The 57671-nt window shown below is 53.7% G+C and carries 45 protein-coding genes and 6 pseudogenes (1 of these 51 running past the window's edge); 27 read left to right on the top strand and 24 right to left on the bottom strand.

Annotated elements, in window-relative coordinates:
* Nucleotides 1–910, top strand: partial view of a DUF790 family protein gene (locus HAPAU_RS17420; RefSeq protein WP_066385293.1) — the 3' portion only. Its footprint begins 470 nt before the window's first position; only the last 910 of its 1380 coding nucleotides appear in the window; its start codon lies off the left edge, out of view; the stop codon is at nt 908–910.
* A 188-nt stretch (nt 911–1098) separates the two neighbouring features.
* On the opposite strand, the pseudogene HAPAU_RS17415 reads toward HAPAU_RS17420, so the two are convergent.
* A pseudogene (locus HAPAU_RS17415) lies at nt 1099–1909 on the bottom strand (hypothetical protein); the annotation flags it as partial.
* Nucleotides 1910–1962: 53 nt separating this feature from the next.
* Between HAPAU_RS17415 and HAPAU_RS21900 the strand changes: the two are divergent.
* Together HAPAU_RS21900 and HAPAU_RS17410 are read left to right on the top strand one after the other, a co-directional pair.
* On the top strand, nt 1963–2100 hold the full coding sequence (locus tag HAPAU_RS21900; RefSeq protein WP_169802686.1) for a hypothetical protein: 138 nt from the start codon (nt 1963–1965) through the stop codon (nt 2098–2100).
* A 1109-nt stretch (nt 2101–3209) separates the two neighbouring features.
* On the top strand, nt 3210–4538 hold the full coding sequence (locus HAPAU_RS17410) for an MFS transporter (protein ID WP_066385292.1): 1329 nt from the start codon (nt 3210–3212) through the stop codon (nt 4536–4538).
* A 638-nt stretch (nt 4539–5176) separates the two neighbouring features.
* Here HAPAU_RS17410 and HAPAU_RS21250 read toward each other — a convergent pair.
* Together HAPAU_RS21250 and HAPAU_RS17405 are read right to left on the bottom strand one after the other, a co-directional pair.
* Entirely contained in the window at nt 5177–5557 is a 381-nt protein-coding gene (locus tag HAPAU_RS21250) for a hypothetical protein (protein WP_157078543.1), read from the bottom strand.
* A gap of 103 nt (nt 5558–5660) precedes the next feature.
* The gene (locus HAPAU_RS17405; RefSeq protein WP_066385291.1) at nt 5661–7016 is read right to left on the bottom strand and encodes a glycoside hydrolase family 68 protein; all 1356 of its coding nucleotides are present in this window, start codon (nt 7014–7016) and stop codon (nt 5661–5663) included.
* A gap of 1180 nt (nt 7017–8196) precedes the next feature.
* Here HAPAU_RS17405 and HAPAU_RS17395 point away from each other — a divergent pair.
* Nucleotides 8197–9396, top strand: coding sequence for a M14 family zinc carboxypeptidase (locus HAPAU_RS17395; RefSeq protein ID WP_066385288.1), 1200 nt, complete (start codon nt 8197–8199; stop codon nt 9394–9396).
* A gap of 548 nt (nt 9397–9944) precedes the next feature.
* Here the strand turns inward: HAPAU_RS17395 and HAPAU_RS20450 are convergent.
* On the bottom strand, nt 9945–10268 hold the full coding sequence (locus HAPAU_RS20450; RefSeq protein WP_084383873.1) for a cation:proton antiporter regulatory subunit: 324 nt from the start codon (nt 10266–10268) through the stop codon (nt 9945–9947).
* 1111 nt (nt 10269–11379) lie between these two features.
* Here HAPAU_RS20450 and HAPAU_RS17390 point away from each other — a divergent pair.
* Nucleotides 11380–11682 (top strand): hypothetical protein, encoded by a 303-nt coding sequence (locus HAPAU_RS17390; RefSeq protein ID WP_066385287.1) that lies wholly within the window; start codon nt 11380–11382, stop codon nt 11680–11682.
* On the opposite strand, the gene HAPAU_RS17385 is transcribed toward HAPAU_RS17390, so the two are convergent.
* From HAPAU_RS17385 to HAPAU_RS17370, 4 genes are all read right to left on the bottom strand, one after another.
* Nucleotides 11679–12173, bottom strand: coding sequence for a hypothetical protein (locus HAPAU_RS17385; protein WP_066385285.1), 495 nt, complete (start codon nt 12171–12173; stop codon nt 11679–11681). The genes HAPAU_RS17390 and HAPAU_RS17385 overlap by 4 nt on opposite strands.
* Before the next feature lie 1918 nt (nt 12174–14091).
* The gene (locus tag HAPAU_RS17380) at nt 14092–14346 is read right to left on the bottom strand and encodes a type II toxin-antitoxin system HicA family toxin (RefSeq protein WP_066385283.1); all 255 of its coding nucleotides are present in this window, start codon (nt 14344–14346) and stop codon (nt 14092–14094) included.
* A 7-nt stretch (nt 14347–14353) separates the two neighbouring features.
* Nucleotides 14354–14608, bottom strand: coding sequence for a type II toxin-antitoxin system HicB family antitoxin (locus HAPAU_RS17375; RefSeq protein WP_066385282.1), 255 nt, complete (start codon nt 14606–14608; stop codon nt 14354–14356).
* A complete protein-coding gene (locus tag HAPAU_RS17370; RefSeq protein WP_066385280.1) occupies nt 14605–14856 on the bottom strand; it encodes a helix-turn-helix domain-containing protein in 252 nt (83 codons plus the stop codon). The genes HAPAU_RS17375 and HAPAU_RS17370 overlap by 4 nt, the downstream gene beginning before the upstream one ends.
* A gap of 177 nt (nt 14857–15033) precedes the next feature.
* On the opposite strand from HAPAU_RS17370, the gene HAPAU_RS22555 reads away from it, so the two are divergent.
* Nucleotides 15034–15288, top strand: coding sequence for a hypothetical protein (locus HAPAU_RS22555; protein WP_169802683.1), 255 nt, complete (start codon nt 15034–15036; stop codon nt 15286–15288).
* Here HAPAU_RS22555 and HAPAU_RS23245 read toward each other — a convergent pair.
* Nucleotides 15266–15580, bottom strand: a pseudogene (locus HAPAU_RS23245) (APC family permease); the annotation flags it as partial. The gene HAPAU_RS22555 and the pseudogene HAPAU_RS23245 overlap by 23 nt on opposite strands.
* A 395-nt stretch (nt 15581–15975) precedes the next feature.
* On the opposite strand from HAPAU_RS23245, the gene HAPAU_RS17360 reads away from it, so the two are divergent.
* Nucleotides 15976–17271: an APC family permease gene (locus HAPAU_RS17360; RefSeq protein WP_066385275.1), complete on the top strand. Its 1296-nt coding sequence runs from the start codon at nt 15976–15978 to the stop codon at nt 17269–17271.
* Between the two features lie 2404 nt (nt 17272–19675).
* On the opposite strand, the gene HAPAU_RS20440 is transcribed toward HAPAU_RS17360, so the two are convergent.
* The gene (locus HAPAU_RS20440) at nt 19676–20626 is read right to left on the bottom strand and encodes a phosphatase PAP2 family protein (protein WP_245634220.1); all 951 of its coding nucleotides are present in this window, start codon (nt 20624–20626) and stop codon (nt 19676–19678) included.
* Nucleotides 20627–20858: 232 nt separating this feature from the next.
* Between HAPAU_RS20440 and HAPAU_RS17350 the strand changes: the two are divergent.
* Nucleotides 20859–21043: pseudogene (locus HAPAU_RS17350) on the top strand (Lrp/AsnC ligand binding domain-containing protein); the annotation flags it as partial.
* Nucleotides 21044–21222: 179 nt separating this feature from the next.
* On the opposite strand, the gene HAPAU_RS17345 reads toward HAPAU_RS17350, so the two are convergent.
* The 3 genes from HAPAU_RS17345 to HAPAU_RS17335 form a co-directional block, all read right to left on the bottom strand.
* Nucleotides 21223–22050 (bottom strand): DUF4397 domain-containing protein, encoded by an 828-nt coding sequence (locus tag HAPAU_RS17345; protein WP_245634219.1) that lies wholly within the window; start codon nt 22048–22050, stop codon nt 21223–21225.
* 389 nt (nt 22051–22439) lie between these two features.
* Nucleotides 22440–22751 (bottom strand): permease, encoded by a 312-nt coding sequence (locus HAPAU_RS17340; RefSeq protein WP_066385272.1) that lies wholly within the window; start codon nt 22749–22751, stop codon nt 22440–22442.
* 70 nt (nt 22752–22821) lie between these two features.
* Complete coding sequence (locus HAPAU_RS17335) at nt 22822–24441, bottom strand: MFS transporter (RefSeq protein ID WP_084383871.1); 1620 nt, start codon at nt 24439–24441, stop codon at nt 22822–22824.
* 293 nt (nt 24442–24734) lie between these two features.
* Here HAPAU_RS17335 and HAPAU_RS17330 point away from each other — a divergent pair, with 293 nt between their 5' ends.
* Nucleotides 24735–25739: a DUF1214 domain-containing protein gene (locus HAPAU_RS17330; RefSeq protein WP_211263626.1), complete on the top strand. Its 1005-nt coding sequence runs from the start codon at nt 24735–24737 to the stop codon at nt 25737–25739.
* Between the two features lie 634 nt (nt 25740–26373).
* A complete protein-coding gene (locus HAPAU_RS17325) occupies nt 26374–28113 on the top strand; it encodes a cation:proton antiporter (protein WP_066385269.1) in 1740 nt (579 codons plus the stop codon).
* Between the two features lie 247 nt (nt 28114–28360).
* Here HAPAU_RS17325 and HAPAU_RS17320 read toward each other — a convergent pair whose 3' ends face one another.
* From HAPAU_RS17320 to HAPAU_RS23115, 4 genes and pseudogenes are all read right to left on the bottom strand, one after another.
* Entirely contained in the window at nt 28361–30094 is a 1734-nt protein-coding gene (locus HAPAU_RS17320) for a SulP family inorganic anion transporter (protein ID WP_157078542.1), read from the bottom strand.
* 365 nt (nt 30095–30459) lie between these two features.
* Nucleotides 30460–30753 (bottom strand): annotated as a pseudogene (locus tag HAPAU_RS20435) (IS66 family transposase); the annotation flags it as partial.
* 174 nt (nt 30754–30927) lie between these two features.
* Entirely contained in the window at nt 30928–32145 is a 1218-nt protein-coding gene (locus tag HAPAU_RS17315; protein WP_066385268.1) for a hypothetical protein, read from the bottom strand.
* A 105-nt stretch (nt 32146–32250) separates the two neighbouring features.
* Nucleotides 32251–32598 carry a hypothetical protein gene (locus HAPAU_RS23115; RefSeq protein ID WP_368085905.1) on the bottom strand — a complete coding sequence of 116 codons (348 nt, stop codon included), beginning with the start codon at nt 32596–32598 and terminating at the stop codon, nt 32251–32253.
* Between the two features lie 519 nt (nt 32599–33117).
* On the opposite strand from HAPAU_RS23115, the gene HAPAU_RS21885 reads away from it, so the two are divergent.
* From HAPAU_RS21885 to HAPAU_RS17305, 3 genes are all read left to right on the top strand, one after another.
* On the top strand, nt 33118–33327 hold the full coding sequence (locus HAPAU_RS21885) for a hypothetical protein (RefSeq protein WP_066385267.1): 210 nt from the start codon (nt 33118–33120) through the stop codon (nt 33325–33327).
* A gap of 553 nt (nt 33328–33880) precedes the next feature.
* The gene (locus HAPAU_RS20425; RefSeq protein WP_084383879.1) at nt 33881–34291 is read left to right on the top strand and encodes a hypothetical protein; all 411 of its coding nucleotides are present in this window, start codon (nt 33881–33883) and stop codon (nt 34289–34291) included.
* Nucleotides 34292–34397: 106 nt separating this feature from the next.
* Nucleotides 34398–35753 (top strand): sulfatase family protein, encoded by a 1356-nt coding sequence (locus HAPAU_RS17305; protein WP_066385266.1) that lies wholly within the window; start codon nt 34398–34400, stop codon nt 35751–35753.
* Between the two features lie 231 nt (nt 35754–35984).
* Here HAPAU_RS17305 and HAPAU_RS17300 read toward each other — a convergent pair whose 3' ends face one another.
* Nucleotides 35985–38564 carry a calcium-translocating P-type ATPase, PMCA-type gene (locus HAPAU_RS17300; RefSeq protein ID WP_066385265.1) on the bottom strand — a complete coding sequence of 860 codons (2580 nt, stop codon included), beginning with the start codon at nt 38562–38564 and terminating at the stop codon, nt 35985–35987.
* A gap of 356 nt (nt 38565–38920) precedes the next feature.
* On the opposite strand from HAPAU_RS17300, the gene HAPAU_RS21235 reads away from it, so the two are divergent.
* The 5 genes and pseudogenes from HAPAU_RS21235 (at nt 38921) to HAPAU_RS17280 (ending at nt 42078) form a co-directional block, all read left to right on the top strand.
* Entirely contained in the window at nt 38921–39220 is a 300-nt protein-coding gene (locus HAPAU_RS21235; protein WP_157078540.1) for a hypothetical protein, read from the top strand.
* 24 nt (nt 39221–39244) lie between these two features.
* Nucleotides 39245–39421: pseudogene (locus HAPAU_RS23110) on the top strand (magnesium transporter); the annotation flags it as partial.
* Between the two features lie 120 nt (nt 39422–39541).
* The gene (locus tag HAPAU_RS22545) at nt 39542–39799 is read left to right on the top strand and encodes a hypothetical protein (RefSeq protein ID WP_066385260.1); all 258 of its coding nucleotides are present in this window, start codon (nt 39542–39544) and stop codon (nt 39797–39799) included.
* Nucleotides 39800–39975: 176 nt separating this feature from the next.
* Nucleotides 39976–41145, top strand: coding sequence for an inorganic phosphate transporter (locus tag HAPAU_RS17285; protein ID WP_066385259.1), 1170 nt, complete (start codon nt 39976–39978; stop codon nt 41143–41145).
* 498 nt (nt 41146–41643) lie between these two features.
* Nucleotides 41644–42078: pseudogene (locus HAPAU_RS17280) on the top strand (DUF2267 domain-containing protein).
* Nucleotides 42079–42368: 290 nt separating this feature from the next.
* Here HAPAU_RS17280 and HAPAU_RS20410 read toward each other — a convergent pair.
* The gene (locus HAPAU_RS20410; protein ID WP_084383867.1) at nt 42369–42656 is read right to left on the bottom strand and encodes a helix-turn-helix transcriptional regulator; all 288 of its coding nucleotides are present in this window, start codon (nt 42654–42656) and stop codon (nt 42369–42371) included.
* A gap of 665 nt (nt 42657–43321) precedes the next feature.
* Here HAPAU_RS20410 and HAPAU_RS17270 point away from each other — a divergent pair.
* From HAPAU_RS17270 to HAPAU_RS17250, 5 genes are all read left to right on the top strand, one after another.
* Complete coding sequence (locus HAPAU_RS17270) at nt 43322–43771, top strand: universal stress protein (protein ID WP_066385257.1); 450 nt, start codon at nt 43322–43324, stop codon at nt 43769–43771.
* A 483-nt stretch (nt 43772–44254) separates the two neighbouring features.
* Nucleotides 44255–44761 (top strand): SprT family zinc-dependent metalloprotease, encoded by a 507-nt coding sequence (locus HAPAU_RS17265; protein WP_157078545.1) that lies wholly within the window; start codon nt 44255–44257, stop codon nt 44759–44761.
* Nucleotides 44762–44928: 167 nt separating this feature from the next.
* Entirely contained in the window at nt 44929–45327 is a 399-nt protein-coding gene (locus HAPAU_RS17260; RefSeq protein ID WP_066385256.1) for a tautomerase family protein, read from the top strand.
* Nucleotides 45328–45626: 299 nt separating this feature from the next.
* Nucleotides 45627–46058, top strand: a complete 432-nt coding sequence (locus HAPAU_RS17255) for a hypothetical protein (RefSeq protein WP_066385255.1) — start codon at nt 45627–45629, stop codon at nt 46056–46058.
* Nucleotides 46058–46993 carry an alpha/beta fold hydrolase gene (locus HAPAU_RS17250; protein ID WP_066385253.1) on the top strand — a complete coding sequence of 312 codons (936 nt, stop codon included), beginning with the start codon at nt 46058–46060 and terminating at the stop codon, nt 46991–46993. The genes HAPAU_RS17255 and HAPAU_RS17250 overlap by 1 nt, the downstream gene beginning before the upstream one ends.
* Nucleotides 46994–47259: 266 nt before the next feature.
* Here HAPAU_RS17250 and HAPAU_RS17245 read toward each other — a convergent pair whose 3' ends face one another.
* From HAPAU_RS17245 to HAPAU_RS17230, 4 genes are all read right to left on the bottom strand, one after another.
* Nucleotides 47260–47742: a hypothetical protein gene (locus HAPAU_RS17245; RefSeq protein ID WP_066385250.1), complete on the bottom strand. Its 483-nt coding sequence runs from the start codon at nt 47740–47742 to the stop codon at nt 47260–47262.
* Nucleotides 47739–48413 (bottom strand): hypothetical protein, encoded by a 675-nt coding sequence (locus tag HAPAU_RS17240; RefSeq protein ID WP_245634215.1) that lies wholly within the window; start codon nt 48411–48413, stop codon nt 47739–47741. Before HAPAU_RS17240 ends, HAPAU_RS17245 begins: the two co-directional genes overlap by 4 nt.
* A 743-nt stretch (nt 48414–49156) precedes the next feature.
* On the bottom strand, nt 49157–49924 hold the full coding sequence (locus HAPAU_RS17235) for a lamin tail domain-containing protein (RefSeq protein WP_169802685.1): 768 nt from the start codon (nt 49922–49924) through the stop codon (nt 49157–49159).
* Between the two features lie 419 nt (nt 49925–50343).
* Nucleotides 50344–51036, bottom strand: a complete 693-nt coding sequence (locus tag HAPAU_RS17230; RefSeq protein WP_066385246.1) for a haloacid dehalogenase type II — start codon at nt 51034–51036, stop codon at nt 50344–50346.
* Between the two features lie 254 nt (nt 51037–51290).
* On the opposite strand from HAPAU_RS17230, the gene HAPAU_RS17225 reads away from it, so the two are divergent.
* Nucleotides 51291–51875 carry a DUF302 domain-containing protein gene (locus HAPAU_RS17225; protein ID WP_084383866.1) on the top strand — a complete coding sequence of 195 codons (585 nt, stop codon included), beginning with the start codon at nt 51291–51293 and terminating at the stop codon, nt 51873–51875.
* A gap of 187 nt (nt 51876–52062) precedes the next feature.
* Here the strand turns inward: HAPAU_RS17225 and HAPAU_RS22070 are convergent, their stop codons facing one another.
* Nucleotides 52063–52323, bottom strand: coding sequence for a putative quinol monooxygenase (locus tag HAPAU_RS22070; RefSeq protein ID WP_211263625.1), 261 nt, complete (start codon nt 52321–52323; stop codon nt 52063–52065).
* Between the two features lie 554 nt (nt 52324–52877).
* Between HAPAU_RS22070 and HAPAU_RS21220 the strand changes: the two genes are divergently transcribed.
* The 3 genes from HAPAU_RS21220 to HAPAU_RS17205 all read left to right on the top strand — a co-directional run bounded on the left by HAPAU_RS21220 (nt 52878) and on the right by HAPAU_RS17205 (nt 57031).
* Entirely contained in the window at nt 52878–54584 is a 1707-nt protein-coding gene (locus HAPAU_RS21220) for a hypothetical protein (protein ID WP_157078539.1), read from the top strand.
* Between the two features lie 1026 nt (nt 54585–55610).
* Nucleotides 55611–56270: a helix-turn-helix domain-containing protein gene (locus HAPAU_RS17210; RefSeq protein WP_066385239.1), complete on the top strand. Its 660-nt coding sequence runs from the start codon at nt 55611–55613 to the stop codon at nt 56268–56270.
* Nucleotides 56271–56368: 98 nt separating this feature from the next.
* A complete protein-coding gene (locus HAPAU_RS17205) occupies nt 56369–57031 on the top strand; it encodes a helix-turn-helix domain-containing protein (RefSeq protein WP_066385238.1) in 663 nt (220 codons plus the stop codon).
* The last annotated feature ends 640 nt before the right edge of the window (nt 57032–57671 follow it).

The raw sequence follows: 57671 nt of genomic DNA, 5'->3' as shown, positions 1-57671 counted from the left end.
CGAGCAGTACGCCAGTGATGGAGAGACAGGCATATCGTCATCAACGTCAACAACCGCACTGACCGGCAGTAGCACTGAGGAGTACGAGAAGACAGATCTCACCATCGACTGGCTGCTGACTCGGTATAACCTCGCGCTCGCTCAGGCGGTACTCTACGATGCAACGGAAATGCAAATTCGCGTGTGGGATCACTTCGGGACGGTATTCAGCTACGTGAAGCTGTTCGGGCTGATGCACCGCATCTATCCGATCGACGCCGATGGCGAACGCGTCAGAGATACTAATCAGGCTGCAGGCTACGAAGCCGTGCTCGATGGACCGGCATCGCTGTTCTCACAATCACAGAAGTACGGAATTCGAATGGCGAACTTCCTCCCGGCGCTCCCGCTCTGTGATCGGTGGGAAATGACCGCCGAGATACTCGTCGACGACACTGTCGGCGAGACGCGGCAGTTCACGCTGGATCATACTGAAGGGTTAAATTCGCATTATAGTGCCGGGAACCACTTCGATAGCGACGTCGAACGGACGCTCGCACAGAAGTGGGAGCGAGCGACGACGGAGTGGAAGTTGGTGCGAGAGGATGATGTGTTCGACCTCGGTGCAGAGGTGATGATCCCCGATTTCGCGATCGAACATCCGGATGGACGTCGGGCGATTCTCGAGGTCGTCGGGTTCTGGACGCCCGAGTACTTGGAGTCGAAGCTGGAGAAGATTCGACAGGTAGATGCGGACAACTTCGTCCTCGCTGTCTCAGAGCGACTGGATTGTTCCAGCGAGGAGTTTGGGAGCGCTGCTGATCGCGTGTTGTGGTTCAAAACCGGAATTCACGTCTACGACGTAGTTGAGTTGGCTGAGACGTACGCCAGTCAGTCTGACCCAGCAGCGACTACTGAGATGGATACCTGAAAGCTCGGACGGGGTTCCAGTATATGAACTCGGCCTTGACATCCTCCACGCGCCTAAAGGCGCGGGAACCCTCGCGCTCGGGGTCTGGCATTAGCGCCACCCCCGACGCGAGCGACTTTCTCCTATCCGTGGATACTCCGGTTCGTGCGCGTTTCTTTGGGACGATGAGAGTGTGGTGACTCCAGTCATTCGTGGCTGTCCCACTCGAATCGCACGGGCCGTGCCATCGGCCGTGGCACGTCTGTATGCCGTCTCAGGAACGACTCGCTTGCAACGAGGTCCGCGTGCCCCTCGAACCCGCAGGAACACGTGAGCGTGTCTTGGTGTTGAATCGTGTCCGTTGTGGAACCACAGTTCGTTGCTGGCCGGTCGTGGTCGTACAGGCGACGAGGTTGTTCGCACCAATATCCAGAGCGGCTTCTTCCGAAGCCAGTGGTGTATCCAGTCGAGAATTGTCTACCGTGACTGGTTGAAAGGCCCTGAATTGGTTCGAAGACGCGTCGTAGTACAGTTCCAACCGACCCTGTTTGCCGTCCCACTTCGGAACGCCCGCCCTTCGAGACGAAGCCGCTCGGCGTAGCCGAGGTCGTACTTCTCTTTGAGTTCTTTCCCGACGGGGAGTTCGAGGCGTGAGCGGTCGCCGGTTTCCAGCGTGTACTGGTCGTTGCGGATGTACGTGCGGAGTGTTCGACCGTCCTCCTCGTTGCCCCAGTATCCGGGTGGGGAACAGCGTTCGCCCTTCTCTTTGAGCGAGAAGAACGATTTCCACGCGCTCTTGCTCTTGAGGATGAGTTGTTGGGCGGTGGCGCTTCCGAGAACGCCGACGTACTGTTTGCGGTAGTCGGCGATGTCCCAGATGCTTTCGCCGTCGAAGTAGTTCTGGCGGCGCTCGTAGGTGAGTTCGTTCCAGAGACTGGCAGAGGCGTCCAACAGTTCGTGAAGTAACTCCGCGTCCTGTCCAGAGCGGGGTCGCACGACGAAGGTGTTGGTGCGCCTTATCAACTACTAGTTATACCGGAACGCACATAACTGTTCAGTTTGTGTGATACTGTATGGTTGCTATCCGAATCGAGTTTGACGACGATGAACAGTATGAGCGGTTGAAGAAACTGAAGAAGCACCGTGGTCTGACGTGGAAGGGGTTGCTCCTCGAAGGGGAGAAGCGTGTTCTGGAACAGACCCCGGAGTGAGTGTCGTCGGTAGATTGTGTAGTTCTGTGGTCGCTCGACCCCTGCCTGAAGGCGGGGGCATGCGCTTGATTATATGTCATTCGTGAACCTTGTGCAACAGATCGTTTTCACCCCTGTTGTTGCACAAGGTGGATCATCTCACGAACAAACAGGGCTTTTGGATCCTATTAAAGGATAGCGTCGCTACTAACGGTCGATATCGCGTGTCTCTCAATACCAGTCGTGGATGCGTTTTCGTTACCGAACACATATTGTCATTGATATATATTTTAGCAAAATAAAATTGGAATGGAGTTTATATGCGGTTACTATTCATACTTACATATCCATGAGCACAACCCCGTTAGAAGCTGAATTTATCTCCTAATATTCACACACGATGGAGCTACAAATCTTCAAAAAGACCGACAGACATCAGTATAGATGGAGAGACTCCGGTGAGACAATCATTGCACTTACGCTCACCCGGAACGGCCATGTTGGCTATCACCATACTCTCGATTGTGAGAGCGACGGTTCTCAGTGGCGAGTTGGCACAACTGGATTGCCACCAGAGGATGCTGATCACGTCTGGCGGTGGTATACTGATGTTTATGAGACAGCCTCCGTGAATGATAACCGTTCTCGAGGTGTGCGTGCGTTTTTCGAACGAGTCGTCCTCTTTCCACGACGGATAGCAATGGAACACAGCCAGTGTCAAAATCCTGTTGCGTCTGCGCTCCGGGCGGACTGGGCTCAGTGGGTTGTTGATCGCGGAATTACGTTTGCGGACGGTGGTCGTACCGCTCTTCTCATTGAAGAAGAGGGGTCTAGTACTGTACCGATACCGCGACAGCAGGATAGCCATACCTAATTGATGGTCGTATCTGTTCTGTAGGCATAGATCGACAGTTAAGGCTAGTACTTTCCAGTTCTGTCTTAGTTCGTCTCATTGTAGGGGAATGCCACGCCCTTTAGGGCGTGGTAGCTTACATTGACAGTGAAGAGGACGACAATCGCTATCCTGGGTCGGAAACAGACGGCGATCCAACAACAAGTCAGTGCACGGGAGCGAGCGCCTCGGGAAGAGATATGCATGCTCCCCGCTAAATAAGACCGAACTGCCGTTCATGACACTGGATACTCGAGACGATCGGCTAATTCTGTTTATACTCTGGCTCGTGGTCTTCTGTTTCTCAAGTCAGACGATGATCATCGCCCCGATCCTCCCGCGAGTAGCGGGAGAACTCGCGGTTGCCGAATCGACGCTGGGGACGCTGATAACGATCTACGCCATTTCGGTGGCCGTGTTCGCACTCGTTTCCGGGCCGGTATCCGATACGATCGGCCGCCAGCGGATGCTCGTGCTTGGAACGGCGAGTATGACGGTCGCACTCGTACTACATGGACTTATCTGGGACTTCGGATCGTTCCTCGGTGTGCGGGCGATCGCGGGGGTCGCCGGCGGGATGCTCGCGGGCGCATCAGTCGCCTACGTCGGTGACTACTTCCCGCCGAAGCGACGCGGTTGGGCGAACGGCTGGGTGATGAGCGGTCTCGCGGTGGGCCAGATTCTCGGCATTCCGATCGGAACGGTACTCGCAGCTCGCTTCGGTTTTCGGACACCGTTTCTCGCCTTCGCTGTCGTGATGGCGATTACAGCTGCACTCGTCGTCCTCGTCCTGCCTCGGATCCCGATCTCGAATCCCGAGCCGCTCTCAGTCGGATCAGCCGTCAGCGAATATGGTGAACTGTTACATCGAACTGACGTCGTTGCAGCCGTCATCAGCTTCGCGCTCATGTTCATGGGGATCTCGTTGTACATCGCCTACCTCCCGACGTGGCTCGAGACGAGTCACGGCGTTACCGGGGCCGCGATCGCACTCCTGTTTTTCTTCGGCGGTATCGGCAACGCGATCGCCGGTCCACGGTCGGGAAAGTTCTCCGACACCGTCGGCCGCAAGCGCGTCATCGTCGCGACGTCACTCGCGGTTGCAGTGGCGATGTTGTTCACGCTCGCAGTCACGACAACAGTTTGGGCAATCTTTGCCCTCTTCGTCGTCGTGATGGCCCTTCTCGCCTCTCGAGCTAGCCCCTTCCAAGCGATGCTCACCGAAATGGTGCCGGATACCCACCGTGGGTCGCTGATGAGCCTCAATATGTCCGTCGGACAACTCGGATTCGGAATCGGCGGTGCGCTGGCCGGTCCACTGTACGTCACTACCGGGTATCCAGGAACCGTTGTCGTTGCCGCCATGACCGGAATCGTTCTAGTGCCATTGGTGTGGCGATACCTCCCTGACACAGTCGAGTCGGTGAATGAAGACAGGGGACCAAAGGCTGAACGCAGAAAATATGCCATTCCGACTGGTGGCGGCCAGGATGCTCTCTGTGGCCCACTTCCGGAAGGCGGTCACTGTGCAGCATTGACCGAGCCTGCTTCGGAAGAGCTTGGGTGAGCTACTCATAACTAAAGCCGTGGATCTGGCCTGGATGGATCGTTTCGGTGCGTTCTTTCGTCAAATCCCGGCTTCAATCCCGCCATACGCTGTCCGCATTACCGTCGCCTCAAATACGACGAGCCCGGCGATGCACGAACATCACCGGGTAGGCTAGCACGGCCGTCCACCGGCGGACACCCAGGATCTCGTTGACCGTAAGGTGCAATACTGTTAGGAGTACTACCGCATAGAGTGGGACGGCTCTGTTGAAACCCTCAGCGTTGACATTGAGCAGAGACACTCTTCCGACCGGGTTCCGTGGATTCGATGCCAAATCAGATTCTCAGCCAATCGCCAGACAGTAAGAGAGGTTCAATAAAGCCGTCTGATCCAATTTTGCTGGCAACGCGTGTTCCATATGGGCTTTGGTATACGGACCTCGAGTCGTTCCGGATAGCCGAGACCACGGATGATATTCCGTGAGCTGGCTATTCTTTCGTTCAGTGAGTTGGTTTGATCAGTTTCATACGATGGTTTAACGGTGTTTAAACCCTCAAATAGTGATGGATTTTAGAAGTCGTGCTGACTACAGAGCGTGTCTCGCTCCCCGGTTAGCTACTGGAAGCGCATTCCGTAATTCGGTAGCTACAGCAGGGCTACGCATTAGTACTCCCGGTGTCGGGCTTCTCGAATTTTTTGCCCATGACGGCAAAGAAGATACTGACAACAGCAACGAGTGTCGTGTCAATGCCTGGTTCGTAGGAGGGGTTGGTGAGTTTCAGCACCGTCAAAGCGAGTAAGAGACAACGAAAATCGTTGCCCCAGCTTCCAATCCGACGTATGCAATGCCTTTTGATTTCGTCCACGTGATCGGATTCATGCGCTGTATTCACCGACTGCTGATTTAGCTGTTTTGTCGCTGATGAGTAAAATGAGCACTGTGCCGTCTGCTGAATATGTCCTCTGTATTCAGCACACCACTCTTGACAGCTATCAGTAGAGTCGATTGCTGTGCCGTTATCTACTTGATCTGACATAACACGGCTACTGAAAGCTTATTAATAAGTATAGAGATTCAACAGAGCTACAAATTTCCGTTCAATCGCCGGTGATATCTTCAACGACTACTCCTCCGATTGCTTATCGATTGCTGCCGTTTCCACCTCCATCTGACCCACCCGAGGGCAGGAAATGGCCGTCGTTGAGCTCGCTTACAATCCTCGTCTCAGTCCCCTCAAGTTGAACTTTCAAACTTGGCGCGAGCGTGCCACCGAACAGTTCTTTCTGTTCTTCAGCGGGAAGACTGCCGACTTCATCGAGGCTAATCTCGCCTTGTGAAGTGTCGTCCAGTCCGCGGAAGTTCTCGAAGCTCTCAACCAAGATGTTATCCCCTTGTGGCATCGCGAGCCACGAGTACGCTTGAAACGGTGCAGCCTCAGGATTCGCAATGACCAATCCGCTTTCGTTGAGCGGTTCGTAATCACCGTACAGTGAGTCACTCACGAAGCCGTAGAGCGCATCGGGACCCGAGAGACCCGGAGCGAACGTAAACTCGTGGCTCAACACGAAGAGATACCATCGACCGTTGTTGAAAACGTAATGAGGACGCTCCAGTTGCTGGTTGACCTCAATTGCCTCTAGGTTCGGTGGGAGAAGCTCCCACTCAGTGAGCTCCTCGTTCGTCGCCTGCATCACACCAACATTGCCGTTGTAGCTCTCGGGATCGTCTGGGCTATCGCCCCCAGTCGGCGTGTTCCCCTCAAAGACGATCAGATCCTCACCGGTTTCGGGATGCTGGAAATACCAGGGATCACGGAACGCGTAAACGATCCCTTGCTCTCGGGACTGTTCTAACGTCTGGTACAGGTCGCCATCGGCCTCGGCCATGATGACGTGTTCTTGCTCACCAGTGAGTTCAACTGACTGGGAATTCGTTTCAAGTGTCGCGCCTTTGCCGAGTGCGAGACGCTGTCGGAACTCCGGCTCGGGGCTGGTAGCCGTATAGAAATGATAGATCTGATCTTCATTTTCGTCGTACATCGCGGAGCCAGCCCACTGATGGTGTCCGAGTGGGTTCTCAAAGGCTTCACCGCCTTCCTGCCAATCATGCCCATTCCGCGAATAGAAATATCGAATCATCGCTTCGTTGTGACGAGCACCTGGCACGAGATCTTTTGACGCAGTGAGTGAGAAGACGATCTGCCAGCCGTTGATCTTCACGATCGAGCCATCGCGATGTCGAAGCGGCCACGTATCCCAGATCCAGTAATCATCCGAAATCACAGCGGAATCATCGTTGATCACCGGCGCTGTGGTCTCGTCAGTGAGGGTAATCTTGTTTGCATCGGTGCGTGTCCACTGGCTGGCATCACCTGTCTGAACGGCGCCGACGGGATTCGTTCCGAGTGGTAATCCAAGGCTAGCAGCACCGAATGCCCCGGCCGACTTCAGGAGACTTCGCCTATTCAGTGTAGCGTGGTCGTTCTTATCTGCCATTGCGTGTAGAAATTTACTCAGATGTAAATAGTAATTTCGATATTAGACATTTGCGTAATAAGACTGTGCTATATAATAAATAGATGTTTTAGATTCCGTATAACAGCAATAATCGTCCACTCTGTTTCAAACATCATCGAATCCGCGGCTATCGAAGAATCTTCGGAGGAACTCTATTTTAGCCAAGGTGCGCGTCCACGTTTGATGAGATTATCTCGTTTGAGTGCGATGGGAGTTCCCTTCGCCGTGGATTCGGACTCCGGCTCAGTACCCGCAGGGATACCGATGCGGGCTCGATCGGCAAGTTTGAGGGTTATCACGCTCTGTGGGCCCGTCCTTTGGTATAAACTCTGGGTCGGGCTTGAGGGTCGTGCCTGTCTAGTCGGCGGACAGAGGCTCTGTTGGTGGGATCTCAACCATGCTTTTGGAACGACGAATCGGACAAGGAGGCTGATAACCATCTCAACCGGCGGTAGGTATTCAGCCAGCAATTGTGCTGTGGTATAGCGTGATATACAGGCGGCGTGGAAGGGGGTATGCTTCTTGTTTCATTGACGAGCATGAGTGCGTGCGGCAACTGGCTGTGTCGTCACCTTGTGCAACATCGTGGCTCTCCAGTAGAGACTGTTGCACAAGACTCGATACTCCGTCTGATTCTGTTTTAGGTAGACTCATTGCTAGCGCAGCCGGACCGACCGCTGTACGGTTTAGTGGATCTTCTGGAGAACTTCGAGAACGGCGACGCGGCGGCAATACTGAGCGAACCACTACTGACAATCGTATTGATCAAAATGACGACGTCAAGGTAGTGGACGGCTCCCGCTGAGACGATGCCGTGCATCTTTGCGATGGGTTCGATGGGCTGACAGAGGCGGAGTTCTTGACCGTCTGTAATCGGCTGGTTACAGAGGTATTTCTCGAAGGCGTCGAGGATCAGCAATCAGTCTTGGGTGTGCCATTCTGTTGGGGGCTCAGGAGGTCGGTAGTCGATACCGTGCTCTGGATGTCGGTTGGGACATTACTCTTGATACTCTGTTTAATATATAAACTCTCGTCAAGGATGATCTACTCTTCCTACAGGAAAATCATAAGCTGTACACGAAAATTCTCAATCTATTTGGATATATATTATATATTATAAAATAATTTATATTGCCTCTGTTTCATGTGGTGAATGAACATGCATCTAACTAGGCGCGATACGCTCAAAGCCGTCGGGGGAATTGCGGCGCTCACGGCGGGCGGTTCGACCGCGGCTCTAGCGGATCCCAAGACGAAGTGGGAACTCGGCACGGAGTACCTTGAGAACGACGATTTCCTCGATAACGACGAGCTAGAGTCGATCCTGTACGGACTGGCGGACGAAAACCTTGATTTGGTGACTGTGGATCAAATCGGTGAATCGAATCAGGGCCGTCCACTCTACTCAGTGTCGGTACGGAAACACGACTCCTGTCCCGACGTAATGGCGATCGCCCACCAGCATGGCGACGAGGGTCTCATGGCTGACGGAACGCTCGCCGCTCTTCAATTCCTCGTGAGCGGTGATTCGAGGGCCGAGCGGATACTCGACGGCGTGTCCGTCCACCTCGTTCCGCGGGTAAACCCCGACGGTTTCGTCGCCCGTCAACGGTATAACGTCGATACGGACGCGCCGGCGGACGACGAGGGAAGCGACATTTTCGGCGCCGATACCGGCATCTTCGCCGGCTCCGAGGAGGGAATCGGCTGGGACATCAATCGGTACAACCGCCACGATTGGACCGAACACGAACTCTACCAGAACTTCCCCGACGAGTACCCCGAAAACCCCGTTCCGGAGGCGCGGGCAGTCATCGATCTGGTCGACGACGTCGACCCGGCGTGGATCGTCGACTTCCACCGCCAAGGGTCGTATGTTGTCGACTACGAATCGACGTTCGATATCGAGGACGTTCTCAACCCCGACGAGGATGAGAACGAAGACGAGGAGATGGAAGACTACCCGCCGGATCCAAACGATCCAGGCGACGGCGACATCGTCACGGGCTCGATGTTCTGGCCGATCAACCCGGACGTCGGCGAGGACGTACAGAACCTCTCGAAACAGCTCGTCTACACCATGTACGACGCACTCTCGGAATACGACGGAGCGAACTATACGCGATATCCCGGCGGCACATTCGGCGGGATCGCCCGAAACGGGCACGCGTTGGCCGGCTACGGTAGCGTGTTGTTCGAACTCAGTGCGGGCACGCTTGGCGATAGGGAGTTTCGCGTCCGACAGGTGTTCGAGGCAGTGCTGGCGGCCGCACACGCAACGGCCGATAGCTCGCTCATGGACGTCGATCCGGATAGCGTAGACGAACTCCCGGAGCGCGGGGACACCTACACCGTATAGGATCGACTTCGACCGATCGGGGCGACCTGTGCGACCTGTTGGTCGCCCTGTGGATCTTTGCGGCTCCAATGAAATCCTCCACAGATGAACTGGTAGAGATACCTAGGGCTACATACAGGACGTGTATCTTGCACGGAGTAACAATCTAATTGAAGGAGTTGAATTGTTCACTACGGAGAACGATATCGACACCCATCTCAGCCTGAAGGTCGAGATGGCTTCGAAAAATCTTACTCGCGGCTCACGTGTGTAATCGGGACAACAGTTGCTTCATTGCAGTTATAGCAAAGTTTCGGCTTTGCTTTATATGGAGTTCCGCAGCGTTGACAGGCGTATTGCCATGGTTCACAGTCTGGATTCCGTCTATCGTATGTTATTTCTAAAACTCTTCTATTGTTATATATTTGGTACCTCTAGTATTTGTACTTCTTGCTTGCACTGGCCGAGCAGAGTCACGGATGCCGCCTGTGAGCCCACGATCAAGAATGTATTCAGAGGGGAACTATGAACATATTTGCTGCATTAATCACTACGTAAGGATTGTTTCGTTAGTCGGTGAGGAGTGTTTCTAACTGATTTTGCTGCTCAAATGTGCCAATAGTCACGAATATGTCTCCTGGATTAAACGTGAAGTCAGGATCTGGATTTGAAATCACATCATCACCGCGCTGGACTGCTAAGATAGTTACTCCCGTTCGATCTCGAACTGCTGCTTGTTCAATACTCTGGCCAATAAGATTCGAGGGCTCACGAAGAGTTTGCCACTCAATCATCGTGCTCTTACTTGTTGTCGTCTTCGCTGTTTTCGAAGCACTGGGTTGGTAGAACCCACCAATAAGGATCGAACCAAGCAAGCGTGCTTGTTCGCCCATCAACTCGAGGAGTTCCTCAGCATCTTGCTTGGATGATGACCGACGAAATACTTCTCGCTGTCCCAAGCATTACGTACTGTATCAATAGAAGAGGATATAGGCATTCATACTGAAAATCCGCTTCTTGAGAAGAACGAGAACACGCAATGACAGGATATAAACGCCGGTCGATACTGTCACTACCAAGAACTTCCAATGGCGATAATGCCGACTGTAGTTCCTCCGTTGATAATTCAAATATCTGAATTATTTACTACCGAAAATCCATGGATCCTCGTTCCACTCATTCTTCTCAGCTCTTTTCTACTAGCTCGGCTTATTGAATGGGGAGGTCAACGGATCGTCCAGCGCTCAGCTAAGCGGCCGAACACAGACACCTCATTCAACCATGTCTTTTTTGAAGAGATCTATGTGCCTCTCTACGTTTCGACTGGCTTGTTAGGTATCTATCTTAGTTTGCGTGTCGTTGGTATCGTTGAGTCTAGCAACATCCTTGTTGGATCACTTCTTACCGCACTTGTCCTCCTCTGGCTTCGAACTGCGATTCGTCTCGGGAATCGGTGGATCGGCGTCGTCTATGCGAGTGGCGAAAAGCAATTGATGAGCACAAGCTGTGTGTCTTCGCCTGCAAAGACGGATCAGCCAATCATGACGAGTTTGGCTATTGGGCCCGCCGTGGGGAACAGATCGTCTATGATGTCTCTGGACGAGGGTCAAATCGGACGATTAAGTACGACCAGCTCACATTCGCCGCCGATATCGATACTAAGGGCAATCGAACCTTCTACAATAAGGTCAGTACGCTCTCCGTCGCCTCGGATACCTATGTGCTGCGTCCTCAGAGTGATGCCGACTTAGTCTGGCGTGAGGACGGTAATGAGATTGTGATGAGCGATGAAGATAGCACGGAGCATGCTCGTTTCGAGAGCCCTGACGCAGCAGCTACTCCTGCAAAACCGGCTGTTCCAGCCTACTCCATTTACGATGTCTCAGAGCAAGAGTACACTGTTCGAGCGGGCGGTGAGAAACTGGTCTATGGCTTCCGAGAAGAGTTAGAAGACGACTGGATGGTGGTTCGAGCGCGTTCATCCCTGAAGTCGAATTCGATCGGATGCCGACACCGGAGGACTTCTTGTTCGTCGTCTTCCCCGACGAGGATACCGAAGCGTTTGACGAGCCGATGATCTATGAGCGTGGTGAGGTCCGACCGTTGCTGCCGTCGGATAGCTCGTGGAGCACGTCGGAAGCACGAACAGAGGAATCGACACTGACTGACGAAGAGCCCCAACCGTCCCCCGATGACTCGGCTGAGCAGAACAGTGACGAACCCGAAGATGACGAAGCCTCAACGGACGATGCAGATCAGTCCAGTTCAATTGCCGATGCAGTAAGCCGTCTTACTGGACGCGACTAGTCGCTCACTATCCGGTTTTTTTCGAGAGCAGTGAGTCGCTCATCAAGATCAGTCAATGCGTTTGAGACCGCAGCATCAGTCTCGCGACGCTCTGCTAACTGCTTATCAACCTGCGTGAGTTGCTCTTCAACTGTCGTAACCTTCTCAGTGAGCGCGTCTACCTCCGCCTGCAACTGGTCGACAAGACCTGGTAGATCCTCGAGAGTATTGTCCCCATCGCGGTTGTTCTGAATCGACTGTGTAGCCTCTCGTCCCGTCTCGGTGAGTGTGACTTTCTTTGGAGGAATAGTTGTACCATCTCGATTAGGCTGCGTCGTTGTGACCAGCCCTGCTGGTTCTAAATGTTCGGTTACACGATATAAGATTCTGCGGTTGTCTTCAACTGCTGTTGCATCTCGTATCACGGATGTTTCGAGTGCCTCATCGGCTTGTGTGAGTGCCTGCAGGATTTCGATTGATCGCCAATCGAAATTAAGTTCATCCAACGTCATAGTCACATCAAGAAAAGACTATCAGAAAAAGATTACCGTAAAGAAGTCCGTTAATATTCTACAGTAAACTATCTACAATGGAATTTAACGGTATATTCTACAGCGATGTACCGCAGAAAATCGGCGCGTTAGTGTATAGTAGAGAGAGGTACCCAGTTCCGAAATGAGTCTGATACCCCCAGGAACTGGTGCACAAGCAAGCTAACAAACCCTCAGAAAAAATAGAGAAACCACCAAATAGAGACCACAGGGAGTCCACCTCGAGACAGCAAAACTGGGAGTCAAACCAAGCTCAAACAAGGGGGAGTCCCAAGAGCGAGAGCACCACCACAGGAACATCCCTCACAACACTGAACTAGACAATAAAGGAAAATACCTACTCGATCCGAGAAAAATAAGTGGCTCTGAAAAGGCGATGAGACAGGGTCAATCCAGCACCGATGAAGCAAGAGACGATACAGCAGCAATGGGGAGTCTATCAATGCAAGACCATGGCATCTTCATCTCGATAGCGGCGTGTCTCAGAAGTTATCGGAATAGGGAGTTGTTCATCGGAAGTGCTGTGTCAAACAGAACAGGAGCAAGCCGAGTCCAGTACTCCGGATAGTCGATAGTCCCACTGGTACAGAAGACTCTCTATAAGACGATGGGGAGGAACCTCGAGTTCTACACTGCTTGATAGGTGAGCGAGCACCGACAGGGGGTCCAAGAAGAGCGAAGCAGATGAGGGGTCCCCACGAGCGAAGACAGGAGAACAGGAGGTGCCTCAAGGCAAAATTGCCAAGTAGATTTCAGCATGGCCTGGGTATCCATCTATCTTCAAAGAGGGGTACCTCATCAGCGAGATAGGGTACAATCGATTACCGGCGGACAGCAGCATCAGTGACACTAGGCACACTGCTAGCCGGGTTGGCGACTCCGCAGTCAGTGAAGCTACTCATAAGAAGGACAGTATTGAGAGATTCATTTCTTTAGCAGTACCAGTACGAGACTGGACAACATCATCAGTAGAAGCAAGACACCGCCACAGGACAGCCATCCGACTCCCAAGGGGGAACTAGCGCCACTGACCGAGACATCGAAAAGAGAAATAGTACTATCAGGAGATGGTAGACCAGCAGTCTGTCAGTGTGAGCGGACCGTGGCGTGGGACTCCCGAAGAAACGAAGACAGATCGACTCCCGAGGGAAACACGAAGAGGAAGAGGGATCGAGGGGAAGACAGCACTCTCTCGCTCTCAATCGAGTGGGTGTTCAGGTGAGACTGTGCCGTCAGTGAAATTACCAGTAGCACAGCCCGTGGGACTCCCAAAAGAAAATGAGAGCAGCGGTCCCTCGGTACACTGCAACCGAGAGGACCCCAACAATGGCTCGAACACTGTGGACCCCGAATGAGAAGAAAGGAGGGCCCCAGCCTGTGTGAGCACTGGTGGACCCCTACCGTGTTGAGCAATGGGACCCCTTCGAGAGTATAGCTTGTCACGGGGCGACCGTACGTGCCGAACCAGCGGTACAGATCCACTGTACAGCCCACACTTACGCTTGTGCTTACTCAATGAGCGCTCGAGATGTACTCCACATAGGTACACCGAACGCACGCAGTCTATAGAGGAAAGAACACTACGTCGTATCGTGCATATAGTCCCGACCTCGCAGAAATAGACGGCGTTGCGTTTCCTAAGGCAAGAGAAAGAGATCAACAGTAACGAGATAGAAGTTTAATCACGACGGCATCAAGACCTGAATTAGAACGGTTACGGTCTAGATACCGATGCTGACCGCACGCAGCACATCTATCTAGCGGCAGATATGCTGCTTGTGAGTGTCAGGGTGCTGTCATAGAGTTCTTGAATTCGGTGAGTTCGTTCATCAACGGTAGTGAACCACGAGCGACTTCATCTACTGTTGCCATGCGATTGTTAGCGATTTTGATCGATCCAGCGACAAAATTCGTCGAACTCCTGTGCCCCTGCATCGTCAGCGATCCCGCGAAGGGTTCCGGTCCGGACGCGATCGTGAAGCGGGACGCTGACCGTCCGACTCTCAACCTCCGGGCCATCGGGGTGGTGCCACTTCAGAATGGCATGGTCGCCAGTTGTACGAACCCACTGGAAATTTCCGGCGTTACAAAGCACCTTCACAACATCGTGGCCGCTGAAATCGCGCGTAACCACGGAGATCTCACTTCAGTACGTCGGGAAGGTCGCCACTCCCCGCACGGCGGTTCTCGTCAGGGTCGATCCCGGCTGCGCGAAGCTCCTTGTCGGTCGGCGACTGCCCGAGGTTGTTCTCGACGGCATCGATCACGTCGTCGAGATTACTGAGCGCGTCGTCACGGGTTTCGCCCTGTGTGGTGAGCCCGATCGTCTCTTCTCGAGCGGTCCACCAGCCGTCATCGTCCTGCGTGAGTGTGATCTTTCGCTGTGTGGTGCTCATGCGTTCACCTCAGCGTCGGGCGCGAGCATCCACACTAACGCTGGCCCGACCTTCTTTTTCGAGACACGTCCTTCGTCGGCAAGTCGGCGAAGATGATAGTCGACGTTCTGACGGGCAAGGCCAACTGCCTCTCCGATTTCGGTTGTCCCAGCAGGTTCGTTCGTTCGGACAGCATCGAGGATTTCCTCGTCGGAAACCTGTCGCTTGTATTGTCCGCGTTCGTTTCGTGGACGGTCGCTTTCTTCCATACGCTCCCTTATGCTACGGAGAATATATACCTTATGCTGCGTGGATAAAGGGTAACACTTATTACCTTATGCTACGGAGCATGAAGTAGAGACAGACTCGCTCCTCGGGGCATTTCGAATTGGAAGGATGCCCGCCTGTTGGCGCAGGCGAGCTGGTCTGTTTCATGGAGACAGACCATGTGCACGAACACAATCGACGCACTTGAGTTCGACGCATCGACCAGCAAACGCGCCCAATACGAAGCCTTTGATTTTGCACTGGAGGCGCCCGGTCTCGTGGCCGTTCGCAATGAGAGCTACGAGAACGCCGACGAGCATAGTTATCATGTGAACGTCGAGGACGGGATTCCGGTCGCCTGTGAGTGCCCCTCTGATACATATCACGATGGGGCCTGCAAGTACCGAGAACTAAAGCGGATTCAAACCAGCTAATCCATCCTGACAAGAACGCCTGCTGTCGACCGAGCGCTTCGCGAACCCAGAGATAGCCGCCACCAGGTTCCGGAATCGCGCTCCCCAGTTCTGCATAGACCATTGCGGTGAAGATGGTAATAACTCCATTCAGCGCGAACGCTAAGACGATCGCCGGACCAGCTTCGCCGGCTGCAAGCCCTGTCAAGACGAAGATACTGCCCCCAATCATCGCCCCAACACCAAGGATAATGATATCGAGCAACGACAACTCCCGGGCAAACTCGGCGTCCGCTCCGTCAGGTGTTACCATTATCCCCGTCAACCTTTACAGTCATTGCCCGATACTGGACCACACTACACCGCTACAACATTGTTCTCCATCTAGTAACGGGAGATTCTCATCCAATGCGAGCGGCTTTGATCATGGCCCACATCAACGATAGACATGATTTCAAGTGTATTCCTTGGAACTAGTCTTACTCTCATTGCGTGGCTTGCACTGCTCGTAGCAGTCGTACATGGCCGGTATACTATCAAGAAGATCGCAACGGCTGCCGACAGCGAGGGGTCGGTACGGGCAAATAGATAGCGACGGAGTCGCGTGTACGTACCGTCGAAACCCGTGCAAAGAGCCGTTCTTGTCTGGGAATTCACACTGTCGATTATTTCGACTACCGTTTTCCCGCTTCGTAGTGTTTTGATGATATGGCCGAAAAGATTGGGCTGTCAGAAGCTATCGCGATGGCGGTGGGCGGGATGGTCGGTGGCGGTATTTTCGCCGTGTCGGGTGTCGTTGCTGTGGAAGCAGGGCCGTCGGCATGGCTTGCGTTCATCGCCTCGGGATTGATCGCCGCGTCTGCAGGGTACTCATTCGTTAGGCTGAATGACCTCCTATCCGAGCCGGGTAGCCCGATCACAATGATCGAGGCATTTACCGGAAGAACGGATCTGGCGGGGATGATGAGATGGACGTTCGTAATCGGATATATCGGAACGATGGGGCTGTATGCGTACGCCTTCGGAAGCTACTTCGTCGCTCTCTTCGGTATCAATACAGTAACCGGCCTCTCCGCGCAACCCCTCATATCTGCCATTGTCGTATTGGTCTTCGTTGGGATCAACGCCACCGGGGCGCACGCGTCCGGCCGAACCGAGGATGCGCTCGTCGGACTTAAGGTTCTCATCCTTCTCCTCTTCTGCTTTGGGGGAATATACTACGAATTCACCCATGGTGAGCTTCAATCCGGGCTCGCGTCGCTCGGCACGGGACCGCTCATCGCCGCGGCACTCTCGTTCGTCGCGTTCGAAGGATGGGAACTTCTGCTGTTCGATCAGGAAAGCATTCGCGATCCACGCCAGACGGTCAGCAAGGCCGTTTTCGTTTCGATCGCGGGGGTAACCGTTCTCTACGTCCTTGTCGCCATCGTCACGACGAGTCTCGTCAGTGCCACAGTAATACAGGCCAACTCGGAGACCGCGCTGGCGATAGCCGCCGCACCGTTCCTCGGTCAACTCGGTTTCAGTCTAATCTCCATCGCCGCACTCTTTTCGACAGCAAGCGCGCTCAATGCGACCCTGTTTAGTACGTCCCGGCTCATGAATCAGTTGGCGACCGAGCAATTGCTTCCGCGCCGCCTCGAAAGTCACGGAGGCGACCCGGTTCGAGAGCTCGTGATCCTCGGCGTCCTCACCGCATCTCTCGCAACGCTCGGGAGTCTCAACGCGATCAGTTCCTTTGCCTCACTCGCGTTCATTGTAATCTTCGGTTTGGTGAGCGCCCTCGCGTATCGGAAACACTCTGACGCCGCCACATCTACTGTAGTCCCAATAGTCGGAACCGGCGGTGCGATCGCAACGGTTCTGGCACTCGTCTGGTACCTCGCGGTGATCGAGCCGGGGACGTTCGTCGTCGTTGTCTTCCTCACCGTTCTCGTGATCCTCATGGAGCTGTTCTATTTCGAGCGTATTCCCATCGAAGAAGAGATCGAGTCCCTTGCGTAGAGAGAGCGATTGGTCGTCAGAAATGACTACCGTGACGCAGCGTGAATTAAACATATGTCCACCCCATCCGTTCTAGGCTAATCTCGCTGTATTCAGGACAACTGAGCCAGAATTCTGTTCGTTGGTTGGGTTAGCACAGTCGGTCACAGCCAATCACTTCGAAGTGAAGTGGCTTCAGGAGCGCTCACCGCCGTGATCGCTTCGAACCGTCCACTGAATCTGAAAGCTGTCGCTGACGACCGTTCGACTCCGACCCGACTAGGGCGGATTACGCGAGTTCAGGACCGAACGGCTCGTGCTGAACTCTCTAAGAGCAGGGCTCGGTGAGTGTTCGGATCTAACGCATCGTTCAGAAACGATTTGACTAAACTCGGGGATTCATAGCCGAGTCCCCGAGCGACTCGGCACAGAACTCGATCACTTCGACGACTGGACACCCGTTCCTACCGTCCCTTGGGAAGCAGGGACGACGTTGACGCGTCGTCGCTACCGTCGCCGTGCTACGGGGGACCGTGCTCCCAGAGACAACAGCCCAGTACGCACTGGAGGCAGCTGAACGGTATGATAACAAGCGACTGCTTATACACTATCTCCAGCCAGATTACCCGTTCGTTGGTGCCAACACAGAGTTTGATAAAGGCCATCTTGAGGCGCCTGATGAGGCCGATAGTTTCTGAACTCGACTAACGACCGGCGAACTGGATGTTGAGCCCGAGGTTGTCTGGGATGCTTATGCGAAAAACTTGGATTTGGTTCTACCGTACGTCAGCAGCCTCATAGAGGAACTTGAGGGCGGACAGTCGTTACATCTGATCATAGAAATTTGTCAACGATAGTATATTTCTATTCCTGATGCGAATATGGGGTCATCCAAAGGGAATTCACGTCGATCAACTCATTAAGGTACCCTGGCTCGTGCATGAGGCAGGCACTCGCAGAGAAACCACCGCAGAAGAGCCACACAAAACAGAAGTATTCGTCAGTGAGGACATTGTCACTGATCGACTGGAAAGCCTCGGATACGTGTGATAAGTAGTTGTCATTAGCTTATTTGTAAGAATATCTTTAATTCCCGGTTTGGAGGAGATCATCTCTTCGAGGCCGGATGGTATACAAATCAGTATGGTTTAATTACTCGAACCAGGCGACTTCTGTTGACAGCGGCCAGCGAAGCAGAGCGATTATATAGAATCCTGTATTCAAACCCAGAGCACGAGAATAGAAACAAGCAAGGAAATAGATTTCGTCAAAGGGTTGACACTAACGCATTGAACGTTAAGCAATTTCTCTAGGAGCGAGATCATCTCAAACGCCGCCAATATGAGTGGATCGACACCTGCGATCCGGCAGCGCTCGTTAAAGGAATATCGAAGTACATTATTGTAAAGTTTATTGTTGTCGTTTTATAGATTACAGGAATTGATGAGTGTTATCTGAAGGGGAAACAAACCTACGGGCGAGAAGGGGCAGGACATTTAGTCAGAACTGCACCATCCTATCGTCTATCCATCACGGTCGCCGTATACGATCTCTACACAAGTGGAAAGAAATCATTTCGTCCGGATAAAATGGACGTACAGACGCCTTATTCAACAATCAGACATAGTATCGACACGTTTCGGGCACACTAGCTGCGATTCTGCATGAAGACTCGAAATAATCATCTTGTATCGATTTTCGATGTCCCTTTCGAGGAGTGGACCAATGACAAACCCGGACAGGAGTTTGTCTAGTGTACCCCCTGTTAATTCGAATGAACGGCGAAAACGGGGCCGACAACGTTCATAACATTCGATCAATCACACACCTTAACAGGACTCGGCTCACACCGCCTCCTCGACAAGTTTCTACCACGATGAGATCAATGTTGTTCTTGTCTACATCTATTATTTGATGCGGAACACCCAGTTGTATCTCGTTTATGTCCGGAATATCCCGTCATGTAGTCCTCGTGAACACGCCCTCAATCAATCACTGCCTTACTTCATGTTTTGTAACAGTTCTTGAAGTGTCTTGAGGTCAATCCCCATCAATGCTGTAACACAGTCGTTCGAAACGAGTATCGTCATCAACTTCATTGATGCGGGCATTGACGTTCTCCATCGCTGTCACAGACGGCGTTTCTTCTCTTTCGGCTCCCTCGTAGATGGTGAGGATCTCGTCATAGATAGACTGAATCGGGAAATACGCGATATTCTATTGCTGCCGCCGCAATCCCCTCGTAACCTCGGGTTGACCACCGACGGCAAGTTGTACCCGATGACGTTCTCCAGACCAAGCGCATACACAGATGGCGGGCCCAAGCGAGGAGTCGACACTGCCCGAGCTGAGTTCGATCACTCCCTTTCGCGGTTCAGTGTTCAGGCCAGGGGGGTAGCGTTCGGTGACGAAGTCAGGAAGCCAATCATGTCAATTTCTCACTCAACAAAGGTGTCGCAACTATCGTTCCGACTGCAACCACAGCCCCAAGAAACGTCACTATGTACGACAATCGAAGGGCGTAGATACCACCAACAAATCCGGCTGCAAGCGCCAGCATTGCAAACCCAACAGTAACTTCTCGTCGATCTGCTGGGTGCGCCGAGGTCAAGTCAGCAACCGTACGCCAGACGGTCCATCCACCAAGTGCGCCACCGAGCGCTGCGACACTCTCCACACTCGGATTGATGACCAGTCCAACAAACCCGATAACAACTGCAAGAAAGAGGAGGCGGGTAGGTGCGGTTCCATCGTCCGTCAATCGATAAAGGATCCCGAGGGAGAGTATGCCGATGCCGATACCGGCGAGCACATCGACGGGATAGTGAACACCGAGAACGAGACGAGCAAGCGAAACCAGGAAGATAACCGCGCCAGCAACGCCAAACCGTGCATGATTCGACTTACGGTCGAGGACGAGCGCGAATCCACCCCAGACTAGGGTAGTTCCGAGCGCATGGCCACTCGGAAACCCGAAGCCGTGTGCGGTCGTTATGGCTGCAATCACTGCTGAGAACAGGATGGGAAGTCCAGGTACTGTCAACGAAGTCGTTGCTCCAGGTGGTCGTGGGAGCATGAATACGTTCTTCAGAACTCCGATGAGCGAGATGTATATAAGAACGAGTCCAAAGACAAACAGTCCTCGTCGCCGTTCAACCCCACACCACGGGAAATGCCTTCCGGCAATATAGAGACTTCCACCGAGGAGAAAGAGGAACCACACATCACCTAATTGCGAGATTACTGCAAACAAGACAATGACTTGCCACGGGGCCTGCCCGTAAAGGAGCTCGGTAATACCGATCCCGCAGCTGTATCTCTGTATCTGTCCGAAGAGATGATTAGGCATGGTATTTTCAATCTTGATTTTGGTCAAATGCTGTCTGGTACAAGTGAGGTTTGCATGATCTAGCAAGCCACGGACATGTGCACCTGCGTTGAGGATATTAGATGCCAATGGTGTCCTCCAATAAGAGACCTGTGACCAGTAAGCGTCCGACGCTCTTAACGAACGCGGCAACGGCGAATCTCTGGTTATTATTCTCTAAGCCTGCGAACGCGTAAATGAGAGCCGTATCTGGAAAAACGGACTAATGAGCCACGAGACTACAAAACGGATAGTCGAGTGGGAGGAAGTCGACTTCGTCTGGCAGGTTTCAGGCGAACAGGACATCGTCCTCGTCGTCGACGCCGCTGACACCCGTGGCGGCAACGACTCATCACGCAGGCACGCAAGCAAGAAGAGGTCGTGAGCACGAAAACGCGGCTCATTCTCGACGAGCAACTCGGGTGATGTCCAGACAAGTCTGCTCTCCTCTCACCTCACTCGTGTAGTTGTGATTGCTTCGAACATCCCAAACGTATCGCGTTTACTCATACGTTCGGCTGTACCTGCGTGAAAACACTCACTGCCCAATGGCAGCGAGAATGTTCCATGAGGGACAGCCGGCAGTATCACTTAATTTTCTTGGCCTAGCACGTCTTCTCGTCCTCGCCCTTCTTTTCCTTTTCAGGTTCTTTCTCGGGTTCAGCTTCGGTCGGCTCCTGTTCGTCCGCCTCGTCCGGGAGCACGTCCTCCGTGAGGAGTATCTCGAACGGCTCATCGGCAGGTGCTGTCTCTGGCTCGAGGTAGCCAACCGCGAACGCGGAGTAGACGGTTCCTCCAGCGAGGGAAACGTCGATTTCGAAGACACTGGCCTCTCGATCACCCGCAGGATAGATATTGAGCGTATACTCGCCTTCTGGGACTTCGGTGTAGTCGTATTCGCCAAACGCGACGTTCTCGAACAGCTCATCCCCGGTTTCATCGGCAACGACATCCACCGCAGGCGCATCGGGTGATGCGTGGAGGGCGCGAACGCGAGCGGTACCTGGATCGACCGGGCTGTTATCGTCGTCGAGAAACAGCGCCTGGAGGGGCTGGTTTTCGGCGGCCACTTCGCCGATCACTGCGAGGAGACCGTCGAGGGTGGAGTCCTCGTTGCCGGCCTCGACGGTCTCCTCGAGCACTGCTTCGGCCGGGTCTTCACCGGCCGGAACGACTTGCACCGTGTGCGTGCCAGGCTCGAGGTCGCGGTAGTCGGTGACCGTCCCGTACGAGATACCCTCGCGGACCCGCTCTCCGTCGACGTAGATGTCGATGTTGGGTGCGTCGGGTGAGAGGTGTGCAACTCGAGTCTGGAAGCCGGTATCGGTCGGCTGGTCGTTCGTTTCGTGGTTACTGGAGGCGGCCGTGGTACTTCCGATGCCACTAATCACCACGAGGCCGCTGCCGATCTGTAGAATTCGTCGGCGGTTCACGCAATTTCTCGTCATGTAGTTGTCGTGAATGGCGATATCGAATATAGTGCTAAGGGTTGCAGGCGCAGGCCGATGTAGTTCCGAGACTCGATTTCCAACGGCTTGGGCCTTTCGAGCGAACCAGTTGGTATGGAAAAATACGATACGGCCACTCCCTGCCCGTCGCCATCGAGACGGAACGTGACCTTGTTCTGATCGTTCGACGTTGACGCACTCGGCTGACAAGGCTGTCAACCGATCACTACAACGAAGTATTCCAGTGTTAGTATATGCCAGCGAAGCCGGCCTGCGGGGTCGAATAGAATCAACACTGTTCACCCCTACCGATATTTGCTAAAGCTGAGTCGGAACAAGGGCAGTCGCAATCGATCGGTAAACGAGTCGACGTCCTAATACGCTAAGAACGTGAACACGTTATCAGAACTAGGTATATTGACGTAGCTCATCCCCGCTATTGCGACGACTGTGACACCGAACATTGCGTAGGCGACGAGGATCGTATGAGCCAGTCCCCGGAGGCTATCTGCATATACGCTGACGGTCACACCTGCCAGAAGACCGGCAACAAGACCAACGAAGACGCCGATAATACCAATTCCAGGTGCCTCCCCAGCCCCCAGCAGCTGGATTGACATGGCACCCGTAAACAGGAAGGTAGTGACGGCGGCACCCACCCCGAATGCAATCGTGTGAATATTCATAATGAAATCAGCACATTCGTGAGAGATACATCCCTTAACGAGTTCTCAAAGATCAATCTTTGTAGTCGGTTCATTCGTCCTCTTCCGGAATCTGCCGTGGCAAGAACGTCGATGCGATAAGCAAGAGCAGTACGAACAGTACGAGAAGGAGCAGTGCTGCCCGTTGCGCGTCGAACATCGCAGCCTCAAAGATACTCTCGAGCAATTGATGCTGTATAGGAGTAAGTTGGTTCAGGAAGTCTTGCTGAGTGGCTTCGGTCGCTGTCTCTACTGCATCTTCGAGAGCTATCACCAGATCATTTCGGCGCTCCACCGAAACGGTCACGTGTTCTGCTCGTAGTACTCTATCGACGACGCCACCGTAGAAGTGTCCGAGAAAATACGAGCCAACGACTGCTGTCCCCAGGGAAAACCCTATGGAATAGCTTACGTTCAGGACTCCGGATGCCTCGGCGGAGTGTGCAGTAGGGACAGCCGACATTGTCATATTGGTGATTTGTCCCAGTATGAGTCCGACACCGACTCCATAAAGCGTCACTGGGATAACCATCTTGCTGATCGTCTGACCGGGGCCTGTCTGCTCATACAATAGCACCAATCCAAGGCCCATACACACGATACCGATCTGAATGAGCGTCTTTGGCGAGATGTACTTACGCCAGTTGGGCGTAAACGACGCAAAAAGGATCGACGCAAGTGAATACGGTAACAATGCGAGCCCGGTTTCAAAGGCGGTGTATCCGAGTACTGCCTGAAGATAGATCGGGAAGATAAAAAAGAAGCCAGCCGAGACTATCGAGCGAATATTGTATGTAAGAACACCGGCTAAAAAAGGACGGTTCGTCAGTACATGTAGCGGAACGAGCGGCGATTTCCCAGCGTGTTCCATTCGGCGTTCGTACTGAACGAACGCGGCGAACGTGAGAAGACCGACCCAGAGAAACCAGATTGCCGGCGATGTCCCGAACGGATTGAACTGCATCTCGCCGATGAAGAACGGCCGCTGTTCGATTAACCACCCGTACTTCCCGCTAAGAAGGAATCCAGTGACGAGCGACGTCGCACCTACGATGGACAGCGCGGTCCCGCCTTTATCGAGTGAACTGCATGTTTCTGATAGTGGGTTCGGACTCACATACTGAATGAAGAAGAGAATAAACCCCACACCGATGAGTTGGATCGCAAATCCCCACCGCCAACTCGCGTATGTAGTTAGTGCTCCACCAATAATCGGTCCAAGAGTTGATCCAATCCCGCCCACGCCAGCCAATAGTCCGAATGCCTTCGCCCGCTCATCGTCCTCGTAACTAATTCTCAATACAGTGAATGTCAGAGGGAATATCACAGCGGCTGCAGAACCCTGGATGAGTGACCAGCCAATATAGAGGATCGTAGTATTCCAGCTAATCGACGCCACCACCGTCCCACCGGCATAGACGGTCAGTGCGACTGCCAGTACACGCCGAATACTATGCCGAGACGGCAGCGTACCGGCTGGGAGAACCAGCGCAGCTATCGCCAGCGAGTAGAGTGAAACCGCCCCTTGAATCACGGTAACCGTAGTATCAAACTCATCCACCATCGTGGGGATCGCCACGTTCATCAGGGATGCATTGATCGTTACCATGAACGTCGTCAGACTCACGGCAATGGCTGGGGCCCAGTATTGTAGTCCGGTCTTTAAGTCCATAGAAAAAGGAGACTTCCCTTTGGAAGTAGACTCATCTTGGGACATACAGTAGTCTAACACTTTTGATCCTTAAATAGCGTATGCACCCGGTGACCACCTGAAAGAACTTCTTTCGGATGGGGGCTGAATCGATTGTTCAAAAGTTTTTACCGTCATTCTAGCAATATCTTATGTGATTTTGCGATTATCTCTTTATAGGGGGCTGTCGTACGGGAGTACGCTGGGCGGGGACAGTACTGTGGACACCATGCAGAGAAAAACCAGTACCAACCATGACTAATAGGACACACGACATGGCGGCTGAACCAGAATCGGATGCCAACTATCAGATGAATCAACAGCCGTCAAAAGATGACGATTCAGTCCCAGTCACATGGGAAAATTTCCCGCGCGCGCAGTTGCATAAAGAGATGGAGACCTTCGCTGAGTGGGGTGGATTCAGCGAGTTCTATCACTTCCGAACGCTCATCCCCCTCGACAAGCAGGTCGAAACCTTGCCCAATCGAGACACGCTCTATTCGATTGGTGTCTTCGACCTGACCGAACCGGTCACCATCACCAAACCGGACACCGGTGACCGCTATCAGTCGATGATCGTCCTCAACGAGGACCAGTACGTCAAGATGTTCGAATACGGTCCTGGCGAGTACACGTTGACCCAGGACGAAATCGGGACGCGGTACGCCGCTGTCCTGGTCCGCACGTTCGTCGACCCGAACGATCCGGACGACGTAGAGACCGCCCATGGATTACAGGACGGCCTCACAGTGAGCCAGGGTTCGGTTGGTACGCTCGAGATTCCCAATTGGGACAGCCAATCCCGCGATGAACTCTTCGATGCAATCGTTACGATTGGGAAAACGATGGATGACTTTCGGGGCGCCTGTGGGGACGTAGACGAGGTCCACCCCGTGAAGTTCTTACTACAAAGCGTGACGACGTTCGGGTTTCCGGAGTCCGAAGCGCTCTACGTTCCGAGGATTCCCGACCAGAACGACGGCGAGACGCCACATATACTCACTGTGGAGGACGTCCCTGTCAACGGATTCTGGTCGATCACCGTCTACAACAGCGACTGGTATCTTGAGGAGAACGAGTACGACGCGTACGTAGTCAACAATGTGACCGCAGAGCAAGCAGACGACGGGAGTGTCATGGTGCACTTTGGGGGCGATCCCGACCAGCCGAACTTTATCTATACGCCTGAGGAGTGGAATTACGTCATCCGGCTCTACCAACCACACGAAGAGATTATTGATGGGAGCTATCAATTCCCCGAGTCCCAGCCAGTGGAGTGAGGTGAGCGCGCGGATATCAGCTCCAGTCGCCTGCGACCACGTCTCAGTGCTGTGGGCCGTCGACTCAGCTGCCGTCTCGTCTTGCTGGTCGGGCTGAGCTTATTTTCTGTATTCGGCACGATCCTTGGAGCCTCTCACGGAGGTTGCGACCGACGGCGGGACGACTGTCGGGCGTTCGAGAGGTAGTGAGCAGCGAAAGGAGAGTCGTCCGAGCGATTGTGACTGCACCCTCGGTATCGCTGCTACCGTCGATCGGGACGAAGATCGTCGAGTACATCGGGATCAGGGTGTACTACTTCGTCGAAGGTTAAGAAACGACGCTCTGAAGTAAATTTGTGGAATGCCCTATAGCAAAGCAGTTGGCGATAATTTCGATGTGTCTGTCGACGATATTTAGTGAGCGAATGATTCCAATGTTGACGTGGACGCTGTCGGGTGAAACATACGTCTCGTCGTGCACGACGATCTGAATAAGTCTTTCACAGGTCGAGAATAACGCTTGAGCATCGTCTATTAGGAATCTCGATAATACAGTAAATCTATGTATGGGTATTATCGGCCCTTTACAACAGAGGTGGTCTGAAGTACCAGTAGGTGGTGTGAGATTTATGTGACTATCTAGCGAAAAGCACCCATGGTTGGCCTTGAGGAGCAACTGATAACCCTCCTGTATCTCTTCGCCATTGCCGCCGTAGTCGGTATCGTCAGTGCGAGATACAGCCTTATAGAATACACGACCGGCCTCATCAGCGCGGGGATTCTTATTTCCGTCGTCGGCTCTCCGATCGAAGTCGAACTCACGTCCGATTTCATCCTGCTCGTATTACTGCCCGTACTAATTTTTAACGAAGCAGTCAATATAGACCCACGAGCGTTTCGCGAGAATCTGGTCCCTATTCTCATGCTTGCCGTCCCAGGACTACTCGTTTCTATCGCCATCATTGCCGTCGCGAGTCGATTCCTGTTCGGGTTCCCGCTAGTGATTGCCGTCCTTTTCGGTGTCATTATTATGCCGACTGACCCCGTTTCGGTGCTCGCCACCTTCGATAACCTCGGCGTCCCGGAGCGCCTTTCGATCCTCGTCGAGGGCGAGAGCCTCCTGAACGACGGCGTTTCGATCGTCGTTTACTCGTCTGTACTTGGTATCATTCTCGAGGCGGAATCCGCGGGCGTCGCAACCGGTGAACTTCTCACTCGCGGTGACCTCCTGTTCGACATCGGGATCGGTATCACTGTCGCGATAATCGGTGGCGCGCTCGTCGGTGCCGGGGCCGGATACGTCGCCTCCAAACTCATTGCCTTTGCGGACGACAGTCTGACCAGTATCGTCGTCTCGGTGGTCCTCGCGTACGGCGTCTACCTCTTCCTCGACGTTCTCGGCACCAGCGGCGTCATCGGAACGCTCACTGCCGGTATCTTCCTTGTGTCTCCCAGAGTAACGGAGTTTTCCCCGACGGCGCATTTCACCCTTGAGAACATCTGGGAGTACCTAGCTGTCCTCGCGAACACCCTCATCTTCGTTACTATCGGCATCGTCACACCGATCGATCTCAACGTCGAGTTCGCCGGGCAAGTCGTCGCGGCGATCGTGGTCGTATTCCTCGCGCGGGCCATCGTCATCTACCCCCTGGTCGAACTTCTCAACCGTCAACTAGCCGACCCGATTCCCCGTTCCTACCAGCACGTCCTGACGTGGAGCGGCATTCATGCCTCTGTCTCCATCGCTCTGATCCTCGGCGTCTCCGAAACGGGAGCGTTCGCCGATCCCCTCGTGGCACAGCTCTCCGCGATGGTCTTTGGCGTCGCCGCGTTCACGCTTCTCGTCAACGGTCCGACGATGGGCAGACTCCTCGACAGAGTTGGAATCGGTCAGCAAACGTCACCCCAGCGACTCTACGAGTCGCTCATCGGTCGAATGCACGGTGTCGACGCCGCCCTCGACACCGCAGAGCGACTCCGCGAGCGCGACGAGATTTCAGAGAGCATCTTCGAGGACGTCACCGCGATCTACAGGCGCGAACGCGCCGAACTTGAAGCCGCCATCGAGTCGTTACTCGATCAGTATCCCGACATCCGTCGCCACGAGGAACGACTCGAAACCCGGCGTATCCTCACTGCGGAACACGAAGCTATCCACGAGGCGATACAGCGAGGGGAGATAAGCAAAGACGTGGGCGAACGCTTACTCGATGACGTCAAAGTCGAACTCGACCGCACCCTGACCGATGAGTGGACCGTACCTGAACCGACACCGACCGGCTTCACGCCGTACTGGCGCCAGCAACTCGAGACGGTCCGTCCCGAGAATGTCGGCGAGGGTATCGAGACGGATACATCACGATCAGACGATGGCTCAGAACCCGCAGATCGGTAAACGGAGGACGCTTCACGTCTGGTTTCCTGTTTCGTTCCGAGACATGACGGCGGCATCGGCCAGTGATCACCTCCTGTTGTTATAGGTCGTTTCAATGTTTAAATATTTGATATTTCCCCACGTCTGAAATCATGGGCTTCCGCTTATTCTTCGTCTTTCTGGTCGGGAACCACTAAGAGATACAGATTTTCATACGCCAGCAGTCGGTGTATGCCCACCGCAATGTTGATGAGAAAGGATCCATACATTAGGACGACCGCTCAGCTCTCCAGCGGTCGATGACGTCGTCGACCGATTCCTCGGGTTTCACACCGCCAGTGTTCGCCGCGAGCCCCGTCGTTTCGAACATTTGCACAACCTCGGACTCCGCCCCCGCAAAACGGAGGTCGGTTCCACGTGAGTCGAGTTTTTGTTCGAGTTTCCCCAACATTTGTGCGGCCCCAAAGTCGACCGTTGACGACGATGTAAGGTCGAAAACGATTAGTTCGACATCGGAGTCGCGTTTTGCGAGCCGTTCGAAGAGGTCGGTCCGAACCGTATCTGCGTTCGCGTAGAACAATTCAGCTTCGACGCGGTAGACGAACACATCCGTGATGGTCGTTGCCGCCGGATACAAGTCAAGCGCGACGAAGTGGTTTGTCCCGGCGATCTGACCGAGTTCGTGTGTCAATGGACGGCTGACCCGTGAAATCGCGATTAATAATGAGAGGACGACGCCGACGAAGACGCCCCAGAGCATCCCGACTGTAAGTACTCCGATTAATGCCGACATCGCGATGGCAAACTCACTCTTGCTTACGTGGTACAGTTGACGGATTGCGCTCGTATCGATAAGGCCCGTGACGGCGACGATAACGATTGCTGCGAGAATCGTTTCTGGGAGATTCGTGAACACGCTGGTGAGAAAGAGCAAGACGACGACGAGAACGAGAGCGACGACGGCGTTCGTGAGTTGTGTCTTGCTGCCGACGGCGTCGTTGAGCGCTGACCGAGACATACTTCCACCGACGACAAATCCGCCACCGAAGCCAGCAGCAAGGTTGGCTCCGCCATCAGCCAGCAGCTCCTGATTCGCATCGGTTCGGTAGTCGTGGCGTCTGGCAAAAGTCTCGACTGTGCTGATGCCTTCGACGTACGAAAGAAGAAACAACGCGGCGGCGACGGGGACGAGGAAACCCAGCGTCGAGATACTGGGAATCGCCGGAACCGACAGCGAAGGGAGACCGCTTGGGATCGATCCAACGATCGCGACACCGCGGGCCTGCAGATTCGTGACCGACATAAGCACGATCGAGAGGACGACAACAAGAAGTGCATTCGGGGCACGCGGCAAGTAACGTTCTCCGAAGACGAGCAACACGATGCCAACAACGCCGATAGCCAGTGTCTCGGGGTTCGTCTCAGCGAGATGGGTTCCGGTGTACCATATCCGCCCAAAGAACGTTTCCCCGAAAAAGGAACCCGATGCACTACTCTCAATGCCGAACAGTTTGCTAAATTGAGTTGACATGATGTACAGCGCCGCCCCGGCAGAAAACCCCGTGAGCACCGACTCCGAGATGAAGTGGACGAGAAACCCCAATCGAAACGCCCACGCGATAACCGCGAAGACACCGACGAGGATCGTCGTCGAGATGACGAGTGACGTGTACGAAGCGGTGTTTCCGCCAGCGACTGCCCCGACACCACTGGCAAGCAGAATCGCCAGTGCCGAGGTCGGTCCCACCATGACTTGCCGAGAGGTGCCAAGAAAAAGGTAAGCGATGGCGGCCATCAACCCGGCGTACAGGCCGGTCTCCGGTGGCAAGTTCGCCAGAGATGCGTACGCCAACCCCTCGGGAATGACCGCCGCCGCGACGGTGATTCCCGCGACGACGTCCAAACGGAGCCACGACGTGTCATACCGCGGAAGCCACTCCAGTACCGGGAGAGTCGACGAAAATCGTCGGATAATTCGTTCTTTTAGGCGTTTTGTTGACACCGAAACTCACCTCTTGGTCATGGTAACTATCATTGTTGGTGGGTAACCCGCTTCGGGACGTCGCCCCGAGACACTCGCCTCGTGCTTTCGAATGCGTCGTCCACCGCTATTATTCGTTTGTTGGCATTCCTCTACCGGATCCAGATTGATGCCGTGCATCGACCGGTACCGGTTATGGGAGTCTGATTTTGTGATGGTAATTGGTTCGGTCAGGCTGAAGACCACCGCGAGACGGGTACGTTGCGGTGTGGCCTGTGCTTTCCGAGTGTCCCACAGCAGTGGCCGGGGCCAACTTGTACAATCCCACATCAGCATTATATATATAACGATGCCAAGTATATAAAAACAATTGATGTGTTTGCCCCTTAGGGTTCAACTGCTGGTACAGCGTGAACCCGTAAAATCATCGCGTTGTTCGAAACGACTCGCTGAAGTTCCTCGTACGGATTGCGTCCTTGCTAGTTAGGTGGAACCAGCAGGGACGAGAGCGTCTCATGAACGAACATTCCACGGTCGTTGCGAAGCGTTCCGGCGGTTTTCCGAAGACCAACGGGCTCACGAAGCACGTCCTCGGCAGCGTTGTTCGTTGGAGAAACTGCTAGCTCACCGACAAAGATGAGCTAGCGGTCGATCCTACCTTCGATCTTTCCGAGTACGCTCTTTAGAAGCGGATTGTTGGTCGGGTAGAGCTGTCGCTGGTAAATCGTAGCGGGCAAAGGTGATGCGTTCGCGCCACCCCATATGTTCCCATTTGAAAGCCGTCGTTCGCCAGCCCATCTGGTTGAATCGAGGAGGATTATCAAGATCACGGTCGAAGCTACACCGAGGCTTAGCTAAAGACCAATGCGTACAGATGTAGATAGCCCGAAGATCGCGATGGCCACCATCGCCAGGCCGACCGCGGTGAAGCCCACAAAATGTGTCCACTGCCTTCGACGACCGGCTATGATTAGCGCGATAAGACATTGTAGCGCGTAGTACGCCGCGAACATCCGCGAGGCTGCCGCGACGACCGTGAACACGTCCATGCTCAGCACAACCACGATGCTGCCCGCAGCGAGCAGCGGGAAGGTATATCTGCGCGGGATTCGTTGATCTGAGAGTTCTTCCATGGTATCTGAGCGTGAGTGAATGTCATTGATTGACGCGGAGAACTGACTACCGATGACCAGAAGCAAAACAAGCAAGGGGAGCACGGGGCTCGCCACCTCGGAGATCGTAATGATCACGGCTGGAGTCGGCGCGTAGCCGACCTCGTCGAAAAGAAAGAGAGTCGACACCGAGAAGAGAACGTAGATGACGGTGGCGATGATCTGTGCGTTCCGCATTGTCTGGATACGTCGTGACGTGCTGTACTCCTTGGTAAGGTACCGGGATGCCTCGAATCCCTGGACAATCACGTAGAAGCCGAGGATATAGCGGAAGTCCGTCGTTGTCACCGGCGGATTGTAAGCGGGGACCGACCAGTTCCCTGCCACGGCCGCTCCGCCATTGTACGCAAGGAAGCCGGCGATAATCGCCAAGACGGCTGCGAGGTTGAAAGCCGTCGTCCGCTGCCCCATCTGGTTGAACCTGCTAAGTCCGAAGAAATAACCGATCACGCCAAGTGCGATCAGCGATACGACGGCGATGATCGTTGCGATCGAGTCACCGTTGCCGAAGTCGAAGGGGTAGATGATGATCACGCCCATCAGTTGCAGGTAGTAACCGACGTTCACGATAGATGCGATGATCAACATCCAATTGGCGACGTACGAACAATCGTGCAAGATACCCCTCTCCTTAGCTATCGGCTCAAATCGCTCGATGTTGTAGCGTATGACCCAGCCCATCGCGTAGGCGAGCGCACAGAGACCGGCATACGTCAGAGGCGATTCGAGGCCAGTAATATACACGATAGCCGGCGCCAGCAATACGAACCCGATGTCCATTATGTTGGCAATCGGGACGACCATGGCTTGGTAGCGCTCCGAATTTTGGACGTGGCTCGAGTAAAGCACCCAGTTCAGTCCGATCAATGTTACGAGGACGATGAGGGTGATCACAACCATTATCTTGCTTTCTCTGTCGAGCCGAGCACTAATGTTGGTGATTCACAAACATGCGCTGACTCCGGAGAGACCTGGGATCGTGCTTCGACGCTTCGGCTTGTGTCGTCACCTTCTTTGTGGTAATTCATGGCTACTTGATATCGGACCCTCGAATCCGTCCCGGTGCACACACTTCCCGGCCGCCACTCGTCCCACAGTCGAAGAAGTAGACCCCCACTTGACAACATGGCTCCGCGTCACATTGAGTTGTATGACGAGGTCGGTAAGTGCGTCGTCGATCGTTGGTTGCTTCCGCTCGCGTTCAAGCATCCGGTCGTCCCAGGCTGCTGAATTGAAGACTCCAATTACCGCTATTGGACTGATGATGTGGACACCAGTGATCTCAGCGTCCGCGTGCTTATCCAGCGCGAACACTAGTACTTCACGAGCGTGTGTCGAATCGTCGACTGGCACTAAGATACGTGAAGACACACCAGATAGTTCTCTGTGAAACTACAAAATAGTTCTCTAAAGAATGAAGTCAATCAGATCGCTTTACCGAACCGCAGGCGTTAAGATCCCTTGCTCAGCGAGGCCACAAAGCCGAGAAGGACGGGTAGTTCACTACGAGAACTGGGACATCAACAACCGGAAGCACAGCGGATGCAATACTGCCTTGTGATGAGCTATACCAGTCGCTCCGGCGTCTTCAGTTATTGCTCGGCAACGCTTCCAAGAGCGGAACGCGTTGATCTCATGCACTGTGATAATCCTTCGTTAAGAGATTGGAGAGTATGGTGAATGAGAACTCACAACATAGATATTTCCTCCGAGGGCCAACCTTTCAACGGGAACCCGTATGGTCTCGATACGTGAGTCGGAAGCCCAGCGGCGGAAAGCGGGACTAGATGCATTACCATCGATCGAACGCTCGATAGAAACGGCACACTTTATGAGACCCGCCAGTTCCGTGGGTTCACTCTTGAACAGGCGATGAAGTACCTTGAGAACCTCGACGGCGAACGGCGTGACGGAAATGTCATCGAGGGAAACGAGTGGCAGGCCCATCTCTCTGCCCGAAAGGTCCCCGTCGGACCGTCCTACCGGTTGACTGAAGTCACGATAACGGGCACCGGTGAAAAAGACACGCTCGAACCGATCATCTCTCAGTTTCGGCTCAAAGCGTTTCGAGCATCCGGGTGACGGTCCTGAACTATCGACCATTCGGGAATCTATCCGTATATGGGTCTGTTCGCCTGAACAGTTGAATACCCCTCTTATGAACGTCCGCTACAGGCCTGTCTCCGTGGGTCGTTCCTGAGCTCGAGAGAACGAATACGTGTTCGGGGTAGTCACGCCTGGAATAAGAGTGGGCGTGAACAGTCTCAGACGATATCGACCGGACGCATCCACCGGCGTACTGGGCGCCGGTAGTCACGGCGAAGTTCCGTGATAGTCATGAAGCAACCAAGCCCGCTCTTGTCAAGAGATCAGTAGTTGGTGACTCGATAATTGCTAAGTGTATATTATTGAGATGTCAGTGTCGCTACTAATACCGCCGGTCGGCCTAACTGACCATCCGGCGGTCGTACTGCTAAGCAGGCAATCACCGATCTCGGATACTGTTGTTCGATAATTGCCAACTGTCCCAATCCGAGAGAAGTGTGAGCGTCAATACAGCCATATCAATTGAAGTCATTCTCAACTAATGCGACAGAGAAATAGATTCATGATTCACCCAGTGTTTGTATATAACATGCTCAAAGTACTATTAGCACTACTCGGTTTCGTTGAACTAGTTGTTCCCGATCGGTTCATACAGTTTTTCGAAAGGTATGCACTCGAAAATCCAGAACAGTGCCTACGAAAAGCATGGGTATCACCCGTGGCTCGACTCGAGGGGCTGACGATTCTTGTCACGATTCTTCGCCCAGGAACGTTCTCAGGTGTGGTGCGGTCAGTACTCGGCTGCTATGGACTGATGGCTGCCATTTCGCCACGAGGATATCTCGATTACTGGACACCACTTCTGTACGAGGAAGCCAAGGCGTGTGAATGGAAATCGTGGGTGATTCCCACAACCCGTATAGCAGGGATCCTCTACGTCCTGATTGCAGTGTTTGGCTGGAAATCGAAGCCCAGTTCTGACCAGCAAATCAACAAATGAAACCTATACATATCTTCACTCAGGAAAAAACAGGTCCCAGAGGTCGAAACGGTAACGGCGGAGGACTCGCCATCAGTTATCCGTTGAGTCGTAGTACACCGCCGATATGACCGACCTACAACCGAACATTCTGCTGATTCACGGCCACGACCTTGGACGGCACCTTGGCTGTTATGGTGTCGACATTGATACACCACGAATCGATGCCCTTGCGGACGAGGGAGCGCTGTTCGAGCGACATTTCGCGAGTGCTCCGCAATGTTCACCGAGCCGGGGTGCCCTTATGACCGGACGAGTTCCGCACGTCAACGGGTTGATGGGTCTCGCACATGGGAGCTGGGAGCTTCACGACGACGAGCAAATCCTCCCACAGTATCTCAGCGATGTCGGGTACGAGACGCACTTGTTCGGCATCCAGCACATCACGCAGGACACAGACCGGCTCGGATACGACCACGTCCACTCCGAGGGGAACCTGTATCCCGGTGTTTCGCCGACGGTCCATCAGGCCAATCGGGCGCGTAACGTCGCATCAGTCTTCAAATCATTCTTGGTGAAGTCAGCGTACGACGCCCCGTTTTTCGCATCGGTCGGGTTCTTCGAGTGCCACCGGGTCGAAGAAAAGAACGGTCGGTTCGGGTTCGATGCCGGTTACTACCGGGCCGACGGTCCAGAATCGGTCCGTTCACTCCCGTACCTTCCCGATCGGCGAGGAATCAGACACGACCTTGGGGAAATGCACGGAATGGTGTACGCCATCGACGACGCGGTCGGCACTATCCTCAATGCGCTTGCTGCCGCCGGTATCGAGGAGGAGACGCTCGTGATCTTCACCACCGAACACGGTATCGCCTTCCCACGTGCGAAAGGGAGCTGCTACGACGCCGGTATTGAGGCCGCACTAATACTACGCTATCCGGGCGTCGTCGATGCTGGCAAGCGGTATGACGATCTGGTAAGTAATATCGACGTTTTGCCAACAGTCCTCGACTTTGTTGGCGAGGATTGTCCAGTGGGAATCGACGGCCAGAGCGTCGCGGGCCTGATCGCTGACAGCGTGTCGGGATACGACACGCGCGAACGAATCTTCGCGGAAATGACCTGGCACGACATGTACAATCCGGTCCGTGCAATCAGGACTGATCGCTACAAGTATATCAGGAGCTTCTGGCACCTCCCAATGGTTTACTTACCGGCAGACGTCTTTGCGAGCGAGTCTGGCCGTGAGATTCGCGAGGTTGACGGGGTTCCGACCAGACAGTACGAAGAACTATACGATCTGCGGGACGCGCCCCAGGAAGATGACGACGTCGTTCATGAGCCCCGCTACCAGGAGATCAGACGGGAGCTCTCAAGACAACTCTACGAATGGATGGATGAGACCGACGACCTGCTTCTCGATGGTCCCGTTCCTCCGGGCGATTACGACGATATCCGCTCGTGGCCACATGATTCGACGTGAGCGACCATTAACCGTGGTGTCCGAGCCCGACGCAATTCGAATCTCGGCTCGGCGTCGGTAGCAATGGCGAGTGAAGGAAACCCAGAGCCGAAACGACGTCACCGATACCTGTTCCTCCTATGAGGATTGAGAACACGATTTAGAAGGGCGTGGTCGGGTTATTCGATGGACCTAGAACAGCAAAACGTCCGACAAAAGGCGTAGCCGATGAACTCATCTGCCCATCTCCCGTCATACCTCTGTCTCGTCCCGTCGGACCAGTAGCGCAACCGCGAGGTAGAGCGGAAGACTCACAGCCATTACAGCGAACAGTATCAGCCAGTCATTCACTCCGATCGCAACGGTCCCGAAGTACCGGTTGAGCGGCGTATAGAGCACTGCGAGATGGAGAGAAACGGAGCCTGTGACGGCAGCCGTCAGCCAGGGATTCACTAGTGTCGGAGTCTCGCGCAGCCACCGAATGACGTAGAGTCCAATGAGCTCGAGGAGGACAAAGCCTGTAAACACCATTGTCATTGCATAGGGAGTGATTGAGACCGCTCCTTCGAGCGTATAGAACATGAGTGCGAGTAAGACGACCGTTGTGACACCACCCATGCCGATGATCAGTTTTAAGATTGGGCGACCGATGATCCCACTGTCCGGATCGCGGGGCGGGCGCTCCATCACGTCGGCACTTCCAGGGTCAGCACCCAGCGCCAGCGCCGGTAGCCCATCAGTCAGGAGATTGATCCACAGCAACTGGACGGCCGGCAGGACGAGATAGCCATACAGCGAAGCAACGAACACGATCGCCACCTCCCCGACGTTGGCAGTAAGCAGGTAGGCGACGAATTTCCAGATGTTGTCAAAGATCTCCCGTCCGCGCTTGATTGCCTTCTCTATTGATGCATAGTTGTCGTCGAGTAAAACGATGTCTGCGGCCTGTCTGGCGACATCCGTTCCCCGAATTCCCATCGCGACGCCAACATCGGCATGTTTCAGCGCGGGTGCATCGTTGACCCCGTCGCCAGTCATCGCGACAGCGTTGCCCCGTTTCTGGAGGGCTCGAAGAATCCGGACTTTGTGTTCGGGCGATGTCCGGGCAAAGACATCGACGGACGCGACCCGTTCACGTAGCGTCTCTGCGTCCATCCGCTCTATTTCCCGACCCTCAAGGACGGTAGTTCCGATCCCCAGCGTCTCGGCGATCGCCTGCGCAGTTCGGGCGTTGTCTCCGGTGACCATCTTTACGGCGATCCCTGCGCGTTCGGTCGCCGCGATCGCGTCGGTAACCTCTTCGCGGGGTGGGTCAATCATGCCAGCCAGCCCCACGAACACCAGCCTTTTGTCGAGGTCGTCAGTATCGCTTACCTCCTTGCGATAGGCCGTCGCGAGAACCCGCAACGCGTCGTCACCAAATTCCCAGACCGTTCTTTCAACTCGCTCGCGGCGGTCCTCGGAGAGCGGGACCGGGCCATCAGCGGTTAGGATCCGATCGCAATTCTCAACGACGACTTCAGGCGCGCCCTTGACGTAGCCAACGTCGCCGTGGACAGTCCCCATCCATTTGCGTTCCGAGGAGAACGGTATCTCATCAGCCCGCGGGTTCTCGGCCCGGAGTCGGTTGATGTCGAGTCCGCGACGGTCGGCCGCCTCGAGCAGCGCCCGCTCGGTCGGATCACCGTTGTCTGTGAGTGTTGAGTCGTTACAGAGCGCGCTAATTCGCAGGAGGAGTTCTTCTCGGTCCGAGGGCGCGTCCATGTTGATTCTGCGCGATCCGGGTTCGATTACAGCGTCGTTCACCCAGAGCCTGCTGACCGTCATTTGGCCTTTCGTCAGCGTCCCCGTTTTATCGGTACAAACAACGTCGACGGCACCCAATGCCTCGACCGCCGGAAGTCGGCGTACGAGCGCGTTCTCGGCCGACATCTGCCGGACTCCGAGAGCGAGCGTGAGCGTGACGACGGCCGGAAGTCCCTCAGGGACCGCGGCGACAGCGAGCGACACGGCGGTCAGGACGGCCTGAACCGCGTCCGTACCGCGTACGAGCAACACTGGCACGATTAGCGCAGAGAGGACAAGCGCCCCCAGTCCGAGGCTGCGGCCCAAGTCGTCGAATTCGCCCTGTAGGGGCGTCCGAGTCTCACTGGTCGTGGCGAGATCCTCCGCGATCCTGCCGACCTCGGTTTTCATTCCTGTTTCGGTCACGACGGCGAGACCTCTTCCACGGGTGACGTTCGTTCCCCGGTAGACCATCCCTTCCCGTTCGGCGAGAGGGGTCTCCGGCCCGACTCGCACCGACGATTTCGAGACCGGGGCACTCTCGCCAGTCAGCGCCGCTTCGTCAACCTCAAGGCTGGTCACCGAAAGCAGCCGGCCGTCTGCGGGGACCACATCGCCGCCCCGCAGAACGACGACATCGCCGGGAACGACTTCCGTCGCGTCGACCGTCCGTTCCCCGCCGTCTCGTCGAACCGTCGCCATCGGGGCGGCCATCTCGCGCAGTGACTCCAGACTCTGCTCGGCTTTGTAATCCTGGACGAATCCGAAGACCCCGTTCGCGGCGACGATGATCGTGATTAGGATCGCGTCGACGGCGTGACCTGCCCAGATCGAGAGGGCGGCCGCGACGAGCAACACCTGAATCAGAACGCTGTCGAACTGCGCGAAGAAGATGGCAGCCGGTCGCCGCCCGCCGCTTCCCACGACGGCGTTCTCGCCGTGCTCCCCAAGTCGCCGCCGGGCCTCCTCGTCGTCTAGCCCATTGCGTCTCGAGCCGAGCGTCTCGGCGACGCTGTCCGCCGGCAGTTCGTACGGGGAGTCGGCCACTATGTCATTTTCCAGTTCAAACTACTTAGACATACGTCCCGGATGTCATACCGCTTGACCGGTACAGTGATCCGGACGGGATCAGCTCTTTAACACGAGGAGGACGGAGAGTCTGGACAGAAGGGCAAACGAGTGAATCCCTTCGCTGGTCGTTTAGCAATGGACGACCGGAGTTGCCAGTAGTAAAGCCGCATCTTCGTCTACCGGCTTGTTTCTCATGCGTCTAAACCGAACAACAGGCTTCCGATGCCGATTCCAAACGCGTAAATTGGGATGGCGTAGCGCCAGATTCTGTTCGGAACAACGCGAACGAGATACGGTGCGACGTGCTCCTCCGTGCAGGGGTGCGAAGGGGAGTGCGTCGAATCGCAGACCTCGCGTCCGCCTGCGTGCGAGTCACCGTTTGGAGTCGGGCGCTGTGGCTCCTGTTCGGGCTGGTCGCTGGACTGTTCCTTAGCGTCATCTCGAGCCAGTTCGAGGCAACCATTCAAGAGACGATCACACTTGCCTTCTTTCCGCCCGTCGTCGCGTACATCGCCGATTCGGTAGGGACACAATCGGAAGCCATCGCGATAAGAGCATTTGCGATCACTGACGTCGATTACAGCACCTACCTCTGGCGAGAGTTCTCGTCGGGATTATTCTTGGTAGTATGATCGGGATCCTGCGGGCTTGGCGCGATAGTTATTGGCGACTCGCTACAGATCGGCCTCGTTGTTGGGCTCTCGCTGTTCGTCTCTAGTGGGATCGCGACCATCCTTGCCTCGCTTATCCCAATTGGGTTTATCCGGGTGAGGGTGGGCCCAGCACTCGGTAGTGGCCCGCTTGCAACTGCCATTCAAGATGCACTCAGTATCGTGATCTTTAGCCTCTATGCTAGCAGTTCGGCACCCGAACCAAACCCGATCTTCCCGAGCAGTGAGAACCAACGATACTGCTTAGTCGTTGGACGGCAATCTCTAGTCGGGAATAGGCTAATGAGTGACCTTGACTACTACGACAAAATTCTCGTTGGAATCGTTGGAAGTCTAGTTGGTGGGATAAGTCTTGGCCTTGTAACGTCCATTAGCTTCCATGCCGCGGTCATCGCCGGTGCGGTCGTCGCAACTGTATTCACCTACGATGCCATGTACCGGAACCCCCCATTGCCACCAACCGACGCGAGGGTCCAGGCTGCAGCGATCGTCTGGCACGCCGTTTTGCTTGCCCTGATTCTCAGCATTTATGTCGGATAGATCTCTCCGCTGTACTTCGATTCCCGGTAAAACTCTGAGAAAAGTACGCGAACGCATCTGCAGGTATCCCGATACAGCATTTTATCATTCCTATATGATAAATTGTTCATATTCTATCATATCCCCATATGAGAGCTACAAAACACAGTTGTCTATCGACGTCCTTGTTCCCTAATATGGAACTTACCGTGATTCTACTCGTTGGGGTCGCGGCGTCGGTCTTCGTCGGGTTCAACATCGGCGGCTCGTCAACTGGGGTCGTGTGGGGACCAGCTGTCGGTGTAGGACTGGTGAAGAAGACGACGGCCGCCGCGGTGATGACGTTTTTCGTCTTCTTGGGCGGGTGGACGGTCGGTCGCAACGTCATCGATACACTTGCCAACGACATCATTACTACCGCCATCTCGCTCGAAGTCGGAGTTGCCGTCCTCTTTTTTATTGGACTGGGAATCCTTATTGCGAACGTCTTCAGTGTCCCTGTCCCCACTTCGATGACGACCGTCGGGTCGATTGCCGGGTTGGGGCTAGCGACTGGTACACTCCAGTGGGAGACAATGGGGAGAATCGGAGCGTGGTGGATCTTCACTCCCCTCATCGGCTTCTGGATCGGCAGTGTAATCGGACGCTATCTATACCCGCACCTCGATCGGCACTTCAAAGTCTCCTCCACACCAGGGGCGTTGCTCGTCCTCGATCAAAGCGGGACGATTCCGAAGCCCGCACTCGGCCCGAACACGACGCACCAAGAGTTCGTCGGCACCATCGTCGTGTTAGTTGCCGCGTGCTATATGGCGTTTAGCGCCGGCGCAAGCAACGTCCCGAACGCTGTCGCCCCGTTGGTGAGCGATGGTGCGCTCTCGGATAATCCTGCGATCCTCCTCGGGACGGTCGCAATCGGACTGGGCGGATTCACCATCGCTCGACGGACAATGGACTCCGTTGGAGGCGAACTCTCTGATATTCCGTTGCTAGCGGCAGTTATTGTGATGGTGACGGCGGCGACTATCACGACCATTCTCTCGTACATCGGAATCCCGATCAGCCTCGTGATGGCGACCGTCATGACCATTGTAGGTCTCGGGTGGGGACGTGCGAGTCGGTTGATCGCCGCAAAAGATCTCGTACAGGGTGAGATCGATGTTGACGTTTTGTCGATGGGCGCACTCAAGGTCGAGACACCCGAGAAGGTGCCGGAAATCGGTGAGGAGGAACCCGAGGTGATGGAGGCTAACGAATTGTTTAACCCGCAAGCTGTGACGAAGTTTGTCTTGATGTGGGTCATCGGACCATGCGTCTCGCTCGGCCTCTCATACGCATTCTTCGTTTTCTTCCCATTCGTTGGATAGGCTCAGTTTAGCGTACTCTACCAGAAATAAGTAGTCCACGCTATCCTCCGTTTCCTGCGCAAGAAGAGTATATTTTCGATCAGAGTCCGCATCATCGTGTTCCTAACAGAGTTATTCTGTGGCCAGTAGTAATCTTATGTACCTCCTGAGATGGTAGTTCGAATAGCCCTGGCAACTGCTTTCACGATCATCCTTGCCTCAGTCATCCCGATCGGGTTTATTCGGATGGGGGGTGGACCCAGCACTCGGTAGTGGCCCGCTTGTGACTGCCATTCAACCACACTCAGTATCGTGATCTACTTCATGTTCGCACTCGTACTCCTCTGATCTGAGTCGTCCTGTTAAGCCATACGAGATGACGGTTCGTTGGAGACTACTGCCAATCGGATATGATAGGCTCGGATCCTGTTGAACGTCTATCTATTGAAGACGGTTGTCCGGCAAAGTGAGAGTGATCTCAGGGATTAATGTCACTGGGAATCGAAGACACACGATACGATGAACTTCGACGAGTTTACCGGCCAGGTACAGCACCGCCTTGAGTTACAAGATACGGGCCATGCAGTTCGGGCGATCCGTGCGACGCTCATGGTCCTCGGTGAACGGATTCCCGAAGGAAACGCCGAGGATTTCGCCGCCAACCTCCCCTTGGAGATCAAATGGTACATGACTGGCGCGGTTCAGACCCACAGCCAGCGGTTCGACTGGCAGGAGTTCGTCTCGCGAGTCAGCGAAATTGAGGGCACGGGCGTCGACAGGGTTGAAGCCGCCTTCCACGCGTGAGTGATCATCGATCTGATCGAAACGGTGGTGCCACCGTCGGATTTCCAGCAGTTACGTGATCAGCTCCCGGAGAGCCGAAACGACGAGAACTGGGGGAAGCTGTTCGAGATGGTAGATGCTGGCGGCTGGACGGAGACCCAGAATCCGTAGGTCGAGAACAATCGTGGCCCGGTTCCAGGATGGGAAAGACGCCTATCGGGACCAATCCAGTAACACTGTCCACTCCGATACTGATATCGCGTCCAGCACTAGTCTTCTGTTGCGACAAGCCGATTATAGTAATTTCTTGGCGGGACAGCTTCTATTTGGGGATCATAGTGGGTACTTGGCCGACAGTTGCTCTTGATCACAGTCCTACTGGCTATTGTAGACGGTCCTGTTTAGGCCACACACTAGGACGGAATCGATCTGCAACGGGGACCAATATATAGGGTTATACGCTAGTTAGCTTGCCTCTCTTCCGAAAGCCCGTTCTCGAAGGGTCTCCACCCGGGCGAAACGCGGTGGCTTCGGGCAGTCAGTCGATAATAATTCGTCCGCTGATCGGCCTCACCCTTCTCGATCAATCCTTTGATGACGAGCGTATCGAGGTTTGGATACAACCGGCTATGAGGGATCTCGTTTTCGTAGTACTCTTCGAGTCTAGCTTTGATCGTGAGACCGTTTGGATCATCGCGCCCAGTGACAACGTAGAGCAGGTCCCGTTGGAAACCGGTCAAGTCATGGATGAGGGATACTATTTGTAACCCGCCCCACTAGTACTCGTTTCATACCACACAATGATTGAATAGGTATGTATTATATAAGGGTAAAGCACCGTCTGTGTGGCGCAATTAGCTTAGTTGGACTTATTCATGAGTAGGAGCGATTCGAACGCAACTCTCCGAACATCACACCAGTAGTTCAAGCAGTTTCTCTACTACCGGCTGGCGCAACCGAATGCTGGCTTAGCAATGAAGAATGCTATACTGTGGCCACTGTTCAGAAGGTGTATCAGACGTGGTAACTCAGAATATAATGATACCGTATAGTGGTGAAATAAAATTCAGCAGGAGGCCACCTTGAGTTATGCAGTAATCTCCAAAGAGCTCTCCAAAAGACCTTGATATAATACTACTGCAGTTCTGCTATCTTCAATATCTAGTTGAATTTTTGTCAATTTCCGAATTACTAATGTATGAGTGTAATTTCGGAATTGAACCGATCTACGGAAGAGAAGAGACCAGTGCAATTAATCAGGGCTGGATTATTCTATCGTTTCATTGTAGCCATCATTATATATATCTGTCAATCCTTTTGTTCAAGGAATATAGCTACACAAAACCGTTTCAAGAGAAAGGCATCACCATGAGAACACCCATACTAATTTATCAGTTGGGATCGATTGTGAACCATGGTACAGCGAATCTTGGCCCCATTCGACGAATCGCCCCAATCGAACGCCGCGTTGCACCACGCCCTTTCGACATTTCCCAATGCAGACATCCACGTCCTTCACGTGACCGACCCTCGAGAGTGGTCAAGTATGAATATGGACGGCGGGTTCTACTCACAGGAAATGTACGACCAGGCACAGGAATCCGCCACCGCACTTTTAGAGCAAGCCGAATCGATTGCGGACGAGTATGGAACCACCGTTACCACTGCTATGCGGGACGGCAGGGCCGCCGATGCGATCGTCAAATACGCAGAGGAGCACGATGTTGATCATGTTGTTTTGGGAAGCCACGGACGACGCGGACTGTCCCGGTTCCTGCTCGGAAGCGTCGCCGAACGGGTCGCTCGCCGTTCGCCCGGTTCTGTGACGATCATTCGAGAAAAGGAGCCTAAACACGGAGACTGACCGCAGTCCGTCGAAACGCGACAAGGTTGAAGAGTCCTTGTTGGGATGATACCAAAGTTTATGTATACGGCCGATAAGTGGCTCGGTAGTCTATACTCTGTTTTACCTTTGTTCGATAGAAGGATACCAAATCCGGCATTGTGAAAGGGAAAACGAGCAATATACCAGATATCGAAAGAGCACTCAGATTACTTTTTTAAGACGTATGCAGGTCTCAATAAGCAGCAAGAAGGGAATCGTCTGGGCAATTGTAACTACCTACCGACCTTTGAGGACCATTCGTGTTGACCCTGTTATCGTGGAAGCTTCCAAACGCCGCATCCACATGCGGAGGGTGATACCGAGGATTGAAGCGGTGTCCGGTGGTTGGATCGTTCGCTAGCAAACACGACGATAGTATTTGATCGATGAAGCAAGCACGATTGACTGATGGCGACTGGACTGCTTCGACGGCTGAGAGCCACACAGCGCCCGCTCAGAGTGATGAGAAAAAGCGAGTGGCGAGATCAACCAGAGACGAAAGCGGCGCTGTGTGAGCGAGCAGCGGCCCATGCTGAGATGGTTGCTGATGAGCACTTTCCAGAGTTACCCGTTGAGACGATCGACTGGGAGACCTCAACGCGGATGCAGCGCTCCGCGGGCGTCGCGATCTACGACTACCAGAGTAAGCAGATCACGATTCGCCTCTCGTGGGACGCGTATGAATCGTATGGATGGGAGCAGTTTTCCCGAGTCGTTCGCCACGAGCTCATTCACGCGTGGCAGTATCACGAGTGCGGTGAGGCCGATCATGGGTCGACTTTCACCCAGTGGGTTGAACCGCTGGAGACGGATCGGCATTGCGAGCGGTATGCTGACCCGAACTACTGGATCATTTGTGAAGAGTGTGAGAGTCGTGATCCGCGATATCGCCGGTCAAAGGTTGTGAAGCGACCAGAGCAGTATTCTTGTGGGCGATGTGGTGGTGAGATCTCGATTGAAGAAGCATAGTATAGGTTTGTTTAACCTTGTGCAACACCGTAATCCGCCGTAGCCGGTATGTTGCACAAGGTCCAACTGATCGAAGCTGTTGTTTCACCGCCGCGCGGAGAATACACTTGTCTCGGGGAGTATGGGACACAGAAAGACCTATTCAGCGGTCGGTTGTTTCAGCGGTCGTGCCACATCTTCAGTTCGAAACGACGATCGGTCTCGACAGGGCTGCAAAACACGACTTTGCGGACGCGGTTACCGAACTGTATGCTGATCATATGGCGACCGGGACGGGCCACGTTGCAGTCACGATCCACACACTTGCGGATGGGTTTTTCTCACTCGGACGGCTTGAGCCCGATGCTGATGCAGTAATGCTCAACGCCGACATCCGGGAGGGACGAGAGTTCGAACAGCAACGGACGTTCGTTCGTGCGGCCTTCGAGACTGCTCACGAACAGTGGGCAATTCCAACGGCGAATATGTACGCAGTTGTGACCGAACATTCGGGAGAGCAGTTTCACGAGTACGACCGCGTCCTGTCCTCCTGGGAGGCCAACGAAGCGGATACGGGCGCTGATTGAACGCTCTTGCGTCCGGTCGCTTGAAGCCGACGTGCTCCCCACCAGGTAGGATGGGTCTCTGATTCGATCGTCTGGCTATCGGGTAGGAGACTATAGGCGCCTTCTTGGCGGAGTAAAATCGTTATCCACGAAAAAATCTCCAACCGTAATTGTGGACCGGACCGACGAAGATAACAGCGGATACCATCCCTTAACCTATAAATACACTAATAAATGGGTTGTATCTTCCGTGGGTGGCTTTTACAAGCCTGTGAACTCATCACTAGGTCCGTACTGGTTTCCAGTACTGGGAGTCCACAATGGCAGAAACAGAACTCGGTTCACAAGCGTGGTGGGAACACTACAAAGAGACGGTCAACAGCGACCCGGAGATGAAGGTCCGTGGCCACGATAAATTCGACGAAAATTTTTATATTGAGATCGGTGACGATCGGGTTCTCATCCAAGTCGATAGCGGGGAAATTGACGCAATCACCCCGAACCCGGCGATGAATCATCAGTGGTCTTTCGGGGTCGAGGGTGACACTGAAGCATGGGAGGAGTTTGTCCAAGAAGTTCCTCCAGCATTCAATCACGAGATTATCGCCTCCCACTACCGAAGTGCAGTGAAAGGTGATGACGGTCATCTCCAATTGACTGGCAACAACAAAGTTATTTTCCAGAATTTGCGTGCGTTTCAGCGGATGCTTGACTTGCTGCGCAAAGCCCACAACAACGGAGGGAACCTCTAATGAGCACTGAACCAGGAACAGTCGAGCCGATCACCGGCAAGTACGTTCACGTCGATGTCGATGGAACCGATTATCGAATCTACTTCGAGGAAAACGGCCCAGACGATGGGATTCCACTCCTCTGCCAGCATACGGCTGGCTGTAACAACCAAGAATGGCGGCATCTCCTCGCAGATGACGATATCACCGACGAGTTTCGGGTGATTGCATACGATCTGCCCTTCCACGGGAAATCCGTTCCACCAACCAGTGACGACTGGTGGGAAGAAGACTACGAATTAGATGCCGAACAGTTTGCCGCGACGATCGTCGGTATCGCGGATGCACTCGATCTTGAGGACCCGATCTATATGGGCTCAAGTATGGGTGGCAACATTACGCTGGAGCTGGCCGATTGGTATCCGGATCGGTTCCGAGCGCTGATCGGACTCGAATGTGGCGCGTACAGTCCCGGCTTTCATATCGATTGGCTCGATCATCCCCACGTCAATACAACGGAGGTCAACGCGTACTCCTGTTGGGGATTGATGGCCAAACAAAGCCCAGAACAGACCCGTCGAGAGACGATGTACCTGTATGAGCAAGGCGCGACAGGCGTGTTCAAAGGCGATCTCTACTACTACTCGGTCGATCACGACTACCGCGAGAAACTCGATCAGATCGATGCCAGTGAGTGTCCACTCTATGCAGTCAACGGCGAGTACGATTACCTGACGGATCCAACGGATGGGCGGGAAGTAGCAGATGGTATCGGGGAAGGGGCAACAGCAGTCGAGATGAGCGATATCGGTCATTTCCCGATGAGTGAACATCCAGCGCTGTTCAACGGCTATCTCTCGGAAATCCTGGCCGACATCACTGGTGATCGAGAGGGGGAGCTGCCCGAAACGCTGACCCCTGAGGATGTGGGGGTCGATCTTACTCCGTCCTCCTAGTGACGCGCTTGTTTTTGCTGCTGGACTGAGTTGACTGTCACTCATACAACGAGGGCCCGTGAGAGAGAAAAACGATAAAAGACAAGAGCAGGTTTTTCACAGCGTGAATAACGGCCAGATATCCGTTCACGCCTCCAGCCTCCACGTTGGAGTGGAGTGGAGGCGGTAGACCCACCGCTACTGCTTCCTTTATTACCGCTACTACAACAACATAGGTTTAGTCTAATTAAAGTGGCGGTGGTTTGGGGAGGGTGTTTGGGGCCATCTCAGGCGGCCTCCTGGCTGGTTCGATTATTCCCAGCATGAACGAGCGTCTCATCGTTCACAGCCCCAGTATCGACGCGAACCACTTTTCCAGTCCCGTTCGAGTCGGCGTACTCGAAACCTTCCTCTGCACCGGCGAGTGTCAGCAGCTTGTACGCATACCCATCGGAGGGATGATTGTCGAACAGCCGGAGAATTTCCTTGTAGGTCATCTGGGATTTCCCACTGTGGCGATGCTGGGCATCCTCGAAGAGGGTTGTCCGGATCTTGTGTACGCGCTCGTCGCGACTCATCGACTCGTACTCCTTGCCGTTCGGATCCGGATCGAGTTGGGCCTCGAGTTCGGCGACGCGTTCGGTGAGCCGGTCGTTGTCTTCCTCGAGGGTTGCGATCCGTTGGTTCATCCGCGCGTGGTGCTGGCCAACGTACTCCTTGTAGTCACTGAGATCCTCGCGGAGCTGTTCAATTGACCGCCTGGGAATCATCCGATGGCTGGCTCATCGCTCAGCCACCATTTGGGTGGTGTCTCGGTACACGCCCGGACGTGTTGGGGCCACGCACTCATCCCGATCTGGGCATTGCAGTGCGGGCAGGGCTTGGTCGCCTGTTCGCCTTCGCGGGCAACCGTGCAGTTGCCACACTGGCGGGCCGTACTCGCCTCGGCTTCTGCGAGTGGGACCGGCGTGTACTGGGCGTTGGTTTGGCAGTTGCACAGCGGCTGGCCCTCCCCGTCGTCGATGTGATAGACTGCGCTTGCGGGGTTCTGGATATGAGTGTCTCGAAGAAGGGCTGTCGGCGGCTCTTCCTCGTAGGCTTCGGCGCTGCCTTCGCTTGGGACGCTTGCATCGAGCGTTTGGATTGCTCCGAGTGTCTGGAACTCGCTCTGGGTGCGAACGTCCAGCGTGCGGGTGAGCCGGGATTGGAGGAGGTGTTCGCTCAGGGCCAGCGTCGGGCTAGTGAGTTCCTCGGGGGTGCACTCACGGCAGTAAATGCGTTCGATCGTGAATTTGGGGGCGTCCTCTTGTCGGACGGCGTAGATCGTGACCTGTTCGCCTTCTCTGAGGGTTCGGTTGCAGGCCGTGCAGTCGGGGTTGGTTTTCGAAAGTCGAGTGCCGTCGAACAGTTGGGTGGTGTCGATGCTGATTTCGGTCAGCATCGCTCGGCTACCTCACACTCGTCGGCGTGGAAGGTCTCGCGGTGGAGATCCTGCTCGCGGATGGATTCGCGGTTGCAGGCCTCGTAACGCCAGTAGGTGGACCATTAAGCGATGATCTCTCACATCTGGAAGAACACGCTCCAGATTTAGCTAATGAGCTGCGTAGTGTAGTTTGTGAATAGCTGAGGCAACTGAATCTTTCGTGTGATTGGTCAAATCGTCTCCCTTACCATGGGAGTTGTCTTGAGATCCACTCCCGACGAGTCCATATTCGTCCTACGCGCTTCCCATTCGCCCGATAGCGACGGGTTTTGCCTTCTTACTCTTATAACCTGCAATGGGCTATAATGCGATTTGAAGTGGGTTCCCAGCAGGGAATTCCATTGTGATTTGAATGGAATTGGCTTCGCGTGTCGTCCCCGTTTGTCGGTTTCCAGTATTCGATGACATCCCCAGCAAGTTATAGATTGTGCCAACATTCCTCATAGTGGTTCAATTTCTATGTGGTATGGGAAACCTTGCAGTTACAAGTATGACAGAAACTGTTGTAGGCTTTCTCCCTGTATAGTATTTCGAGCACCGGCCGGTTTGGAGGTCTATGGAAGACTATGGCCAAACAGTCCGTATACAAAATATAGTATGGCCGTTTTGCCAGGAAGACGAATCCAAAATTCTGCATCCAGATTTTGCTATTGTTGAGGATTCGAATAAAAGAAAATTGGCAACGACTCGTTGGTTACTGTCTACTCGTCCGGACAGTCGTTCTCAGGTTCTGGTTCCGGCTCTTCCTCAGGACAGTCATCCTCTGGTTCGGGTTCTGGTTCTTCTTCCGGACAGTCATCTGACGACTCATCAGAATCGTCTGACCCGTCACCTTCGTCAGTATCTCCGGATTCGTCCTCATCCTCGTCTTCGACCTCCGAATCCGATTCTGAATCTTCATCCGAATCCACGTCTGACTCGTCTTCTTCCGGCGCATCTTCGTTATCGTCCGTATCCTCTCCCGATGTGTCTTCCTCGTCCGGGCTGTTCTCCTCATTATCCGAGTCATCTGAGCTTCCAGTTTCATCTGTGGAAGCAACCACGTTGCCGTCAGGCGAGAGTAGCGCCACAACGTCTGGTTCTTCGTTGTTCAGGACTTCCCCTTCGTATGGGTCCTCCAGCGACACGTCACCGCTCTCTCCAGCGCCCGTAGCGACCGTCACGGACTCACCAGCGCCAATGATAACCTCTCCTGCCAGTGTCCGAATCTGGTCCACTTCGCTATCCTCGCCCGCTTCGAAGTTCATCTGATAGCCCGACAGGTCAACCTCGCTGTCGCCGTTGTTCGTAATTGTGACCGTTTCTCCTTCAGCATCGGCATTGAGAGACAGATTCAGGTCTGTTTGAGCGAGCCCGATTCCCGATGATGAAATCCCCACTGCTGCCGCTGAAACCACAAGCCCCGCCTTCAGTACTGTTCGTCGAGTTGTATTATTCCCCTCTGACTTGTCCCCATTACGTTGTGTCATATGACGCGACTTCCCCCACTCGCTAACAATCATTAAAGATATTGTTATCGGAAATCACCACACAAGTATAATCTTTCTATTCTGATTTGTATTAGATTATCGGAATAATTTTCGTTAGTCCCCATTATCGCTATTTCTTAGAGATTTTGGAGCTATCCCATTGTTTGCTACCCAAATCAGAGCCGAAGAGATGATACTGCAAATCGGAATGCTAATATGGTCGCGAAAATATATCTTAGACAGATACTTCTTCGTAGTAATTTGAATTACTACTAATTTAGTTTATGTAATATTCCACTGGCTGTTGCATCACTCGTGTAGGGAGAGCTATGCTGCATATTACTGCAGTGATTATCACTGGAGGTTCAACATTCCATAGTGCGTCCGATATTCCGTCTATAGGAATTGCCTCGAAACAATTATTCTAAGCGATCAGCAAGATCATTGAAATCCTCGATAACGATGTCAGGATCCTGACCGAGAGATTCATGGGGAGCCTTCTGTTCGGGTCGTGCAAGCCACCCAGCCATCATGCCTGCATGCTTTGCGCCCCAGACGTCACGCATACCGCCACCCGAAACGTGCAGGATGTTCTCGATTGGTGTTTCAACACGCGTAGCGGCGTGTTGATAGATAGCCGGATCAGGCTTGTAGACCCCGATCTCATCGGCACTGATCGTATCGGAAACGAGATCCTCGAGTTCAGCAGCCCCAATCAGATGCTCAAGCATTGCCGGGTTCCCATTCGAGAGCACGTACACCTCGTAGCCTGCATTAACCACCCGCCCGATACCATCAGCCACATCATCAAAGACGGTAATCCGCTCCTCATAGACCTCTTTGCGAATGCGGTCGCGCACGTCATTCGATACGTCATAGCCGGTCGCTTCGAGAGCGTACTGGAGTCCTTGGCCGATCAACTCCCAAAATGGACGATACGCGTCGATATCGTTCGCGATCATTGAGTACTGGATGTACTGGTTCCGCCAGAGCTGCGAGACGCGGTCCCCGTCCTTGATCTCCGGGATATGTGCCTCTAGGACGGCGGCCTGTGAGCTAACATCAACGAGCGTTGTATACGAATCGACCGTGACCATCTCAGGTCTTTCCATGCTATGACAGAGGCGGAGGTCACTCTCAGATATAAGTGTGTCTTTATCACACAGAGATCAGATATGGTACCTAATGACCCGTCTACAGTGTTTTTATAACGGGTAGATTGACGTAATTGACTCTGACCAATCTTGCGGGAACTATTCTCTAGTGCCACCAACTTGTGCTGCGACACGAGGATCGATATCTGTTTCACGGAATTTGTAACTATTTAGGAAAGATCTATCCGAGTGGCTGTTGAAATAATTTCTGTATGTCTCGGAAAGATAAGATTGGATCACAACGACGAAGAGTTCTCCAAGGACTGGGTGCCGTGCTAGGTGCTGGCGCATTCACAACTACTGCAAGTGCTGACGAACAGGAGAGCAAGAACGCAGACGAAGGTAGAGACACGACGAACCAGGACAACGCTCACAAAAACGAAGAATTCTGCTTTCCCGATAATGGCCTCGTCACTATTGAGGGGGGGACTAGTGTTGAGGCGACTGTCGCCTGTATTGAGCGGGCGATCGAGGATGACGATCCCATGGTGATCACGACAGTGGACCACGCAGAAAACGCCGCCTCGGTCGGTGAGGACTTGCGGTCGACAACGCTCCAGATGTTCGGTAATCCTGCAGCCGGAACCCCATTAATGCAAGAAACGCAGTCAGTCGGAATCGACCTACCGCAAAAAATGCTCGTCTGGGAGGACGAAAACGGGGATGTGAACGTCACTTACAATGATCCCGAGTACGTCGCCACACGCCACGGGATAGACGGACAAAAAGAGCTACTGAACATGATCAGCGACGCTCTTGCTACACTAGCAGAAAGCGGTCAAAACGGGACTGAGTAACGTGCACTACTTATGTGTTTTCTATGTGATAAATAGGTGAGATTTCCACTCAGAGTTCGACTGACGAGGCGTTCGTAACATCGAACTGCGTCACAGTCGGCTCACCAGCGAGGAGATCCGGGAGTACTGCTGCGAACTCTTGGAAGTGATCCGTCTCGGCATGTGCTTCAAACGCGGCCTCGTCTTCCTACTTCTCGAAGAGCCTGAACACGTTCCGATCGTCGATATCGGTCGCGACCTGATACTCAATGATGCCGTCCTCATTGCGAGAGCGTTCAGATACTGTTTCGATTCGTTCGCGCGCTTCGCCCTCGTGCTCCTCAAAAGGGTTCTCGCTGAGGTGTTGGTTCGCCTCGGTCGAAACATCGCTCCACTCGTCGTTCACCTGTTGGGCGTTCTCCGCGTTCTCACGATAGGCCTGTGCGAGTTCGTCGTCCGAGGGATCCATCGCTTCGTCAAGCTGCTCCTGGACGAACTGCGAGAGGTTGATGTTGCTTGCTGATCCACTCGGACTGATCCTTCCTTATAGGAATGGCCGACGAGGAGTAACGAAGGATATACAGTCGTATATAGTTCATAAAGCCGGATACGAGGGTCAAGAGGCCCGTACTGCCTGGTAACGGGCGAATTAGATGTTGGCCAATCTATTTTAATCAATAATGATTAAAATGAGTTTGCCACCCTCCACGTCCTCGGTTCATCTATACCCATTCCGGACCCCAAACCTAGAGTCCACCCACCATACCCGCTTTCCAACACTCCACGACGGGCTCACACAATTTCTTAAGGCCAAAGCCAACGGTGGCAACTCAGAAAACTATCGACAGAACGCCAGCTAAGGAGGTAACTAGACAGTACCAAATGAAATGAAGAATAACTGTTAGTATACAATTACATTCATATTCATAATTTTAAATGTAATTATTTTAATAAATACCAATACTATTAAATATAAATTAGTTATATATTAACTACCTCTGAAAGAGGTAACAATCGATAAATATGACTGATAAACAACGAACACGGCGCTGGTTGCTCCAGACAACTAGCATCGCGCTCATGAGTAATATCGCAATCGGCAGTAGTAGTGGCGACGAACATACGGGTATACCCACTTCTTCACCAGCGCAAAGTAGATCTACACTTACGGTGAATGTTATGGATGCGGACACGGATAAGCCAATTGAGGGGGCTGCTGTCGGTGGAATAGGCGGTGTCTCTGATGAAGGTGATACTCTTTTTGGGGGGATCACTGATGCAGATGGCGTCGTAGAAATCGAAGCGGTAAACCCCATTTCACCTTACGATACGAGTTTCTCTCGAGAGGGTTACGAGCAGAAAACTCGATCGATAGATCTTGCTAGTGACCAAGAGATTACCGTTTTCACTACTCCAGTACCAGATCAAGACAGCGAAACATATCCAATTAAAACAGAACATGAGAGTGGTGGTAAAGAATATCGCAACGTATTCTATCCAGATAATGCAACCAATTATGAGGCTCGCTCTTATTGGAAAGACGACATTCTTAGCCATATTGAACAGAAACCACTCGGAGGAGGCAGTGTTTACGTCAATCAAAATGATGTACCTACTCGATCAGACGCCGATCAGATCATCACATCGGCATCGGAACTTCAAAACGCCTGTGAATCATCAAATAAGCTGATTGTATGGATCGACGAGCCGATCGACATGGAAGAGCGACGAGGAATTAAGACTCAGAATATAACAATTGCAGGTGATCGAGGGCATGTTAATAACCCTAGATCTCTGATCTATACGAATGCGACTGGCTATCCAATCCCACGTATATTCGAGTGTGAGGATAACGTGCGGTTCACTGGTCTTCAACTCCGTGGACCCTCACATGATAATTGGAATAATAACGAATATCCTGGGTACCTACCATTAGAAGATGGTCGATTCGATAAAGGCAATGAACTTGCCGACCTAAATAGTGACTCAATTGAGGTGGACAACTGTGAAATTTGGGGGTGGGGCGTTCAGGCATTTCGAGTTTGGGCTGATCCCCATATTCATCACTGTTACGCCCATGATAATATGATGACAAGTTTGGGTTACTTCCTTACTGTTTATCGTGGCCATCCAACTATCGATCACTGTTTCCTCGATGCACATCGCCATGACATCAATGGATTTGGTTTGCACGATGCAGGATATACAGTAATCAATAATGTTTTCGGTCCGTCCGCTTCAAGTCACCGAATTGATATGCATGCCCTCCAGAACAACCTCTCTGAGGACTGGATAAACGATGACAAAGACGACGAGTTCTTCAGATACCGTGCTGGTGGTGATTGTATTATCCGCAATAATACATTTTGCTTTACAAACATAATTCATGGTCCCGAGATGCCCCCCCATCCACTAGGATTCGATCGAGGGCGCTGGCACTGGGTGTATTCGAACCGAGGAATCCCACATCCAGGTACGGAAGTTCGGATCACACGGAATAGCATTATGCATATTGGTCCACAACCACGTAATTCGGGTGTCGATGGAAGTGTTCGAAATTTCACACCGTATGCGTTTACTCAAAATACGGCACCTCATACCGGCACAACCACGCAGGGCGGCTTTGTTCGCATCAGCCATTGGAGAAATTTCTACGACAATGCTCGGAAATTAACACCACCCTCATTTGGAGCACCTATTGACCACAACGCGATTAAATCTTCTGAGTAGTCAGCTCTGTAGTTTCGATATACAGCGCTGGATTTCACGGATATCGAACGCTACGGCGGAATTATATTGGATCAGATAACCCTCTTCACATTCGATTATCATCGGTGGTGATAGCCACCATCAAGCCCTCGCCGCATCCACCCACATGCCAGACCCAAAATCCCAGGATTCATCGGCTCTAAAGTGGAGAAGGAGCCAAGGGTACCTCTGACACAGCCTCTAACCAGCTGCATTCGCTAGCAAGAGAGGGCCACTGCTACACGGCGTTGGACCCCTCTTACTGGACTTATTGTACTAAACGACTACTCACGCAAGTGGAGAGTGTATAAACTGCATTAGCACTGAGATTACTATTTATTGACATGGGAGTAGTAGATGTCTGTAGGGGCAGTGAGTCACCTTGCCCCTAGGCCGTGTCAGAGCCAAACCGGTGTCAGAGGCACCTTCTTTCTCCGTTTTGTGAATATCATTCACCTAATCGGTAGCGCGGATGCCCCTTCCGCAACCGCGAGGGGAGGAAGCACGTTGGCAACAGCTATGTAACATAAACGCAGAGTGGATGACACTACACCGGAACCAAAACGGAGCCGGTGTAGGGGCCGCCGTAGACCGGCCCTTAACTCGGGGACGCTGACGCCACACGCAACGTGGCCGAGAACACCGGGAATTAAACTCGGGTGAATCGGCTTCGGACGCTGACCACGGGACGGAAAACCACGCAGAAAACCCCTCTGTGTGCCCGTCTTGCCGATGTGAACCGCGCCACGTCCATGCACGGGGACGGGACGGAAAGTGCGGAAATTCACGGAAAGCCCGTCCTCAATGAGCGAGCCGAACGGCGAGCGAGTAGGGCGGGGTAGTTTACTGTGGAGAACTCTATCACAGACTCACACGTCATCTGCTTTTTCTGAGCTGGTTTCCCTATCATCCGCTAGGTTCAAGCTATTCACTCGCTAGTTGTAAACCAACTAACTAAAATACAGCCTCGTTCGGAAGCAATCGACGACTGACCACCAGAGCATACTCATGGTTACAACCATTACCGATATCCGCGTTCCTGCCCATGCCTTTCCGCTCGGCCGTATTCTGCAGGAGTATCCGGACGTCGAAATCGAGCTGGAACGACTCGTTCCGACCCAGAAAGAGATCATCCCGCTCTTCTGGGTCGAATCCGCGAGTGAAGCCGCTGTCGAACGAACGTTGCAGGAGGATCCACTTGTCGAAGAGCTCGCCCAACTCACGCGAACACCTGAACGAGTCCTCTACTCGGTCACGTGGAGTCCCGACATCGATACGTTGGTCAAAGCACTCGTCGATCTCAAAGTCGACGTCTTGAGCGCTGATGGGAGAGCTGATTTCTGGGAGTTCCGCCTCCAATTCAGAGATCGGGCCCAATTGGAGCAGTTCCGACGAATCTGCCACGAAGAGGGGATCCCTCTTGACCTCCTGCGACTGTACAACCCGATGATGCCGCCGGAGGAGGGGTCGCTCACCGCAGAACAGCTTGATGCGCTCAAGATGGCATACGAACATGGGTTCTGGGATATCCCACGAGCGATCAATCAGACTGAGCTTGCGAACCTCATTGGGATCAGTAATAATTCGATGTCCCAACGCCTCCGACGGGGTATCAAAGTCATAGTCGAAGAATCGCTCTATGGTTTTGCGAAACAACAGGAGGACTAATCATTCACCCCTTTCGCACGCGAGAACACAGCCATCGAAATCACTGGTCGGAGCGATGTGAGCCAATCGGCCCGATCAAAAACCTGTTCCCGAGGTGATTGCATCTGGTAACTATTATCACTGATATCCGCGTTCCCGCAGAGGCGTTCCCACTCGGCCGAATCTTACAAACGTACCCTGAGGTCGAACTTGAACTCGAACGACTCATTCCAACAGACGAGGCGGTCATGCCGCTATTCTGGGTGATGTCCGAACACGAACGATCAGTCAAGGAGACGCTACGTACCGATCCACTCGTTGAGCAGATCGATCAGCTTACCCATGCCTCTGATCGGGTTCTGTATGCGGTCTCCTGGAGTCCTGACGTTGATGCGCTCGTGACGATTCTCCTTGATCTCGAGATAGATGTTATGCGTGCGGAGGGTACGGCTGAGTTCTGGGAATTCCGCCTCCAGTTCATGAACCGGGAGACGCTCACCCAGTTCCGCCACCGGTGTGCCGACGAAGCCATCGAACTCGATCTCCTCGGCCTATATAATCCGATGATGCCCGCAGAAAAAGGCCCACTCTCGTCTGAGCAGTACGATGTCCTCGCCATGGCCTATGGGAATGGGTACTGGGACGTTCCCCGAAGAATCACACAAAACGAACTCGCAGAACTGATCGGTATCAGTGAAACAACCATCTCCAAGCGGCTTCGAACAGCGATTCGTCGTCTCGTCGAGAAACATGTGTATGGCCCCGCTGGAGAACCGTTTTAGTGTGTACTGTGCGACTCTTAAGATCCTATCAGCTCATATGATAGAAGTTCACATTGCCGAACGGATCGATAAGCTCATCGTAGTATGGATCCAGTTGCATCTCCGCTCCTGAACGGTGTTGAGGAATATCAACTGGACGAGCAAATACAATTAGATCACTACAGAAGGAGGTCAACAAATGAACGGGCCAAAAACGGTTACGGAGACGTATCAATGGCCCGGGGGCGCCGCAGGAGGAAGTAATCGAGCACGCAGGCTAAAGGATCCACTCCTCGGTTCTCGACGGCGCTTGGTCGTGGAGTCACGTCGACAGACTCGCTACCGAGATCGCCAATCAGGACGGATTCGGGTTCCGCGACACAAATAGCAGTAAGAAGATCCTTGGGAAATCGGGCGGGTCCTCTTACCAGACACGATCTCAGCCCTCCTCCCAGTCGAGTGGGACTGATTCAACTGCCTCCGGCCACGGCCAGCAGGACGATCACGACCAGGTGGATCAAGACGACAACGATGAACGGGAAAAGATCACGTCGGACGCAGCCGCCGAGATGGACGCGCTCATGAACGCGGAGGTCGCGACGGACGGAGGCGAGAATACCTAACTCCCAACCCCTGCCCCCTCCCCCCCCCCCCCTCCCCG

Source organism: Halalkalicoccus paucihalophilus (assembly GCF_001593955.1).
In the GTDB taxonomy this organism is placed as follows: Archaea; Halobacteriota; Halobacteria; order Halobacteriales; family Halalkalicoccaceae; genus Halalkalicoccus; species Halalkalicoccus paucihalophilus.
This window is presented reverse-complemented; position numbering and strand designations above follow the sequence as displayed.

What these genes read in the sequence shown, in the direction of transcription:
- HAPAU_RS21900 (WP_169802686.1), top strand. Translation starts at nt 1,963, where the DNA reads ATGGTTGCTATCCGAATCGAGTTTGACGACGATGAACAGTATGAGCGG.
- HAPAU_RS17410 (WP_066385292.1), top strand. Translation starts at nt 3,210, where the DNA reads ATGACACTGGATACTCGAGACGATCGGCTAATTCTGTTTATACTCTGG.
- HAPAU_RS21250 (WP_157078543.1), bottom strand. Translation starts at nt 5,557, where the DNA reads ATGTCAGATCAAGTAGATAACGGCACAGCAATCGACTCTACTGATAGC.
- HAPAU_RS17405 (WP_066385291.1), bottom strand. Translation starts at nt 7,016, where the DNA reads ATGGCAGATAAGAACGACCACGCTACACTGAATAGGCGAAGTCTCCTG.
- HAPAU_RS17395 (WP_066385288.1), top strand. Translation starts at nt 8,197, where the DNA reads ATGCATCTAACTAGGCGCGATACGCTCAAAGCCGTCGGGGGAATTGCG.
- HAPAU_RS20450 (WP_084383873.1), bottom strand. Translation starts at nt 10,268, where the DNA reads ATGGGCGAACAAGCACGCTTGCTTGGTTCGATCCTTATTGGTGGGTTC.
- HAPAU_RS17390 (WP_066385287.1), top strand. Translation starts at nt 11,380, where the DNA reads ATGCCGACACCGGAGGACTTCTTGTTCGTCGTCTTCCCCGACGAGGAT.
- HAPAU_RS17385 (WP_066385285.1), bottom strand. Translation starts at nt 12,173, where the DNA reads ATGACGTTGGATGAACTTAATTTCGATTGGCGATCAATCGAAATCCTG.
- HAPAU_RS17375 (WP_066385282.1), bottom strand. Translation starts at nt 14,608, where the DNA reads ATGAGCACCACACAGCGAAAGATCACACTCACGCAGGACGATGACGGC.
- HAPAU_RS17370 (WP_066385280.1), bottom strand. Translation starts at nt 14,856, where the DNA reads ATGGAAGAAAGCGACCGTCCACGAAACGAACGCGGACAATACAAGCGA.
- HAPAU_RS22555 (WP_169802683.1), top strand. Translation starts at nt 15,034, where the DNA reads ATGTGCACGAACACAATCGACGCACTTGAGTTCGACGCATCGACCAGC.
- HAPAU_RS17360 (WP_066385275.1), top strand. Translation starts at nt 15,976, where the DNA reads ATGGCCGAAAAGATTGGGCTGTCAGAAGCTATCGCGATGGCGGTGGGC.
- HAPAU_RS17340 (WP_066385272.1), bottom strand. Translation starts at nt 22,751, where the DNA reads ATGAATATTCACACGATTGCATTCGGGGTGGGTGCCGCCGTCACTACC.
- HAPAU_RS17335 (WP_084383871.1), bottom strand. Translation starts at nt 24,441, where the DNA reads ATGGACTTAAAGACCGGACTACAATACTGGGCCCCAGCCATTGCCGTG.
- HAPAU_RS17330 (WP_211263626.1), top strand. Translation starts at nt 24,735, where the DNA reads ATGGCGGCTGAACCAGAATCGGATGCCAACTATCAGATGAATCAACAG.
- HAPAU_RS17325 (WP_066385269.1), top strand. Translation starts at nt 26,374, where the DNA reads ATGGTTGGCCTTGAGGAGCAACTGATAACCCTCCTGTATCTCTTCGCC.
- HAPAU_RS17315 (WP_066385268.1), bottom strand. Translation starts at nt 32,145, where the DNA reads ATGGTTGTGATCACCCTCATCGTCCTCGTAACATTGATCGGACTGAAC.
- HAPAU_RS21885 (WP_066385267.1), top strand. Translation starts at nt 33,118, where the DNA reads ATGAAGTACCTTGAGAACCTCGACGGCGAACGGCGTGACGGAAATGTC.
- HAPAU_RS20425 (WP_084383879.1), top strand. Translation starts at nt 33,881, where the DNA reads ATGCTCAAAGTACTATTAGCACTACTCGGTTTCGTTGAACTAGTTGTT.
- HAPAU_RS17305 (WP_066385266.1), top strand. Translation starts at nt 34,398, where the DNA reads ATGACCGACCTACAACCGAACATTCTGCTGATTCACGGCCACGACCTT.
- HAPAU_RS22545 (WP_066385260.1), top strand. Translation starts at nt 39,542, where the DNA reads ATGAGTGACCTTGACTACTACGACAAAATTCTCGTTGGAATCGTTGGA.
- HAPAU_RS17285 (WP_066385259.1), top strand. Translation starts at nt 39,976, where the DNA reads ATGGAACTTACCGTGATTCTACTCGTTGGGGTCGCGGCGTCGGTCTTC.
- HAPAU_RS17270 (WP_066385257.1), top strand. Translation starts at nt 43,322, where the DNA reads ATGGTACAGCGAATCTTGGCCCCATTCGACGAATCGCCCCAATCGAAC.
- HAPAU_RS17265 (WP_157078545.1), top strand. Translation starts at nt 44,255, where the DNA reads ATGAGAAAAAGCGAGTGGCGAGATCAACCAGAGACGAAAGCGGCGCTG.
- HAPAU_RS17255 (WP_066385255.1), top strand. Translation starts at nt 45,627, where the DNA reads ATGGCAGAAACAGAACTCGGTTCACAAGCGTGGTGGGAACACTACAAA.
- HAPAU_RS17250 (WP_066385253.1), top strand. Translation starts at nt 46,058, where the DNA reads ATGAGCACTGAACCAGGAACAGTCGAGCCGATCACCGGCAAGTACGTT.
- HAPAU_RS17245 (WP_066385250.1), bottom strand. Translation starts at nt 47,742, where the DNA reads ATGATTCCCAGGCGGTCAATTGAACAGCTCCGCGAGGATCTCAGTGAC.
- HAPAU_RS17240 (WP_245634215.1), bottom strand. Translation starts at nt 48,413, where the DNA reads ATGCTGACCGAAATCAGCATCGACACCACCCAACTGTTCGACGGCACT.
- HAPAU_RS17235 (WP_169802685.1), bottom strand. Translation starts at nt 49,924, where the DNA reads ATGACACAACGTAATGGGGACAAGTCAGAGGGGAATAATACAACTCGA.
- HAPAU_RS17230 (WP_066385246.1), bottom strand. Translation starts at nt 51,036, where the DNA reads ATGGAAAGACCTGAGATGGTCACGGTCGATTCGTATACAACGCTCGTT.
- HAPAU_RS17225 (WP_084383866.1), top strand. Translation starts at nt 51,291, where the DNA reads ATGTCTCGGAAAGATAAGATTGGATCACAACGACGAAGAGTTCTCCAA.
- HAPAU_RS22070 (WP_211263625.1), bottom strand. Translation starts at nt 52,323, where the DNA reads ATGGATCCCTCGGACGACGAACTCGCACAGGCCTATCGTGAGAACGCG.
- HAPAU_RS21220 (WP_157078539.1), top strand. Translation starts at nt 52,878, where the DNA reads ATGACTGATAAACAACGAACACGGCGCTGGTTGCTCCAGACAACTAGC.
- HAPAU_RS17210 (WP_066385239.1), top strand. Translation starts at nt 55,611, where the DNA reads ATGGTTACAACCATTACCGATATCCGCGTTCCTGCCCATGCCTTTCCG.